Source organism: Acidobacteriota bacterium, assembly GCA_039028635.1.
In the GTDB taxonomy this organism is placed as follows: Bacteria; Acidobacteriota; Thermoanaerobaculia; order Multivoradales; family JBCCEF01; genus JBCCEF01.
Map to the genome: position 1 here is coordinate 56,951 of JBCCHV010000001.1, position 57,208 is coordinate 114,158.

The 57,208-nt window shown below is 67.3% G+C and carries 48 protein-coding genes (2 of these 48 cut by a window edge); 19 read left to right on the top strand and 29 right to left on the bottom strand.

Annotated features, from left to right (window positions below; all coding sequences use genetic code 11):
* On the top strand, nt 1-1,394 hold the 3' portion of the coding sequence (gene metG, locus AAF604_00240) for a methionine--tRNA ligase (GenBank protein MEM7048051.1). 556 nt of this gene lie to the left of the window's left edge; only the last 1,394 of its 1,950 coding nucleotides appear in the window; its start codon lies beyond the left edge, outside the window; it ends in the stop codon at nt 1,392-1,394.
* Nucleotides 1,391-2,173, top strand: coding sequence for a TatD family hydrolase (locus tag AAF604_00245; protein ID MEM7048052.1), 783 nt, complete (start codon nt 1,391-1,393; stop codon nt 2,171-2,173). Before metG ends, AAF604_00245 begins: the two co-directional genes overlap by 4 nt.
* Nucleotides 2,174-2,221: 48 nt before the next feature.
* Here the strand turns inward: AAF604_00245 and AAF604_00250 are convergent, their stop codons facing one another.
* The 9 genes from AAF604_00250 to rimP all read right to left on the bottom strand — a co-directional run bounded on the left by AAF604_00250 (nt 2,222) and on the right by rimP (nt 12,904).
* Nucleotides 2,222-2,986 carry a Nif3-like dinuclear metal center hexameric protein gene (locus AAF604_00250; protein MEM7048053.1) on the bottom strand — a complete coding sequence of 255 codons (765 nt, stop codon included), beginning with the start codon at nt 2,984-2,986 and terminating at the stop codon, nt 2,222-2,224.
* A 182-nt stretch (nt 2,987-3,168) separates the two neighbouring features.
* Nucleotides 3,169-5,475 carry a polyribonucleotide nucleotidyltransferase gene (gene pnp, locus AAF604_00255; GenBank protein MEM7048054.1) on the bottom strand — a complete coding sequence of 769 codons (2,307 nt, stop codon included), beginning with the start codon at nt 5,473-5,475 and terminating at the stop codon, nt 3,169-3,171.
* A 146-nt stretch (nt 5,476-5,621) separates the two neighbouring features.
* Nucleotides 5,622-5,891: a 30S ribosomal protein S15 gene (gene rpsO / locus AAF604_00260; protein MEM7048055.1), complete on the bottom strand. Its 270-nt coding sequence runs from the start codon at nt 5,889-5,891 to the stop codon at nt 5,622-5,624.
* A gap of 166 nt (nt 5,892-6,057) precedes the next feature.
* On the bottom strand, nt 6,058-6,975 hold the full coding sequence (gene truB / locus AAF604_00265) for a tRNA pseudouridine(55) synthase TruB (GenBank protein MEM7048056.1): 918 nt from the start codon (nt 6,973-6,975) through the stop codon (nt 6,058-6,060).
* A 7-nt stretch (nt 6,976-6,982) separates the two neighbouring features.
* Nucleotides 6,983-7,960 (bottom strand): bifunctional oligoribonuclease/PAP phosphatase NrnA, encoded by a 978-nt coding sequence (locus AAF604_00270; GenBank protein MEM7048057.1) that lies wholly within the window; start codon nt 7,958-7,960, stop codon nt 6,983-6,985.
* Complete coding sequence (locus AAF604_00275; protein MEM7048058.1) at nt 7,950-8,342, bottom strand: DUF503 domain-containing protein; 393 nt, start codon at nt 8,340-8,342, stop codon at nt 7,950-7,952. Before AAF604_00275 ends, AAF604_00270 begins: the two co-directional genes overlap by 11 nt.
* A gap of 62 nt (nt 8,343-8,404) precedes the next feature.
* Entirely contained in the window at nt 8,405-10,822 is a 2,418-nt protein-coding gene (infB, locus tag AAF604_00280) for a translation initiation factor IF-2 (protein MEM7048059.1), read from the bottom strand.
* Nucleotides 10,823-10,894: 72 nt separating this feature from the next.
* A complete protein-coding gene (gene nusA, locus AAF604_00285) occupies nt 10,895-12,421 on the bottom strand; it encodes a transcription termination factor NusA (GenBank protein ID MEM7048060.1) in 1,527 nt (508 codons plus the stop codon).
* 12 nt (nt 12,422-12,433) lie between these two features.
* Complete coding sequence (gene rimP / locus AAF604_00290; GenBank protein ID MEM7048061.1) at nt 12,434-12,904, bottom strand: ribosome maturation factor RimP; 471 nt, start codon at nt 12,902-12,904, stop codon at nt 12,434-12,436.
* Nucleotides 12,905-13,228: 324 nt separating this feature from the next.
* Between rimP and AAF604_00295 the strand changes: the two genes are divergently transcribed.
* Together AAF604_00295 and AAF604_00300 are read left to right on the top strand one after the other, a co-directional pair.
* Nucleotides 13,229-14,722: a Do family serine endopeptidase gene (locus tag AAF604_00295; protein MEM7048062.1), complete on the top strand. Its 1,494-nt coding sequence runs from the start codon at nt 13,229-13,231 to the stop codon at nt 14,720-14,722.
* Between the two features lie 151 nt (nt 14,723-14,873).
* Nucleotides 14,874-16,250, top strand: coding sequence for a sigma-54 dependent transcriptional regulator (locus tag AAF604_00300; GenBank protein MEM7048063.1), 1,377 nt, complete (start codon nt 14,874-14,876; stop codon nt 16,248-16,250).
* On the opposite strand, the gene AAF604_00305 is transcribed toward AAF604_00300, so the two are convergent.
* Nucleotides 16,220-18,403 carry an MMPL family transporter gene (locus AAF604_00305; protein MEM7048064.1) on the bottom strand — a complete coding sequence of 728 codons (2,184 nt, stop codon included), beginning with the start codon at nt 18,401-18,403 and terminating at the stop codon, nt 16,220-16,222. The two genes, AAF604_00300 and AAF604_00305, sit on opposite strands and share 31 nt — an antisense overlap.
* A gap of 6 nt (nt 18,404-18,409) precedes the next feature.
* Nucleotides 18,410-18,859 carry a hypothetical protein gene (locus AAF604_00310; GenBank protein MEM7048065.1) on the bottom strand — a complete coding sequence of 150 codons (450 nt, stop codon included), beginning with the start codon at nt 18,857-18,859 and terminating at the stop codon, nt 18,410-18,412.
* A gap of 170 nt (nt 18,860-19,029) precedes the next feature.
* Between AAF604_00310 and AAF604_00315 the strand changes: the two genes are divergently transcribed.
* Entirely contained in the window at nt 19,030-21,405 is a 2,376-nt protein-coding gene (locus AAF604_00315) for an ABC transporter permease (GenBank protein MEM7048066.1), read from the top strand.
* A gap of 52 nt (nt 21,406-21,457) precedes the next feature.
* Here AAF604_00315 and AAF604_00320 read toward each other — a convergent pair whose 3' ends face one another.
* On the bottom strand, nt 21,458-22,066 hold the full coding sequence (locus AAF604_00320) for a hypothetical protein (protein ID MEM7048067.1): 609 nt from the start codon (nt 22,064-22,066) through the stop codon (nt 21,458-21,460).
* A 375-nt stretch (nt 22,067-22,441) separates the two neighbouring features.
* On the opposite strand from AAF604_00320, the gene AAF604_00325 reads away from it, so the two are divergent.
* The 4 genes from AAF604_00325 (at nt 22,442) to AAF604_00340 (ending at nt 28,212) form a co-directional block, all read left to right on the top strand.
* Complete coding sequence (locus tag AAF604_00325) at nt 22,442-23,587, top strand: acyl-CoA dehydrogenase (GenBank protein ID MEM7048068.1); 1,146 nt, start codon at nt 22,442-22,444, stop codon at nt 23,585-23,587.
* Nucleotides 23,584-24,750, top strand: coding sequence for an acyl-CoA dehydrogenase family protein (locus tag AAF604_00330; GenBank protein MEM7048069.1), 1,167 nt, complete (start codon nt 23,584-23,586; stop codon nt 24,748-24,750). The genes AAF604_00325 and AAF604_00330 overlap by 4 nt, the downstream gene beginning before the upstream one ends.
* A 168-nt stretch (nt 24,751-24,918) precedes the next feature.
* A complete protein-coding gene (locus AAF604_00335) occupies nt 24,919-26,571 on the top strand; it encodes a Zn-dependent hydrolase (GenBank protein MEM7048070.1) in 1,653 nt (550 codons plus the stop codon).
* Nucleotides 26,572-26,634: 63 nt separating this feature from the next.
* Entirely contained in the window at nt 26,635-28,212 is a 1,578-nt protein-coding gene (locus tag AAF604_00340) for a sigma-54 dependent transcriptional regulator (protein ID MEM7048071.1), read from the top strand.
* On the opposite strand, the gene AAF604_00345 is transcribed toward AAF604_00340, so the two are convergent.
* On the bottom strand, nt 28,205-28,798 hold the full coding sequence (locus AAF604_00345; protein ID MEM7048072.1) for a nitroreductase family protein: 594 nt from the start codon (nt 28,796-28,798) through the stop codon (nt 28,205-28,207). The two genes, AAF604_00340 and AAF604_00345, sit on opposite strands and share 8 nt — an antisense overlap.
* Nucleotides 28,799-28,899: 101 nt before the next feature.
* On the opposite strand from AAF604_00345, the gene AAF604_00350 reads away from it, so the two are divergent.
* The 4 genes from AAF604_00350 to AAF604_00365 all read left to right on the top strand — a co-directional run bounded on the left by AAF604_00350 (nt 28,900) and on the right by AAF604_00365 (nt 34,843).
* The gene (locus AAF604_00350; protein ID MEM7048073.1) at nt 28,900-29,289 is read left to right on the top strand and encodes a hotdog domain-containing protein; all 390 of its coding nucleotides are present in this window, start codon (nt 28,900-28,902) and stop codon (nt 29,287-29,289) included.
* A gap of 203 nt (nt 29,290-29,492) precedes the next feature.
* On the top strand, nt 29,493-31,235 hold the full coding sequence (locus AAF604_00355; protein ID MEM7048074.1) for a thiamine pyrophosphate-binding protein: 1,743 nt from the start codon (nt 29,493-29,495) through the stop codon (nt 31,233-31,235).
* Nucleotides 31,236-31,405: 170 nt separating this feature from the next.
* Nucleotides 31,406-33,481, top strand: a complete 2,076-nt coding sequence (locus AAF604_00360) for a S9 family peptidase (GenBank protein MEM7048075.1) — start codon at nt 31,406-31,408, stop codon at nt 33,479-33,481.
* A gap of 162 nt (nt 33,482-33,643) precedes the next feature.
* Nucleotides 33,644-34,843, top strand: a complete 1,200-nt coding sequence (locus AAF604_00365; GenBank protein ID MEM7048076.1) for a hypothetical protein — start codon at nt 33,644-33,646, stop codon at nt 34,841-34,843.
* 7 nt (nt 34,844-34,850) lie between these two features.
* Here the strand turns inward: AAF604_00365 and AAF604_00370 are convergent, their stop codons facing one another.
* Nucleotides 34,851-35,708 (bottom strand): SDR family oxidoreductase, encoded by an 858-nt coding sequence (locus AAF604_00370; protein ID MEM7048077.1) that lies wholly within the window; start codon nt 35,706-35,708, stop codon nt 34,851-34,853.
* A gap of 39 nt (nt 35,709-35,747) precedes the next feature.
* Entirely contained in the window at nt 35,748-37,658 is a 1,911-nt protein-coding gene (locus tag AAF604_00375; GenBank protein ID MEM7048078.1) for a S9 family peptidase, read from the bottom strand.
* Between the two features lie 114 nt (nt 37,659-37,772).
* On the opposite strand from AAF604_00375, the gene AAF604_00380 reads away from it, so the two are divergent.
* From AAF604_00380 to AAF604_00390, 3 genes are read left to right on the top strand one after another with little or no spacing between them, the layout of a single operon-like run.
* Nucleotides 37,773-39,038, top strand: a complete 1,266-nt coding sequence (locus tag AAF604_00380) for a hypothetical protein (protein ID MEM7048079.1) — start codon at nt 37,773-37,775, stop codon at nt 39,036-39,038.
* Nucleotides 38,999-39,646 carry a hypothetical protein gene (locus tag AAF604_00385; protein MEM7048080.1) on the top strand — a complete coding sequence of 216 codons (648 nt, stop codon included), beginning with the start codon at nt 38,999-39,001 and terminating at the stop codon, nt 39,644-39,646. Before AAF604_00380 ends, AAF604_00385 begins: the two co-directional genes overlap by 40 nt.
* The gene (locus tag AAF604_00390; protein ID MEM7048081.1) at nt 39,643-40,254 is read left to right on the top strand and encodes an RsmD family RNA methyltransferase; all 612 of its coding nucleotides are present in this window, start codon (nt 39,643-39,645) and stop codon (nt 40,252-40,254) included. Before AAF604_00385 ends, AAF604_00390 begins: the two co-directional genes overlap by 4 nt.
* Here AAF604_00390 and AAF604_00395 read toward each other — a convergent pair.
* A complete protein-coding gene (locus AAF604_00395; protein MEM7048082.1) occupies nt 40,251-42,716 on the bottom strand; it encodes an ABC transporter permease in 2,466 nt (821 codons plus the stop codon). The two genes, AAF604_00390 and AAF604_00395, sit on opposite strands and share 4 nt — an antisense overlap.
* 196 nt (nt 42,717-42,912) lie before the next feature.
* On the opposite strand from AAF604_00395, the gene AAF604_00400 reads away from it, so the two are divergent.
* Together AAF604_00400 and AAF604_00405 are read left to right on the top strand one after the other, a co-directional pair.
* Nucleotides 42,913-44,295, top strand: a complete 1,383-nt coding sequence (locus tag AAF604_00400) for a nicotinate phosphoribosyltransferase (GenBank protein MEM7048083.1) — start codon at nt 42,913-42,915, stop codon at nt 44,293-44,295.
* Entirely contained in the window at nt 44,292-45,971 is a 1,680-nt protein-coding gene (locus tag AAF604_00405) for a hypothetical protein (protein MEM7048084.1), read from the top strand. The genes AAF604_00400 and AAF604_00405 overlap by 4 nt, the downstream gene beginning before the upstream one ends.
* On the opposite strand, the gene AAF604_00410 is transcribed toward AAF604_00405, so the two are convergent.
* The 13 genes from AAF604_00410 to AAF604_00470 form a co-directional block, all read right to left on the bottom strand.
* The gene (locus AAF604_00410) at nt 45,856-46,491 is read right to left on the bottom strand and encodes a redox-sensing transcriptional repressor Rex (protein ID MEM7048085.1); all 636 of its coding nucleotides are present in this window, start codon (nt 46,489-46,491) and stop codon (nt 45,856-45,858) included. The genes AAF604_00405 and AAF604_00410 overlap by 116 nt on opposite strands.
* Complete coding sequence (locus AAF604_00415; GenBank protein MEM7048086.1) at nt 46,488-47,822, bottom strand: hypothetical protein; 1,335 nt, start codon at nt 47,820-47,822, stop codon at nt 46,488-46,490. The genes AAF604_00410 and AAF604_00415 overlap by 4 nt, the downstream gene beginning before the upstream one ends.
* Nucleotides 47,819-48,091 carry a hypothetical protein gene (locus tag AAF604_00420; protein MEM7048087.1) on the bottom strand — a complete coding sequence of 91 codons (273 nt, stop codon included), beginning with the start codon at nt 48,089-48,091 and terminating at the stop codon, nt 47,819-47,821. Before AAF604_00420 ends, AAF604_00415 begins: the two co-directional genes overlap by 4 nt.
* On the bottom strand, nt 48,088-48,537 hold the full coding sequence (locus tag AAF604_00425) for a hypothetical protein (protein MEM7048088.1): 450 nt from the start codon (nt 48,535-48,537) through the stop codon (nt 48,088-48,090). Before AAF604_00425 ends, AAF604_00420 begins: the two co-directional genes overlap by 4 nt.
* Before the next feature lie 296 nt (nt 48,538-48,833).
* Complete coding sequence (locus AAF604_00430) at nt 48,834-49,397, bottom strand: ECF-type sigma factor (protein ID MEM7048089.1); 564 nt, start codon at nt 49,395-49,397, stop codon at nt 48,834-48,836.
* 52 nt (nt 49,398-49,449) lie between these two features.
* Nucleotides 49,450-50,535 carry a molybdenum ABC transporter ATP-binding protein gene (gene modC / locus AAF604_00435; protein MEM7048090.1) on the bottom strand — a complete coding sequence of 362 codons (1,086 nt, stop codon included), beginning with the start codon at nt 50,533-50,535 and terminating at the stop codon, nt 49,450-49,452.
* Entirely contained in the window at nt 50,532-51,203 is a 672-nt protein-coding gene (modB, locus tag AAF604_00440; GenBank protein MEM7048091.1) for a molybdate ABC transporter permease subunit, read from the bottom strand. The genes modC and modB overlap by 4 nt, the downstream gene beginning before the upstream one ends.
* Nucleotides 51,196-51,981, bottom strand: a complete 786-nt coding sequence (modA, locus tag AAF604_00445) for a molybdate ABC transporter substrate-binding protein (protein ID MEM7048092.1) — start codon at nt 51,979-51,981, stop codon at nt 51,196-51,198. Before modA ends, modB begins: the two co-directional genes overlap by 8 nt.
* Nucleotides 51,978-52,748, bottom strand: coding sequence for an ABC transporter permease (locus AAF604_00450; protein ID MEM7048093.1), 771 nt, complete (start codon nt 52,746-52,748; stop codon nt 51,978-51,980). Before AAF604_00450 ends, modA begins: the two co-directional genes overlap by 4 nt.
* Nucleotides 52,745-53,695, bottom strand: coding sequence for an ABC transporter ATP-binding protein (locus tag AAF604_00455; GenBank protein ID MEM7048094.1), 951 nt, complete (start codon nt 53,693-53,695; stop codon nt 52,745-52,747). The genes AAF604_00450 and AAF604_00455 overlap by 4 nt, the downstream gene beginning before the upstream one ends.
* A 49-nt stretch (nt 53,696-53,744) precedes the next feature.
* Nucleotides 53,745-54,572 (bottom strand): uridylate kinase, encoded by an 828-nt coding sequence (locus AAF604_00460; protein MEM7048095.1) that lies wholly within the window; start codon nt 54,570-54,572, stop codon nt 53,745-53,747.
* A gap of 16 nt (nt 54,573-54,588) precedes the next feature.
* Nucleotides 54,589-55,407 carry a uridine kinase gene (locus tag AAF604_00465; GenBank protein ID MEM7048096.1) on the bottom strand — a complete coding sequence of 273 codons (819 nt, stop codon included), beginning with the start codon at nt 55,405-55,407 and terminating at the stop codon, nt 54,589-54,591.
* A 25-nt stretch (nt 55,408-55,432) separates the two neighbouring features.
* Nucleotides 55,433-56,209, bottom strand: coding sequence for a class I SAM-dependent methyltransferase (locus AAF604_00470; protein MEM7048097.1), 777 nt, complete (start codon nt 56,207-56,209; stop codon nt 55,433-55,435).
* A gap of 708 nt (nt 56,210-56,917) precedes the next feature.
* Between AAF604_00470 and AAF604_00475 the strand changes: the two genes are divergently transcribed.
* On the top strand, nt 56,918-57,208 hold the 5' portion of the coding sequence (locus tag AAF604_00475; protein ID MEM7048098.1) for a sigma-70 family RNA polymerase sigma factor. The gene runs 297 nt beyond the window's last position; only the first 291 of its 588 coding nucleotides appear in the window; it begins with the start codon at nt 56,918-56,920; its stop codon lies off the right edge, out of view.

Below are 57,208 nucleotides of genomic sequence, written 5' to 3' on the forward strand. Positions count from 1 at the left end.
GCCTCAACGAGGTGCGCTCCTTTGTCGACTCGGGCCTGAGGGACCTTTCCGTCAGCCGCGCCAATCTCGACTGGGGAATCCCCTTCCCGGGCCATGAAGGACAGACGGTCTATGTTTGGCTCGACGCCTTGACCAACTACATCAGCGCCCTCGGCTATGGCCGGCAGGGCGACGAACGGCAGCGCTATGGCCATTTCTGGGAGGGCGGCGACGAGCGCCTGCATCTGGTCGGCAAGGACATTCTGCGTTTCCATGCGATCTACTGGCCGGCCTTCCTGATGAGCGCCGGATTGCCCCTCCCGACCACCGTTTGGGCTCATGGTTGGTGGCTGTTGGACAAGAAGAAGGTCTCGAAATCGGTCGGCAACGTGGTCCGCCCGGACGAGCTGATGGAGCGCTTCGGTACCGACAGCCTGCGCTACTTCCTGCTGCGGGAGATGATCTTCGGCCAGGATGCGCAGTTCTCCGACGAGGCCTTTGTCGATCGCTACAACGGCGACCTGGCCAACGATCTCGGCAACACCGTGAGCCGCGTCGTGACGCTGGCGCGACGCGCCTTCGACGGCAAGACGCCGCCCCTCTCGTGCGACGACAATCCCCTCGTCGGGGCGTCCGCCGAGGCGGTGGCGGGTTATCACCAGGCGATGGGCGATCTGGCCTTCAGTCGCGCTCTGGAAAGCTTGTGGAAGCTGCTCTCCCAGGCCAACCAGTACCTGGTCGAGCGCGAGCCCTGGAAGCTGCTCAAGGATCCCGCAGCGCGCGACCGGGTGAGCCGGATTCTGTGGAACGGCCTGGAGGCGACGCGCATCGTCGCCACCGGTCTGCTGCCCTTCATGCCGAAGGTCGCGCCGCAGGTCTTGTCCGCCCTTGGCTGCGACCCCCAGGGCGGCTCTCTCGAGTGGGGCGGGGCGCCGACCTCGGCCGATTTGCCGAAGCCGGACCCGCTCTTCCCCCGCATCGACAAGAAGGCCTACCTCGCCGAAGCTACCGCCGAGGCGGATGGGCCGGAAAAGAAGCCGGAGAAGAAGCCCGAAAAGAAGCCCGCGAAGGGCACCGCCGATGAGGTCGCCGAGATCGACATCCAGCAGTTTTTCGACACCGAGCTCAAGGTCGGCACGGTGCGCCTGGCGGAGCCGGTGCCGAAGTCGAACAAGCTGCTGCGGTTGGAGGTCGACCTGGGGGAGGAGGCGCTGCGACAGGTGGTCGCCGGCATCGCCAAGCACTATGCGCCGGAGGACCTCGTCGGCACCCAGGTGGTGGTGGTGGCGAACCTCGCCAGCGCCAAGCTGATGGGAGTCGAATCGCGCGGCATGGTGCTGGCCGCCTCCGTCGATGGCGTACCGGTGGTGGTGCGGCCGGAGAAGCCGGTCGAAAACGGGACTCGCGTGCGGTGACCCGCGGCCTGATCGATTCCCACTGCCACCTTCAGTCGCTGTCGCCGGAGGAGCGGGAGCGCGCCCTCGACGAAGCGCGCGAGCGCGGCGTGGAGGGCTTCCTGGTGCCGGCCATTCGCCTCGACGAGGCCGAGGTCCTGCTCGATCTCTGTCGCCGTCATCAAGACGTTTGGTGCGCTCTCGGCACCCACCCCCACGAGGCCAGCTCGTGGCAAACCGGGGATTCGGCGCGTCTACGGTCCCTGCTCGCGGAACCGGGCGTGGTGGCGGTCGGGGAGTGCGGCCTCGACTTCTTCTACGACAACTCGCCGCGGGAGCAGCAGGAGCAGGCGATGCGGGAGCAGTGGGAGCTCGCCATCGACGTCGGCCTGCCGGTGATCGTTCACAACCGCGATTCCAACCAACGCATGCTCGAGATCGTGCGCGAGCCGGCCTTCGACCGCCTGCAGGCCGATTTTCACTCCTTCGCCGGTGGCCTGGAGATGGCTCGCGAGCTGATCGCGCGGGACTTCTACCTCGGCCTCTCGGGAATGATCACTTTTCGCCGCGCCGACAATGTGCGCGAGGTGATCCCAGAGCTGCCGAAAGACCGCGAGCTGGTGGAAACCGATTCACCCTACCTGGCACCGGTGCCCCATCGCGGGCAGCGCAACCAGCCGGCTTACGTGGTCGAGATCGCCCAACGTCTGGCGGACGAGCGCGGTGAGACCATGGCGACGATTTGTGAGCGCACCGGAAGGAACTTCTTCTCCCTCTTCTCTCGCGCGGCCGGTACCTGAGTCCCGAGTCCCCTACCAAAGCTGGCTCGGCCCGAGCGGGCTCGCCGGTCAGACCGGGTTCGGCACGTCGATGTACTCGACCTCGATCCCGAAGCGCTCGGCGACCCACTCCCCGAGGGCCTTGATCCCGAGCACTTCGCTCGCATGGTGGCCGACGGAAAGGTAGTGGATGCCGGCTTCGCGGGCCAGGTTCATCACCCACTCGCTGATCTCGCCGGTGATGAAGACATCGAGGCCGGCAGCGATCGCCTGGTAGATATCCTTCTGAGCACCGCCGCTGACGATGCCGACGGTCGAGATCTGTTCGGGACCGGATCCTTGGGCCAAGGGCTGCTGGCCGAAGAGCTGGGCGCAGCGCGCCAAAAGCTCGGAGAAGGGGAGGGGGGCCGTGAAGCGCCCCCGGTAGCCGATCGGAAAACCGAGGTTGACGGCGAAGGGCTCGAGCTCGGCGAGGCCGAGGGCCTGAGCCGCCAGCACGTTGTTGCCGACCTCGCCATGGCGGTCGAGCGGCAGATGATAGGCGATGAGGTTGAGGTCGGCACGCATCAGCGCGGCGACGCGCCCATGCATGACGCCGGTGAGCTGGGACGGCATGCCGTCCCAGAACAGGCCGTGGTGGACCAGGACTGCCTGCGCCCCGGCGTCGGCGGCGCGCTCGAACAGCTCGCGGCTCGCGGAGACGCCGGTCACCACCTTGCGGATCTCGCGAGCGCCTTGCACCTGGAGGCCGTTGGGGCCGTAGTCGCGGCCTTGATCGGCCTCCAAGTACTGGTGGAGCTCAGCGACCAGCCGGTCTCGGTCGACGGCAGTCATCGGCCAACCCGCCTTTCTCTCCGGATTTCTCGGCGAGAGAGCGAAGGTTTCTGCAGAGGCCAGGCCTCCGGTCGCGGCGCGACCCCGCGCAGCTCGACGTCCTGCGAGCAGCCGGGGTTCGAATTACGCCGCAAAATCAGAAACATACGCCCTCGTCGCTGAAAGTTGGTGAGCCGGTCGGGCTAGCTGCGTCCGCGACCGCCTCCGCGACCACCGCGGCCGCCACGTCCACCAGCACCGCCGCGGCCACCACGACCGCCGCCGCCACCGCGACCGCCGCCGCCACCGCGACCACCGCGGCCGCCACGTCCACCGTCGCGGCTGCCACCGCGTCCTCCGCCGTCACGGCCACCGCCACCACCGCTGGCCTCCTGCAGGTGGGCGTACTCGGCGGGATCGTAGTCCGGCGCTTCCATGATCACGGCTTTGCGCGACAAACGCACCTTGCCGGTGTCGTCGATGTTGATCACCTTGACGGTGAGCTCATCGCCTTCGGAGACGACGTCCCCGATCTCGCGCACGTGGTAGGGCGCCATCTCGCTGATGTGCACCAGGCCATCGGTGCCGGGCATGATCTCGACGAAGGCACCGTAGGGCTCGACGCGGCGCACCTGGCCGGTGTACTGCTTGCCGACCTCGGGCATCTCCGTCAGGCGCTCGATGAGCTCCATGGCGTGCTTGGCGGCCGGCTCGTCCGGCGACGCGATGACCACCTTGCCGTCGTCCTGGATGTCGATCTCGCAACCGGTCTCCTCGACGATCGAACGGATGGTCTTGCCGCCCGGGCCGATGATGTCGCGGATCTTCTCGCGCGGAACCTCGACGGTGTAGAGGCGCGGCGCGTAGCGCGACAGCTCTTCCCGCGGCGCCGGCAGCGCCGACTCCATCTTGTCGAGGAGGAACATGCGGCCGGCGTGCGCCTGCTCGAGGGCGCGGGCCATGATCTGCCGGCTGACGCCGGTGATCTTGATGTCCATCTGCAGCGCCGTGATGCCCTCACGGGTGCCGGCGACCTTGAAGTCCATGTCGCCGAAGTGGTCTTCCTGGCCGGCGATGTCGGAGAGCACGGCGAAACGGTCGTCGCGCTTGATCAGGCCCATCGCGACTCCCGCCACCGGCGCCTCGATGGGAACGCCGGCGTCGTACATCGCCAGCGAGCCGCCGCACACCGTCGCCATCGACGAGGAGCCATTGGACTCCAGGATGTCGGAGACGACACGCACCGTGTAGGCGAAGTCCTCATCGTCCGGCAGGACCGCCGTGAGGGCGCGGCGCGCCAGCACGCCGTGGCCGATCTCACGCCGACCGGGACCGCGCAGGAAGCGCACCTCGCCGACGGAGAAGGGCGGGAAGTTGTAGTGCAGGAGGAACTTCTGCCGGCTCTCGCCCTCGTACTCCTCGACGATCTGAGCGTCACGGCTGGTTCCGAGGGTGGCGGTGACCATCGCCTGGGTCTCGCCCCGGGTGAAGAGTGCCGAGCCGTGGGTGCGAGGCAGCACGCCGGTATCGATGGAGATGGTCCGGATCTCGTCGAGGTCGCGGCCGTCGAGACGCTTGTTCTCGTTCAGCACGACATCGGCGAGGATCTCTTCTTCGAGGGTCTTGAGGACCGGACCGAACATCGCCCGGGTCTCTTCGTCGTCCTCCGGAATGCGCTCCAGGTACTGGCCGGTGACCTCGTTGATGCGGTCCTTCTGCTCGAACTTCCCGACCGTCTTCATCGCGTCCTTGAGGGGCCCGTAGAGCTCCGCCTTGACCTGGTCGAAGAACTCCTGGGTGTACTTTTCGGGAGCCTCCCAAGAGGGCTTGGTGAGGCCGGCCTCGCGGAACATCTGATGTTGCGCCCGAATCACCTTCTGGAGCTCGTCGTGGCCCTTGAAGATGCAGTCCAGGAGAACCTGCTCGGAAACCTGATTGGCCGCCGCTTCGACCATCACCACGGCTTCTTCGGTGCCGACGACGATCAGATCGAGGTCGGCGACGTCGCGTTGGGAACTGGTGGGATTGAACACCACGTCGTCGTCGATGATGCCGACGCGCACCGCTCCCACCGGGTGGTAGAAGGGGATCTCGGACAGCACCAGGGCGGTGGAGGCGCCGTTGATGGCCAGGATGTCGGGATCGTTTTCACCGTCCGCCGACATCACGAAGGAGATGATCTGCGTCTCGTGGGTGTAGCCCTCCGGGAACAGCGGGCGCAGCGGCCGATCGGTGAGGCGGCAGGTGATGATCTCCTTCTCCGAGGGCCGCCCCTCGCGCTTGAAGAAGCCCCCCGGGATGCGTCCCGCCGCTGCCGTGTTCTCGCGATATTCGACGGTCAAAGGCAGGAAATCCCGCGGCCGATCGTTGCGCTTGTCCATGCAGGCGGTGGTCAGGACGACGGTGTCCCCGCAGCGCACGGTGACGGAGCCGTCGGCTTGACGAGCGATACGACCGGTCTCGATGGTGATGGGTTGGGGGCCTAGATCGATTTCTTTACTGATGATCATCTTTTCTCTTTTCTCTTTTGCTTACCTTGACGGGGCGGAGAGGTCCGCTCCCGGGCGCGCACCAGCGCGCAGGGCTGCGCGGGAAGGCCGCGCCCAGCGGGCGCGGCTCGCGAAGCCGATGATTTCCCTGGAAACAGGGAGGGGGACTATTTGCGCAGTCCGAGTCGCTGAATGATGGTGCGGTAGCGCTCGACGTCCTTACCCTTCATGTAGTCGAGCAGCCGCCGCCGCCGGCCGACGAGCTTGAGCAGCCCGCGCCGACTGTGGTGGTCCAGCTTGTGGGATTTGAAGTGCTCCGTGAGCTCCACGATGCGCTGGGTGAGCAGCGCGACCTGTACCTCTGGAGATCCGGTGTCGTGGTCGTGGAGCTTGTACTCCGCGATGATTTCGGCTTTCTTTTCTGCTGTTTGAGCCACCTTTGACTCCTCCTTCTTTCACTCTCTTTCAATCAACCGCGCGACCTTACCATAAGCCCTAAGCCCGCGTACGGAGCCGCCGTTTGGCTCTGCCGTCGTGCGTCGAGGCGGTCTCGCCGTTGGGTTTCGTCCTGAGCTTTGGATTTGTCCGCTGGTCGCGGAATCTCTATCCTTTGAAAACGATTTTGGGCTGGATAATGGCGACGCCGCGCTCGCCGATGCGTTCGGCGACGGTCCCGACGGCAAGAAATTCTTGGCGCGCGTTCATCAGCTTGATCCAGTCACCTTCGGCCTCACCGCGGTTGCGCAGCAAGACCGTCTGGCCGTGCAGGATGCGCCGCTCCTGCTGAACGTCGAGGGCGACCTCTTCGAAGGGCAGGCGGATCTGGTCGAAGGGTATCCAGGCGGCGCCGAAGTCGGTGCCCGCATCGCAGCGCTCGGCGAGCTCACCGAGGGTGAGGCCGTCGGCGAGGGCGAAGGGGCCGACCTGTAGCCGGCGCAGCCGCGCCAGGTGGGCGCCGCAGCCCACCGCCTGACCGGTGTCGTGGGCCAGGGTGCGGGCGTAGGTGCCGGAGGAGCAGCGCAGCACGAACTCGAGGCGATCGTCGAGGATCTCGCCCTGCGGCGACCACTCGTAGACCGTCACCCGCTTGGGCTCCTGCGGCACTTCCTGTCCTTCCCGGGCGAGCTCGTAGTACTTCTTCCCCTTGTGCTTCTTGGCCGAGTAGGGAGGGGGAAGATGATCGAGCTCACCCTCGAGGGCGGCCATCGCTTCGTGCACCGCCGCCAGCGTCAAGTCGGCCGTCGAGTGCTCGGCGACCACCTGTCCGGCGGCATCGTAGGTGTCCGTGACCTGACCGAAATGAAGCGTTCCCTCGTAGACCTTCGGGGCCCGGATCAGAAAGCGCGTCAGGCGGGTGGCAGCGCCGACCGTCAGCACCAGCAGGCCGGTGGCCTCTGGATCGAGGGTGCCGCAGTGCCCGATCTTGCGGGTGCCGAGGATGCGACGCGCCTTCTGCACCACGTCGTGGGAAGTGCCGCCGGCTTCTTTGTCGACCAGCAGGAGTCCTTGCTTCTGGTTCATGGCCGCTTCAGAGGGCCGCTTCGAGGGCGGCGATGAGTTGATGGCGAACGCTGTCGGCGGTGCCGGTGAGCACCAGGCCGGCGGCGTTGCGGTGGCCACCGCCGCCGTGGGCGCTGGCGATCTTCTCGACATCGGTGTCGCCGCGGCTGCGCAGGGAGACCTTGAAGTCGCCCTCCGGGCGCTGGCGAATCAGCGCGACGGCGTCGACGCCGGCGATCGAGCGCGGAAAGTCGATCAGGCCTTCGCTGTCACCGGCGACGGCACCGGCGCGCTCGAACATGTCGAGGTCGAGATGGACCGTGGCGATGCGTCCGCCGGCGTGCAGCTCGAGGGTGGCCAGCATCTCGCCGAGCAATCGCATCATGCCTTCCGGCTGGCTCTCGTAGACCCACTGCGAGACCTGCTCCGGGCGCGCCCCTTCGCGCACCAGCGCGGCGGCTGCTTCGAATGCCGCGGGAGTGGCGTTGGCGAAGCGAAAGCCGCCGGTGTCGGTGACCAGGGTGAGGTAGAGGGCAGTCGCCGTGGTGGCGTCCACCGGCAGCTTCATGGTGCAGGCCAAACGATAGATCATCTCACCGACGGACGGAGCCGAGGCGTCGACCCAGTTGACCCGGCCGTAGACCTGATTGCCGAGATGGTGGTCGACATTGATGGTGGTGATGTCCGCGAGATGGTCCTCGAGGCCGGATCGGTCCGGACTCGGGCACTCGAGCATGATCATGGCATCGAAGCCATCCGGAAAGGCCGCTGGAGGAGTCTCCCCGAGGTGGATCCCGTCGATTCCCGGCAAAGCCAGATAGATGCTGGGAGCGGGGTCGCGGTACCAAAGGGTCACCGCCTTGCCGAGGCCGCGCAGGAGGCGCGCCAGAGCCAGCCCCGAGGCGATGGCGTCGCCATCGGGGTTGATGTGACTGGTGATCACGAAGCGGCGCCCTTGGCGCAGGCTCGCGACGAGATCGTCCGGGGCATTGGCCTTAGTCGTCATCTGGTTCTCCTGCGCCGCTCGTGCTCCAGTCGCCTGCGCCGTCGCCGTCCCAAGGGTTGTCCGACCAGCCTGCGGCCTCGGACTCGGCATGTCCATCGATCCAGCGCGGCTCCCAGCGCAGCAGAAGGGCTTCCGCCGAGTCTTCGGCGAGGCGCCGCACGTCGTCGAGCTTGCGCTCCAGGTCGAGGGCGTCGCTGGTGACGGCGGCGACCGAGATCTCGCTTCGCTGATGCAGCTCCTGGAAGCCGGTTTCGGCCACCGAGACGCGGCAGCGGGCGTGGATTCGATCGACCAGCGAGCGCACCGTGCGGCGCTTTTCCTTCAGGCTCCGGGCTCCGGGCAGGTGCAGCTCGAAGCTCACAACGGCAATATGGACCGACATCGACGAGACCTCGACGGGAGTGGGGCGGGGGCGCCCCGGGGTGCTGACCAGAAGGGCCGCCGCTACAGGGTGGCGGCGACCTCTTCCTTGACGAAGGCCTCGATGACGTCGCCGGGCTTGACGTCCTGGAACCGTTCCAGGCCGATACCGCAGTCGAAGCCCGACCGCACTTCGGCGACGTCGTCCTTGAAGCGCCGGAGGGAGCTGATCTTGCCCTCGTAGACCACCACGTTGTCACGCAGCAGGCGAACCGCGGCGTTGCGCGGAATGTTGCCGTCGATGACGTGGCAGCCGGCGACGGTGCCGATCTTCGGCACCTTGAAGGTCTCGCGAACCTCGGCTTGGCCAGTGCTGACCTCGCGGAAGGTCGGGTCGAGGAGTCCGGCCATCGCCTTGCGCAGCTCTTCGGTGAGCTCGTAGATCACCGTGTGCGAGCGAATCTCGACCTCTTCCTTCTCGGCGAGCTCCATGGCCTTGCGCTCGGGGCGGACGTTGAATCCGATGATCAGAGCGTTCGAGGCCGATGCCAGAAGCACATCGTTGACCGACACGGCGCCGACGCCGGAGCTCAGGACCTGCACCTTGACCTTGTCCGTGCCGACCTTGGCGAGCGTGTCCTTGAGCACCTCGATGGAGCCCTGGACGTCACCCTTGAGGACCACCGGAAGCTCCTTGACCTCGCCTTCCTGGATGCGGTCGAAGAGCTGTTCGAGGGACAGCTTCGAGGTCCCGATGGAGCCGAGATCCTTGCGTCGCTGCTCCTGCTGGCGGTGCTCGGCGATGCTGCGCGCCTTGACCTCGTCCTCGACCACCTGCAGCACGTCACCGGCGTCCGGAACATCGGTCAGGCCGGTGATCTCGACGGGGGTCGCCGGGCCGGCCTCGGTGATGCGCTCGGCAAGATCGTTGGTCATCGCCCGCACCCGGCCGACGGTGGCGCCGGCGACGAAGGAATCTCCCACCGAGAGGGTGCCGTTCTGAACCAGCACGGTGGCCACGATGCCGCGGCCGACCTCTTTGCGCGCCTCGAGCACGACCCCCTGGGCGGCGATCTCCGGGCTGGCCTTGAGCTCGAGCAGGTCGGCGGTCAGCAGGATCATCTCGAGCAGGTCTGGAATGCGCTCCCGCTTGAGGGCGGAAATCTCCACCGACACCGTGTCACCGCCCCAGTCCTCTACCAGCAGCTCGCGCTCGGCGAGCTCTTTCTTGACGCGATCGGGGTTGGCGTTCTCTTTGTCGATCTTGTTGATGGCGACGATGATCGGCACCTTGGCGGCGCGGGCGTGGTCGATGGCCTCGATAGTCTGAGGCATGACGCCGTCGTCCGCCGCCACCACCAAGACCACGATGTCGGTGACCCCGGCGCCGCGGGCGCGCATCATGGTGAAGGCCTCGTGGCCGGGGGTGTCGACGAAGACGATCTTCTTGTCCTTGGCCTCGCCGGCGCGCACCTCGTAGGCACCGATGTGCTGAGTGATGCCACCGTGCTCGCCTTCGGCGACGCGCGACTCCCGGATGGCGTCGAGGAGCGACGTCTTGCCGTGGTCGACGTGTCCCATGATGGTCACCACCGGGGCACGCGGGTCGGATCCGGCCGGGGTCTCGCCGCGGGCGCTCTCGAGGTTGAGCTGGACTTCTTCCTCGAAGGACACGATCATCGCCTCGATACCGAACTCCATGGCGATCTCCTCCGCTAGGTCGGTCTCGAGAACGTGGTTGATGTTGGCCATCAGACCGCGCTGGAAAAGCGTCTTGATCAACTCCTTGGACTTGATGCCGAGCTTGTCCGCGAACTCGCGCACGGTCATGCCCTCGCTGATCATCACCGGGCCCTCCGGGCGGCCCTTGGCGAAGGACACCTCGCTGGTGGAGGTCGACTTCTGCTCGGCCTTGCGCTGGGCGCGGCGCTTGCGGCGACTGGTCTTCGGAACCACCGGCGCCTTGGGGGCCTCCGGCTCCTTGTCGAGTTCCTCGACGGCACCGCGGAAGCTCTCCAGCTCCGCCTGCTCGTCGGGGACGTCCGGACGGCGCCCCTTCTTGTCCTTCTTGGGACGCTCCTTGCGCGGTGCCTCGGGCGGCGCTGCCGGAGCCGGGGCGGGCGCTGCCGCCGCCACCGCTTCCGTTGCGGCGGGCTTTTCCGGCTCGGCCTTGGCCTTGCGCGAGACCGGCAGGTTTTGAATCTTCGGCTCGACCTTCTGAATCAAGGTGCGCGGACGAGACGGGCGCAGCGGATTGGTTGGTGCACGACGCGGCATCCGCCGCCGCAGGTTGGCGGCTTCGTTGGTCTGCGGCGCATCGCGCAGAATGACCTCGCGGGGGTGGGGGAGCTTCTTCCCCTGGAGGATCGCCTGGATGATGTCGGTGTCGATATGGGCGTCGTCGCCCTCGACCCGCACTCCGATCGATTTCAGCTTGAAGACAAGGTCCTGGTTGGGGATCCCCATCTTCTTCGCCAAGTCTTGAACCCGAATCTTTCCCATCTTCTCTCCAAACCTCTGTGAGCTACCGAGGAGTCCCCGCGAAACGGCCACCCCTGATGCGCTGGTGGTCGCTTACTCCGATTCCTCGCCTTCGGGTTCCACTTCTGCCTGCTCGCCTTCCTCGTCGGCGGTCCGCTGAGCCAGCGTATCGCGCAGCTGCTCGCTCTCGTGGAAGGCCTGGTTGAGGGCCGCCATGAAGTCCTGGTCGCCCATCGTCGAAGAGCTGCTCTCCGGCTCTTGCAAGCTCAGGCCCTCGCCGAGGGCCTCCTGATCGAGACGGGTCTTCTCCGCGAGCGCCCACTCCAGCAGGCCCTCGGCGGTCTTCTCTCCGACGCCCTCGACGGCCGACAGGCTGGCGACGTCGGTGGCGAGCAGATTTCCGAGCACTCCGAAGCCGGCCTCGGCGAGCTTCTCGGCGGTCTTGGCGCCGATCCCGGGAGCCTTGGTGAGGTCGATCTCGACCGCCTCCGCCACCTGATCTTCGGACTCCGCCTCGCTCATCGCGTTCTGCAGCATGCGCGCCAGGGCATCGGCGACCTCGTCCTTGACGTCGGTCTCGCTCTTGATGTCGATCTTGGCACCGATCAGCTCGGCGGCGAGGCGAACGTTCTGGCCGCGCTTGCCGATGGCGAGGGAGAGCTGCTCGTCCTCGACGATGACATCGAGGTGCGGATACTCGCCCGGGTGGGTGACCGACACGCGGGTGATCTTGGCCGGCGCCAGAGCGCTCTGGGCGAAGGTCACCAGGTCGTCGCTGTACTCGATGATGTCGATCTTCTCGCCGCGCAGCTCGCGGATGATGGACTGGACCCGGGAGCCCTTCATGCCGACGCAGGCGCCGACCGGATCGACGTCGCGCTCGCGGCTGTAGACGGCGACCTTGGCGCGCTCGCCGGGAGCCCGCACGGCATTCTTGATCACCACCGTGCCGTCGTAGATCTCCGGCACCTCCATCTCGAAGAGCTTGACCAGCAGGCGCGGATCGGTGCGCGAGATCACAACCTGCGGGCCCTTCGGCTGGGTGTGGACGTCGACGATCACGGCGCGAATCCGCTCGCCCTGGCTGTAGCGCTCGTGGCGCGACTGCTCGCTGCGCGGCACGACCGCCTCGGTGCGGCCGAGGTCGATGATGATGTCGCCGCGCTCGAAGCGCTTGACGGTGCCGTTGATGACCTCGCCGACGCGGTCGATGAACTCGTCGTGGATGTTCTCGCGCTCGGCCTCCCGCACCCGCTGGTAGAGCACCTGCTTGGCGGACTGGGCGGCGATGCGGCCGAGGCCTTCGGTCGAGATCGGCAGCAATACCTCGCCTCCGACCTCGACATCGGCTTGGTGCTCACGGGCCTCTTCCAGAGTCCACTCGGCGAGGGGATCCTCGACCTCTTCGACCACCTGCTTGACGATGTGGGCGGTGAACTGACCGGTTTCCCGATCGAGGTGAGCCCGCACCGGCTCTTTGATCCGGTGCTGCTTCTTGGCCGCCGAGGCCATCGCGTCTTCGAGGGCGCTGATCCAGCGATCGAGCTCGATATCCTTCTCGCGCGCGACCTGCTGGAGGATCTCGTTGAGGTTGACTTCCGAAGCTTGTGCCTGCGGCATCCTGGGACCTTCCTATAGTTCAATCTCGAGGCGCGCCTTGACGACTCCGTCGAGGGCGAGCTCGATGCGTTCGCCATCGTCGAGCTCGAGGACGGCCGTGTCGCCGTCGGCGAGCCCTTCGAGGCGCCCGACATGGGTTTCCTTCCGCCCGTCCGAATAGTGGGTCACCCGCACCCGGTGACCGGCGAAGCGCTCGTAGTCGGACGCCTTGTAGAGCGGCCGGTCGAGGCCTGGCGAGCTGACCTCCAGCAGATAGCGCTGTTGGCCGAAGTCGACGACGTCGAGCAGCGCAGAGATCTGTTTCGAAATCGTTTCGCAGTCGCCGTGGGTGATACCGCCCTCGCGATCGATCACCAGCCTGAGAGTTCCCCCGGCGAGCTCGCTGTTGAGAAGCTCGCAGCCGGCCCAGCGGGCGATGGCGTGGAACTCCTCTTCGAGGTCTGGGCTGATCGTCTTCGGGCCTCGGCTTTGCGCCTTGTTCATACTCGTCATTCCGTGCTCTCGACAACAAAAAAAGTGGGCGTGTGGCCCACTTCCTCTCATTGCCAAGGCAAGCTGGCGGGTGAAGTCTAGAACATCGTGCTCGCCAGTTCAAGATATCGGCCAGGGCCTTGCGGCAGGCTCCCGGTCCCGAAAAGGTGCCAATCTGACACCCTGTTGAAGGACCTGGACCCGGCGGCCGTGGAATCTCGGGCGGACGGTCTTGGCAAGACATTTGCTTTTCTCCTTGGTCCAAGTCCGCCGAGGGCCAGCGCGGATGAACAAAGCAGACGCAAGCACCCAGACTGGTAGCGAGAGGAATCACCCATGAGCGCAAGCCGGAGTCGTCATTTCTTTACTTTCATGCTCGTCGTCGGGGCCGTGGTTTTCGGCATGGTTCTGGCGGGGGGCCTTCAGATTACGCCGGTCGGCAATGCTGCCGTCACCGGTGCTGGCAACGCGATCACCGTGAGCGCTCCGGGCGGTACCCTGGGCTTTGCGGATCTCGCCGAAGCCGTCGAGCCGGCGGTGGTGTCGATCGCTGCCGCCACCTTCGAGGAGCAACAGCGGCGCCAGAATCCGCTCGAGTTCTTTCTCCGGCCGCCGGGCCAGCGCGAGCGCCAGCGGCAGCCGGACGAGCCCCAGCGCTTCCGTTCGGACTCCGGCGGCAGCGGCTTCGTGATCAGCTCCGACGGCCTGATCGTCACCAATCATCACGTGGTGCGCGGCGCCGACAAGCTCACCGTCACCCTCGGTGACCGGCCCTACGAGGCGGAGGTCAAGGGCACCGATCCCGCCACCGATCTGGCCCTGCTCAAGATCGAGGCCGGGAGTAGCTTGCCCTACCTGCAGCTCGGCGACAGCGACTCGCTGCGCGTCGGCGACTGGGTGATGGCCATCGGCAGCCCGCTGAGCCTCGATCACACCGTCACCGTCGGGGTGGTCAGCGCCAAGGATCGCGCCCTCGGCATTTCGGACATCTCCTTCGAGAACTTCATTCAGACCGATGCGGCGATCAACTTCGGCAACTCCGGCGGCCCGCTGGTGAATCTCCGCGGCCAGGTCATCGGCATCGCGACGGCGATCAACTACGGCGCCGAGAACATCGGCTTCGCGGTGCCGGTCAAGACGCTGCAGGACATCCTGCCTCAGCTGCGCGAGGACGGCCGGGTGAGCCGTGGCTACCTCGGCATCGAGATCACCAACCTCGACTTCAAGGACGCCGAGGCCTTCCAGCTCGACTCGCCGGACGGTGCGCTGGTGCAGGCGGTGGTGGCGGGACAGCCGGCGGAGAACGCCGGCTTGCGCCACGGCGACATCATCGTCCAGGTCGACGACCGGCCGGTGCGCGATACCCGCGACTTGATCAACTACGTGGCCTCGAAGCCGCCGGGAACCCGGGTCACCGTCGAGGTGATTCGCGGCGACGATCGGCGTTCGCTGCAGATCGAGCTCGGCGAGCGTCCTGGATTGGGTGAGCCGGTGGCCGCGATCGAGGACGATTCCGAGGGCGGCATCGACTGGCTCGGTATCGAGTTCCAGGGGCTGACCTCCGGCCTGCGGTCGAACCATGGCATCGCCGACAACGTCAGCGGCATCTGGGTGACCTCGATCGAGCCGGACAGCGCCCTCTACGAAGAGGGGGTGCGAGTGGGAGACGTCATCGCCGAGGTCAACGGTCGCGACATCGAGACCGTGAACGACTTCGAGGCTGCCGTCGGGGAGACCTCTTCGGGCTCCTACGTGCGCTTCTATGTGCAGCGCATGGACCCCAACTCGAGCCGGGTGATCTCCTTCTTCGCGCCGGTCCGCAAACCCTGATTCGGGGCTCTTCCCGCAATCCCTCGCCGGCCCCGCTTCGGGGCCGGTTTTTTATTGCCTGAGCCTCGCCGGCTTCCGGTCGGCGCCGCTTCTTTCATTGCCTGAGAAAGGGCGTCGCTGCGCTTGCCGCCGACTGCTAGACTCGCCGCCCATGGCCAAAAACAGCGATTCCTTCGGTGCCTCCGTTCTGATCGTCGACGACGAGTCGTCGATCCGCGAAAGCCTGCGCATGATCCTCGAGTATGAGGGTTATCGGGTGGAGGAGGCGAGTGGTGGCCCTCAGGCCCTGGCGCGGGTCGGGGATCGCCTCCCGGACGCCGTCGTCCTCGACATCAAGATGCCCGAGATGGATGGCCTGGAGGTGTTGGCGGCCTTTCGCGAACGGGGCTACGACATGCCCGTGCTGGTGATCAGCGGCCATGCCGACGTCGAGACGGCGGTCGAGGCGACGCGTCGCGGAGCCTTCGACTTCTTCGAGAAGCCGCTGAGCCGCGAGCGCGTGCTGCTCTCCCTGCGCAACGCTGTCGAGAGCTCTCGCCTGCAGCGCGAGAACCGCAGCCTGCGGCCGACCGAGGACGAGATGATCGGCACCTCGCCGGCGATGCGTCAGCTACGCGACACGATCGCCAAGGCCGCACCGACCAGCGCCACGGTGCTGGTGACCGGAGAGAGCGGCACCGGCAAGGAGCTGGTCGCCCGTGCTCTCCATCGCGCCAGCCCGCGGCAGGATCAGACCATGGTGCAGGTCAACTGTGCCGCCATCCCGGAGGAGCTCATCGAGTCCGAGCTCTTCGGCCACGAGAAGGGCAGCTTCACCGGCGCCGTTCGCAAGCAGGCGGGCAAGTTCGTCACCGCCCATGGCGGCACCATCTTCCTCGACGAGATCGGGGACATGTCGGCCCGCACCCAGGCCAAAGTGCTGCGGGTGCTGCAGAACGGCGAAGTCGAGCCGGTGGGTGCCGAGAAGACGGTCACCGTCGACGTGCGGGTGGTGGCGGCGACCCATCGCGACCTCGAAGCCGAGATCGCCGAGGGCAACTTCCGGGAAGACCTCTTTTACCGCCTCAATGTGGTGCCGCTGCGCACGCCGCCGCTGCGCGAACGGCTGGAGGACATTCCCCTGCTGGTCGAGTACTTCGTGCGCCGCTATGCCGACCAGGGCAATTACCGGGTGCGCCAGTTCGGCGAAGCCGCCATCGCCCACCTGCAGGCCTTGCCCTGGCGCGGCAATGTGCGCGAGCTCAAGAACCTGGTGGAGCGCTTGCTGATCCTGGCGCCGGAAGGGGAGATTGGCAAAGAGGACGTCATCTCCACCACCGGCGGAGCGCGCCCCGAGCTCTCGGAGGCGATGCTGGCGGTCAAGACCCTGCGCGAGTTCCGCGAGCGTTCGGAACGCCTGTTCATCGTCAAGAAGCTCGACGAAAACGACTGGAACGTCACCCAGACGGCGCAGTCCATCGAGACCCCGCGCAGCAATCTCTACAAGAAGATGGAGAACTACGAGATTCGGCGCGAGGACAAGGGCTGAGGCCCTGCCCGGCCGAGCACCAGGAAGGCGGCGAGGCCGGAGCTGACCATTGAGAGCACGATCAGGGCGCCGAGCTTGGCGACGGTCGGGTTGGCGGACAGGGTGAGGACCGCCATCGCGGCGCCGACGATCGCCACGTTGACGGCCACTCGCAGCGAGATGATGGCGCGGTCGCCGCGACCGAAAGCGAGATGGATGACGTAGTCGAGGCCGACCCCCAGGCCGAGGGCGAGGAAGCAGGAGGAGGCCACGCCGAGGGCGAGGCCCGCCCAGCCGGCGACCCCCAGGACCAGCGCCAGGGACCAGGTGACGATGGCGAGGCACTTCGCCGAGCGGCGCCATTGGCGGGACGAGAAACCGAGCACCAGAAAGGCGATCGCCGCCGAGGCCAACACCGAGGCTCCCTGCGTGCGGACGACACTGGCGATCAGCACGCGGCCGCGCTCGGCGCTGCCGCCGATGCCCACCGTGACGGTTTCGCCGAAGTCCTCTCGCAGCAGGCGGGCGACCCCGTGCGCCGCCTGACGGGCGGTGCCGTAGCGGTCGTCTCGTACCGACAGCATCAGCCGGGTGGTGGTGCCCGGAGCATCGAGAAACGCTCGTAGCAAGGCCTCTTCGTTGAACAGGCGATAGGTCAGCAGGAGAAAGTCGATGCGAGCCCGGTCCTCGGGCGTGGCTGGCCGCGGTCGATTCGGATTCAGCTCCCAGGCGCGATCCCGCACCAGGTCGGCGAGGCTGAAGGCGGTACCGATCTCGGCGAGGGCTTCGGCACGGCTGCCGAGCTCGGCGAGGCGGGCGAGCGGCTCGGGCTCGCTCCAGGGACGGCCGTCGCGCCGCTCTAGGAGAACATCGAGGCGGTAGAGACCGGTCGATTCCCCCTGATACCAGGCGACGTCCTGCACGATCGGGTGATCGGGAGAGAAGTTGCGCGTCCAGCCGTCGTCGATGCGGAGGCGGAGGATGCCGGGCAGCAGGATGATCGATAGGAGGACGATGGCGCCGCTGCCGAAGGCCGGCAGCGGCGGCGGCCGGAGGAGCCAACGCGGTCCGGAAAAGGGCGGGAGGCGACCGAGGACGAAGGGCACGACGCCGAGGGTGAAGAACCAGGAGAAGAAGATTCCCAGGCTCGCCAACAGACCGAAGATTTCGAGGGCGGGAACGTCGGTGAAGAGAAAAGACGAGAAGCCGATGATGGTGGTGAGGGAGGTGGCCGTGACCGGAAAGAAAACCCGCCCCGCGGCGCGCCAGGCGAGGCGTCGGCGGTCGGTCTCCGGGCTGGCCGTGCGCAGCAGCAGGAACTCGCCGAACAGGTGAATCTCGTCGGCGATGCCGAGGGCGGTGATCAGGACCGGCACCAGGGCGGTCATCAGCGACAGGTCTTGTCCCAGGAGGCGCAGCATGGCGAGCGTGCAGGCGATCGCCAGGCCGACCTCCAGCAGGCCGAGGAGGGCGACGGGGAAGGAGCGGAAGACCAGCCAAAGGGAGGCCAAGACGACCAGCAGGGACCAGGGCAGAATCCGCTCGAGGTCGGCAAGGATGGCGTCGCCGAGGGCGTTGAGGACGATCTGGCGTCCGAGGAGGCGGACGCGGTATTCACCCGGGCGCCGCTCCTCGAGGGCCGCGGTGGCGGGATCGATGTGCTTGCCGAGGGTGCGCACGCCGCCGCCGGAGAGGGCGGTGACCTCGACGAAGGCGCTGCGTCCGCTGTTGCCGCTGGCGAGGCGCCGGATCTGCTGCGAATGGCGGCGCGCCGCCGCCACCCAGGCACCGTTCGGTGGTTCGAGGGGAAGAAGGTCGCCGGTTGCCAGTGCGCTGCCATGGGGACGGGACCGATAGAGCCGGTCCATCAGCAGCATGGCGAGGTTGTGATTCGACGACAGATCCTCGACAAAGCGCAGATAGTCGTCCCGAAAGCGCTCCGTCTCGACGCCCGAGCGGTCGCTCTCGAGAGCGACGATGAAGCGCTCGTAGGTGCCGAAGCGTTGGCGAATCTCGGCGTCGGCGGCGAGCACCGGGCTGGTGCGCGGTAGGAACTCGCGGTCGTCGACCTGGATGCGCAGCTCCGGCAGCTGGCGGGCGAGGCTCCACAAGACAACTCCGCAACCCAGACCGACCAGCAGTAACGGCAGGTGACGTCGCAGGCGCTGCCTCATGGCCGCTCAGGCGCTTCCGGCGCCGGCGCAGAAGACTTCGACCGGGAAGCCTGCCGGCTGGCGAAGCAGCTCGCCGGAGTCGAGGGGATCGCCATCGCCATCGTCGTCGTCGAAGAAGTCCGAGACGGCCATCGAGTAGCGGCGCGACACGGCGTCGTCGGGAATCACGGGTGGCGATACCGGGCGGCGCGCCCAGTGGTGGAGGGAAACTCGGAAGTAAGCAACACAGCGGGAGGAGTCATCGGCCGCGGACCAGCTCACGGCCCGGCGCTCGAGATCGATCTCGGCTCCGCCACCGGCAAGCCTGGGATTCTCCTGCCGCCACACCGGCACGGCGAGCGGCAGCACTTGCTCGCCAAGCTCCCAGGTGCGGATGAAGGGAACCGGATCGAGGGGGCGATAGCGGGCCGTTCGCCAGCCGAGAAGGACGACGGCGACGGCGAAGAGCAAGGCCATTCGCCGGTGTATCGATCGAACCTCCACGTGGCCGATTCTCCTTCTTCGAATTTGTTTTATTATATGAATCTAATCATGAGTCCGTCAAAGTGGTTCTGGCCTTCGAGGTCCCTCACCGGAGGGCTGAACCGACCGGCGTGCCGACAGGAGGTCGTGGAGGGACTTTCACCATGCTTGCCGAGCTGAACCGCGTCTGGCGTTCGTGCCGCCGCTCGCCGCTGGTCTCCGCAGCGATCGTCCTCTCCCTCGGCCTGGGGCTCGGGGTTTGCGGCGTGGTCTTCGGCTTCTACGACCGCTTGCTGCGCGCCACTCCGCCGGTGGCTGGACTCGACGAGCTGGTCTCGGTGGCGGCGATCGATCGCCAGAGCCCCGAGCAGCTCCGGCCCGTCTCCTTTCCCAACTACCTCGATCTCGCGGCCCAGAGCGGCGCTCTGCAGGGGCTCGCCGCCTACTCCTGGGTGCGCGTCGGACTGGCCGACGAGGGCGTTCCAGAGGAGATTCTCGGCCAGTTCGTGAGTCCCGATTTCTTCACGGTCCTCGGGGTCCGGCCGCAGCCGGGGCGCGCCTTTGGGGTGGAGTCCGGCAGTGAAGTGGTCTTGAGCCATCGTCTCTGGCAGCGCCGCTACGCCGGCGCCAGCGAAACCGTCGGGCGACAGGTTCGCCTCAATGGCCATCCCTTCACGGTCGTCGGAGTGGCGCCCGAAGGGTTCTCGGGACCGGACCTGACGACCGCCTACGATCTCTGGGTCGCGACCTCCGCCTCGACCCCCATCCTCGGCAGTGAGGCCTTTGTCGAGAACCGCCACTGGAGCATCTATCAGCTGATCGGCCGCCTCGCTCCGGGCCAGGAGATTGGCGAGGCCGCCGCCGAGCTCGACCTGCTGGCCGCCGGCCTGGAGCGCGAGTATCCGGATGACAATCGCCGCTTCGGCCTGGTTCTCGAACCCCTCGCCCGCACCGCTCTGCCGGCGGCCCAGCGCTCCACCCTCGAGGCGACCGGCCGCTGGATGCTCGCCATCGGTGCTCTGGTGCTGCTCGCCACCGGCGCCAACCTGCTCGGTCTGTTGGTCGGACGCTGGCGTGATCGGCGAAGGGATCGCGAGATCCGCCAGGCCCTCGGGGCGACCCGAGGCCGCCTGATCCGCGGCCACCTGGCGGAGAGCCTGCTGCTCGGAGGCCTGGCAGCGGTGGCTGGCCTGGTGGTCGCGGTGCTGGCGGCCCGGGCTCTGTGGCGCTGGCGGCCGATGGCCCTCGAGGGCTCTGCCGTCGGCCTCGGCCTCGATCCCGGGTTGGTGATCTTCGCGCTGCTCTTGGCGACCGTGGTGATCGTCGTCAGCGCCGCGCTGCCGGTCCTGTTCGGCACTCTCTTCGCACGTCGCGACCGAGGCCTGCTGGCGGTGGCCCTGGTCCTTCAGCTGGCGGTGAGCGCCACAGCGATGGTCTATGCCACCTTCGCCGCCAGAAATCTGTCAGCGATGGAGCGGGTGCCCTTGGGCTTCGATCCCGCCGGTCTGGCCCTCCTTTCCCTCGATGCCAGCGCCGTCGGCCTGCAGCGCCCAGACGGCGAGGTCCTCTTTCGTCGAGTGCTCGAGACGGTGCGTGAGGGAGGGGGAGTGCAATCGGCGGCGCTGGCCCAGAGCCGGCCCTTGACCGCGCCGATCGTCTATCGCCAGATTCTGCCCGCCGAGGAACCGGACGAGTCGCCTCGCGCCCTCACCGTGATGAGCAATACGGTCAGCGAAGGCTACTTCGCCACTCTCGGAGTTCCGATCGTCGCCGGACGCCCCTTTGAAGCGCGCGACGATGCGGATGCTGGGCGCGTTGCGGTGGTCAATCGTCGCCTGGCGCAGCAGCTCTGGCCCGATGTCGCGCCGGCGACGGTGGTCGATCGCAGCCTGCGGTTCCTCGGAAGGCCCGAGACCCTGGTGGTGGTCGGGGTGTCGGAAGATTTGCGGGTGACGACGGTCGACGAGGAGCCGCCTCCCTACCTCTACTTCCCGCTCGCTCAGGATTACTATCCCGGCCTCACTCTCCACGTGCGCGGGGAAGCGCCACCGGCGCGGCTGGCGGAGATGGTCCAGGAGCTACGGCCGGACTTGCCCTTGACGGCGGTGCGGAGCGCCGATGATCAGGTGGCGGACGCCCTGCGAACGGTCCGCTTGGCGGCCCTGGTGTTGAAACTGTTGGCGGCGGTGGTGCTGATCCTGGCGATGGTCGGAATCTATGCCGTCGCCAATGAGGCCGTGCGCCGGCGCGGCTTCGAGATCGCGATGCGAAAAGCCCTGGGAGCGGGCCCGGTACGTCTCGTACTGCAAATCCTGGGGCGCAGCTTCGGAATCGTTCTGCTGGGAGGACTGGTCGGCGGTCTGTTAGCAGCCCTGGTGGCGCCGTGGGCGGCGGAGAACCTGCCGCGAGCCGACTTCGGCGATGCGGCGCCCTACTGGTTGGCGCTGGCTCTCCTGGTGACTGCCTCGCTGGTGGCGATGTCGGTGCCGATCGTCCGGGCCCTGAGGCTGGACCCGATGACCTTGCTACGGGCCGAATAGCCCGAGGGGAGTGCGAAGCGGATGCCCGGCGCGCATCCGCTTCGCTCGAGCGTCAGTCGGCTCCGGCGACCTTGACCGAGACGTCGGTGATGCGAACCGCGAGGACGCCAGGATTCTCGACATCCTCGAACACCACCTCGGTGACCGGCTCATAGCGGGTGCCCTTCGGCGGCGGGAAGGAGTCCACCGCCTCGGAGCGCAGGATGACCGGCTCGAGGGTGCGGAACATCCGGCCCGGGAGACCTTCCGTGATCATCATGAAGTGCATGTGCATTTCCTGGACCGCGGGGAAGCCGGTGCCGGGGGTGATCTCGCGCAGGAAGCTACCGGTCACGGGGCGCGACTTGTCGAGCCAGACCGTGGTTTCGCCGAGGCCATCGACATAGCCGCGCTCGTTGTAGCCCTTGACGTTCAAAGGCAGGTTGCGAGTACCGTCGGTCGCCACGTTGACGTTGAAGGAGCCGACCGAGATCGAGCCGCGAAGCTGGGCATCGAAGGTCCCCAATCCGGGCACATCGATGGTGGCTGCCTTGGTGCAGATGCAGGTTTCGATCGTGTCTTCCGGAAGCTGAGGAATCTGTCCTTTGCCAGCAAAGGCCGGAGCGGTGAGCGCCAGGGCGACGGCGATGGCTGCGACGAGCAGCAGGTTACGGGTGTTCATGCATTCCTCCTGTCAAATTCTTTGGGTTGAATGGTTCTGCCAGTTGGTTAGGAGGTGCTGCTTTCGGGAATGCCGACTCGACGGTCCTGCGGTGACCGGGGTCACCTTGCCGGAGGACCTGGAAGCGTCGGCGACGAGTTTCCCGGCCGCGGCGGAACCGTCCGCTGCCACCGGGGGAAGGATGTATGCCCTCATGGAAACCTCTATGTTTGGGCTTTCTTATTTTTGTAAGACCGAATAATTCTATATTCGAAAGTGTATGTTGTCAAGGCGAGCTTTCGGTTGACCCCCCAAGGAGCCATTGCTACGATCGATCAGGCCTGGACTGCAGGTTCTCTGTACGACTCCCAGCACTTTTGGAAGGAGCTCCGCTCGATGGAGATTCAGCTCAGCGAGGAGCAACAGCTTCTCAAGGAATCGGTTCGGCGCTTCGCCGAAGAGGTGGTCAAGCCCCTGGCCAAGGAGATCGACCACAGTGGCGAGTTTCCGCGCGCCAACTTCGACCAAGCGGGCGAGCTCGGCTTGGCCGGTGTCTGCGTGCCGGAAGAGTTCGGCGGTGCCGGGATGGACACGGTCTCCTACTGCCTGGCGATCGAGGAGATCAGCCGGGTCTGCGCCTCGACTGGCGTCATCCTGTCGGTCAACAACTCCCTGGTCTGCGATCCGATCGAGAAGTTCGGCAGCGAGGAGCAAAAGAAGGAGATTCTGACCCCGCTGGCGAGTGGTGCTCAGCTCGGCTGCTTCGCCCTCACCGAGCCCGGGGCCGGCAGCGATGCGGCGGCCTTGCGCACCACCGCCGAGCGCGATGGCGACGACTACGTGCTCAACGGCGAGAAGGTGTTCATCACCAACGGCACCCACGCCGATCTGGCGCTGGTTTTCGCCAGTGTCGATCTGACGGCGGGGCATCGCGGAATCACCGCCTTCATGGTGCCGATGGATCTGCCGGGCCTGACCCGCGGCGGTCACGAGGTCAAGCTCGGGGTCAATGCTTCCGGCACCACCTGGCTGGCTTTCAAGGACATGCGGGTGCCCGCTTCCCATCGTCTCGGCGAGGAAGGCGAGGGCTTCAAGGTCGCCATGTCGACCCTCGACGGTGGCCGCATCGGGATCGCGGCGCAGGCCGTCGGCATCGCCCAGGGAGCCTTCGAAGAGGCCTGCTCCTATGCCCAGGAGCGGGAGCAGTTCGGCCGCGAGCTGGCGCAGTTCCAGGCCATCCAGTTCTACCTCGCGGACATGGCCACGGAGCTCGATGCCGCCCGCTTGCTGACCTGGAAGGCGGCGTGGGCCAAATCCAACCGCAAGCGCTACAGCCTGGAGGCGGCGCAGGCCAAGCTGTTCGCCTCGGAGATGGCGCAGCGGGTGACCAACAAGGCGCTGCAGATCCACGGCGGCTACGGCTATACCCGCGAGTACAACGTCGAGCGCTTCTTCCGCGACGCCCGCATCACCGAGATCTACGAAGGCACCAGCGAGATCCACAAGCTGGTGATCGCCGACTGGGTAATCGACAAGGCATGATCACGTCGTCGCAAGGGCCCACCTTCGGTCTCGCCGAAGAAACCGAGCTGATGCGCTCCGAGGTCCGGCGATTCTGCGAAGAGCGCATTCGCCCGGGCCTCGAAGAGCGCGAGCGGGAGCATCGCTTGCCGAGCGAGATCCTGCGCGAGATGGGCGATCTCGGCCTGCTCGGCATGATGGTCGATGAGGAGTGGGGCGGTGCCGGCCTCGACGTCCTGACCTACTGTGTCGCCGTCGAAGAGGTGGCACGAGTCTGTCCGGCCACCGCCGTCACCATGAGCGTCACCAACTCCGTGTGCTGTTGGCCGCTGGCCAAGTTCGGCAGCGATCATCTGCGCTCGACGGTTCTGCCCGAGCTCGCCAGCGGCGAATGCATCGGTGGCTTCGGCCTCACCGAGCCGGGCGCCGGCAGCGATGCCGGAGCCTTGCGCACCACCGCCCGGCGGGACGGCGACGCTTGGGTCCTGAACGGCGAGAAGGCGTGGATCACCAATGCCGGCCATGGGCGCTACTTCGTGGTCGTGGCGCGAACCGACGGTGGCGCCGGCAAGCGTGGCTTGAGCGCCTTCCTGGTGCCGGCCGATGCCGACGGCTTCGGCGTCGGCGAGGCCGAGGAGAAGCTCGGCCTGCGGACCTCGAAAACGGCGCCCCTGTTCTTCAACGATTGCCGGATTCCGGCCGCCAACCTGCTGGGGGAAGAGGGCGACGGTCTGCGTATCGCCTTGGCCACCCTCGATCACTCTCGCCTCGGCATCGCCGCGCAGGCGGTGGGGATTCACCAGCGCGCCCTCGAGCTGGCGATCGACTATGCCCAGGACCGGCAGCAGTTCGGCGTGCCGATCGCCAAGCACCAGGCGATTCGTTTCAAGATCGCCCAGATGGCCACCGAGCTGGCGGCGGCGCGGGAGCTCACCTGGGGGGCGGCGAGCATCGCCGAAAGCGACCCCAAGCGCGCCGGCCGGATGGCCTCCCAGGCCAAGCTCTATGCCTCCGAGGCGGCCAATCGGGCCTGCGCCGAGGCCTTGCAGATTCACGGCGGCAATGGCTTTCACGAGGACTACGAGATCTCGCGCCTCTATCGCGATGTGCGGGTCACGACCATCTACGAAGGCACCAGCGAGATGCAGCGGCTGGTCATCGCCCGCCACGTTCTGCGCGGCTGATCGCTCGGCGTCCGGACCATTCGGCCCCTCGGGCGGCGGTTGCGGTTCCCGCGCTCGGCGTTGCCGGGCTTCGGCCTCGCCGCGGCCTGGTCGCCGTCCTTGGAGCCGCGCGCAGCCCTCCGATAAGCTGGCCGCAACCCCCTATAGACCGAGTGAGGACGACCCGAGATGAAGACATTCCTGATCCCTCTGTGCCTGATTCTGCTGCTGGTGTCCGGCTGTGCCGGACCGGCCACCGAGGTTGCCGAGGAAGAGCCGGCCATGAGCGATATCGACCAACGCCTCGCGAAGTACACCACCGTTCGCCTGTCGGCGGACTTGAGCTCCCTGACGGATCGGGAACGGCAGATGCTGCCGCTCTTGATCGATGCCGCCGACGTCATGAACGAAGCCTTCTGGCAGCAAGCCTACGGCGATCGGGTGGCCCTGCTGCAGTCCCTCACGGACGAGCGGCAGAAGCGCTTCGCCGAGATCAACTTCGGTCCCTGGGATCGGCTGGCGGGCAATGAGCCGTTCCTCCCGGACGTCGGCGAGAAGCCGGCGGGTGCCAACTTCTACCCCCACGACATGAGCAAGGACGAGCTGCGCCGGGCGGCGGTCGACAATCCCGCCCTCGAAGACCTCTACACCCTGGTGCGGCGGGACGACAACGGTGCTCTCGAGGCGGTGCCCTACAGCCAGGCCTTCGCGGCCTTCTATGGCCGTGCGGCGGACAAGCTGCGGCAGGCTGCCGAGCTCGCCGAGGACGAGGGCCTGCGGAACTATCTGGCAGCGCGCGCCGATGCCCTGATGTCCGACCAGTACCGCGCCAGCGATCTGGCCTGGATGGACATGAAGGACAACACCCTCGACGTCGTGATCGGGCCGATCGAAACCTATGAAGACGGCCTGTTCGGGCAGAAGGCGGCGAGCGAAGGCTACGTCCTGATCAAGGACAAGGCCTGGAGCGAGCGCCTGTCGCGCTACGCCGCGATGCTGCCGGACCTGCAGGACGGCCTGCCGGTGCCCGAGGCCTACAAGCAGGAGGAGCCGGGGACCGACTCGGACCTCAACGCCTATGACGTCGTCTACTACGCCGGCGATTGCAACGCCGGCTCGAAGACCATCGCGATCAACTTGCCCAACGACGAGCAGGTACAGCTCGAGAAGGGAACCCGCCGGCTGCAGCTCAAGAACGCCATGCGGGCCAAGTTCGACGAGATCCTGCTGCCCATCGCCGATCATCTGATCGCGCCGGAGCAGGTTTCCCACATCACCTTCGACGCCTTCTTCTCGAACACCATGTTCCACGAGGTCGCCCACGGTCTCGGCATCAAGAACACCCTCGATGGCGCCGGTACGGTGCGGGAGGCCCTGCAGGAGCACGCTTCGGCGATCGAAGAAGGCAAGGCCGATGTGCTGGGTCTCTACATGGTCAGCCGCCTGCACGCCGACGGCGAGCTCGGCGAAGCCGACCTGATGGACAACTACGCGACCTTCGTGGCGAGCATCTTCCGCTCCATTCGATTCGGCTCGGCGAGCGCCCACGGAGTCGCCAACCTGATTCGGTTCAATTACTTCACCGAGCAAGGGGCGATCGTCCGCGACGCCGAGACCGGGCGCTACCGGGTGGTGCCGGAGTCGATGGCCGCGGCCATCGACGCGCTTTCCGAGCGGATCCTCACTCTGCAGGGCGATGGCGACTATGCCGGCGTCCAGGAGTTCCTCGCCACCTATGGTCAGGCCGGCAGCGTCCTCGAGGCGGACCTGGCGAGCCTCTCCGAGGCGGGCATTCCGGTGGACGTGGTCTTCGAGCAGGGGAAAGAAGTCTTGGGTCTTTAGCGGCCGGGGGAGGGGCGATATCGAGTTGGGCTATAATTGAGGTAAGATAGCCAAACTTGAGATATGAGCCTGGAGCATAGCGAAGACACGGCCACCATCGAGCTCGAGCTGGCGTTTCCTCCCGGTGAGGGACTGCCGGAGTCGACCGACGGGCTGGCGGTGACCATCCTCTACCACGTCGATCCGGCGCGGGTCGGAGAGTACGCTGCCTTTCGGCAGGGCTCTCTGAAGCTGTCGCGGGTCGAGCCGGGCTTCCAGGCGCCGACCGCGTCGGATCTCTTCGTGCGGCCTCTCGGCGATTCGTACCTCAGCAGGCGGCCGCTGCTCTTCGGGCCCGGCGAGGCGTCCGGGTCCGTCTGGGTGCGGCGCGAGGGCAGCTCGATTCCCCTGACCATCGATGGGGAGGTTCTGCTCGAGGGCCAGGAGCTGCCGGCCCATGCCCTCGAGCGGGGTGTGGTTCTCAATCTCGCCGATCGCGTCGTGCTGCTGCTGCATCGGCAGCCGAAGTCACCGCAGACCCACGGCCAGACCTTCGGGATGGTGGGGGAAAGCACCGCGATGGTGCGGCTGCGCAGCGAGATTTTGCGCAGCGCCGACCTCGATGTGCCGGTCTTTCTGCAGGGCGAGACGGGAACCGGCAAGGAGCTGGCGGCGCGCGCCATCCACCAGGCGAGCTCGCGCCGCGATGGCAGCTTTCTGGCGGTCAACCTCGGCGCCATCCCGCCGGCGTTGGCGGCGAGCGAGCTGTTCGGCTCGGTGAAGGGTGCTTTCACCGGCTCGGTGAAGAGCCAGCCCGGTTTCTTCCGCCGGGCCGAAGGCGGGACCCTCTTCCTCGACGAGGTCGGAGAGGCGCCGCCGGATCTCCAGGTGATGCTGCTTCGAGTCCTGGAGACCGGCGAGATTCAGCCGGTGGGCTCGCACCAGACCGTGCAGACGGACGTGCGCCTGATCACGGCCACCGATGCCGACCTCGATGCGGCGGTTCGCGCCGGGAGCTTTCGGGCTCCGCTGCTCTACCGCCTGACCTCCGGATACGAGATCCGAGTGCCGCCCTTGCGCGAGCGCCGGGACGACATCGGACGGCTGCTGATGGAGTTTCTCGCCGAAGAGCTCCAAGCCCTCGGCGAGGAGCCCCGGCGGGTTTTCGGTGACGGCTTCGAGGAGCCTTGGTTGCCGGCTTCCGTGGTGGCCCGCTTGGCGAGCTATCGCTGGCCCGGCAACGTCCGCGAGCTACGCAACGTCGCCCGCCAGTTGGTGATCCACAGCCGCGATGCCGGTCGTGCTCGGCTGGGACCACAGGTCGAGCGCTTGCTGCGGGCCGGAGAACGCGACGCCGAAGCTTCGGCGGAGGGGCCGCCGGCGCGTCCACCACGGGCGATTCCGCGCCCTGAGCTCAAAGAGGTGCTGGCACGCCACGGCTGGCAGCCGAGTGCAGCGGCCGCCGAGCTCGGGATCTCGCGCTCCTCTCTCTATGAGCTGGTGCAGCGCTACCCGGAGATACGCCAGGCGAAGGATCTCGATCGTGAGGAGATCGCAGCGGTCCTCGCCGAGCTGCAGGGAGACGTGACCGCCGCCGCCGAGCGGCTGGAAGTCTCGGCTCCGGCCCTCTCCCGGCGAATGCTCCAGCTTGGCCTCAAGTAGATCCGCTGGCGTCGGCCGGATAGGGGCCTTCGAAGGCGAGCTCGGAGATTTTCCGACGGCCCGACGGAACCTCGCGCTCGCGCAGCGCCTCCGGTAGTCGCTCGCGATCGCCGGGCCAGCCGATGGCGACCATCGCATCGATCGCATAGACCTCCGGTATGGTCAGGGCGGTGCGGGCGCGCGCCGCGTCGAAGCCGGCCATGGCGTGGGCCGCCAGGCCTGAGGCGGTGGCCTGGAGGGCCAAGCTCATCCAAGCGGCGCCGGCATCGAAGGAGTGGGTCGGGGCGGGCCGATCCTTGTGCTCCGAACGCTGTCGAGAGAGCACCACCAGCAGGGCGCCGGCATGTTGCGCCCAGGTCTGATTGGCCGGTACCAGGAGATCGAGGAACACTTCCCATTGAGGACGTTCGCGGAGCGCCCAGAGAAAGCGCCACGGCTGACCGTTGAAGGCGGAGGGCGCCCAGCGGGCGGCCTCGAGGAGCGGCGCCAGGTCTTTCTCCGCGAGGGCTTGGGGGCGGAATGCGCGCGGCGACCAGCGGTCGACGAACAGAGGAAGCACGTCGTGCTGAGGCTGGCGTTGGCTCATCTCGGGTTCTCCTGGGGATCGGTTGATGGTCCTCGCCGGGAAGCTCCGAACGGCGACCGGAGGTCCCCTATAATGCTCTCCTCGAAGGGAGCTCCGATCGCATGATACCCGCCACCCATCTCGCCATCGACGCCACCCTCTGCGGTCGCCCGCGGCGGCTCAGCGAAGGGCGGGCCGAGGTGGTCCTCGACACCCTGCCGTCGATGGTGGCCGACGATGCTGGCCTGGTGCACGGAGGATTCGTCTTCGGTTGTGTCGATTACGCGGCCATGCTGGCAGTCAACCATCCAAACGTCGTCCTGGGGGCTGCGGATTGCCGCTTCCTGGCGCCGGTTCGCCTCGCGGATCGCTTGGTCGCCGAGGCGCAGGTCGAGGAGGCCGCAGGCCGCAAGCGCCGCGTGCGGGTGACGGCGCGGGTGGGCGAGCGCGAAGTGTTGACCGGAGTCCTGACCTGTTTCGTCTTGCAAGATCATGTGCTGGCAGGTTGCTGAAAAACTCATCGGCAACCTGCTAGCGGGCCCGAGAGGGCCCGGCGAAGGGGTGAGACGGGGTGAGCCCGAAAAATCGCATTTTTTCGGGCGAGGGGGCGCTTAGCCCCCTCGCCGGGCGCCCCTGAAACAAATAGCTAGCAGCGCTGGAAAAGTCGCGAAGCGGACTTTTTCAGCAGCCTGCTGGCGAGCTCGGAGGAGCGATCGTGAACGGAGGCGACCTGGTCGCGAAGGCCCTGCAGGCCCATGGGGTCGAACATGTCTACACCCTCTGCGGAGGGCATATTTCACCGATTCTGGTGGGCTGCAAGCAGCTCGGCATCGAGATCGTGGACGTGCGCCACGAGGTCGACGCGGTGTTCGCCGCCGACGCCGAAGCGCGAATCACCGGTCGCCCGGGCGTGGCGGCGGTGACCGCCGGACCCGGTGCCACCAACACCATCACCGCGATCAAGAACGCCCAGCTGGCGCAATCGCCGGTGGTCTTGATCGGCGGCGCGGCGGCCACCATCCTGCGCGGTCGGGGATCGCTCCAGGACATCGATCAACTGGCCCTCTTCGAGCCCCACGTCAAGTGGGCGGCGTCGGCGGAGAAGGTGCGCGAGCTGCCGGGCATGGTGGAAACGGCGATGCGCGTCGCGGCGGCGGGGGTGCCCGGACCGGTGTTCATCGAGTGCCCGGTGGACCTCCTTTATGGCGAAGAGATCGTGCGCAAGTGGTACGGCGAGAGTGGGGGCGGCGGGCTCAAGGGCTGGGTGGTCGGACGCTATCTCGGGCGTCACGTCGACCGCCTGTTCAAGGGCGCCCAGGAGGCGGTGATCAATCCTTCGCCGCAGTTGCCCGAGGTCGAAGCGGGCGACGCCCGAAAGGTGCGCAAGGCGGCATCTCGGCTGGCCTCCGCCAAACGCCCTCTGCTGGTGGTCGGCAGCCAGGCCCTGATCCGCGGCGGCCTCGACGGTGGGGCGGCGGCGGATCGCTTGGCGACGGCGATTCGACAGCTCGCCGTTCCGGTTTACTTGGCGGGATCCGCCCGCGGACTGCTCGGGCGCGATGATCCGCTGCAGCTCAGACATCGTCGGCGCAAGGCGATCAAACAGGCCGATGTGGTGATCCTGGCCGGCTTCCCGGCGGACTTTCGTCTCGACTATGGTCGCCAGATCCGCCGCGGTGCGACCCTCGTCGGCGCCAACCTCGATGGCGAGGAGCTCAATCTCAATCGCCGGCCGGATATCGCCGTCGAGGGCGATCCAGCGAGCTTTCTGCTCGCCCTCGCCGGGCGCCGTAGGCACAAGGCGGAGCGCTGGCAGGGCTGGCTCGAAGAGCTGAAGGCCAGCGATCGCGAGCGCGAGGACGAGATCGCCGCCATGGCGCGGCAGGAGACCTCCGGCGTCAATCCGGTCGACCTGTGCCGCCAGATCGAGGCGGTGGCGGCCGACGATTCGGTGCTGGTGGTGGATGGCGGTGACTTCGTTGCCACGGCGGCCTACACGGTGCGCCCCCGGGGACCCCTGCGGTGGCTCGATCCGGGAGCCTTCGGCACCCTCGGGGTCGGCGGGGGATTCGCCCTCGGGGCGCGCATGTGCCGGCCCGGTGCCGAGATCTGGCTGATCTATGGCGATGGCTCGGCGGCCTACAGCCTGGCCGAGATCGATACCTTCGTCCGCCACGGCGTCTCGGTGATCGCGGTGATCGGCAACGATGCCGGCTGGACTCAGATCGCCCGCGAGCAGGTGCCGATCCTGGGCGATGACGTCGCCACCGTGCTGGCCAAGACCGACTACCACCGAGTCGCCGAGGGCTATGGCGGCCGCGGCCTGCTGCTCGACCGGCCGGAAGCGATTCCGGAGGTCTTGCGCCAGGCCCAGGAGATCGCCGCCGGTGGTGAGCCGGTGGTGATCAATGCCCACATCGGGCCGACGGACTTCCGCAAGGGCTCGATTTCCATTTAGCCCGAGCTTGTCACCAGCTTGCTGCTACGAGGCCGCATGTCCCCGAACCCGCATCTTCAACAACCGAAACCCTCTCGCCGAGAAGTCCGGTGAGAAGGGCGGTCTAGCGCCTCGGCACGCCGGGTCGCGGTACGCCCTTTCCCTTCCGATATCGAACCGGAGATTCCACCATGAGGTCGATGACCACGTTCCTTCTCTTTCTCGCCCTGCTGGCGGCTGCTGGCACCGTGCTGGCGCAAGCGGACGACCGACGCGGCATGACCGTTCACGACCTGGTGGCGATGGAGCGTCTCTCGGACCCGCAACCGTCGCCCGACGGCAAGACTGTCGTTTTCGTCCGTCGCACCACGGACCTCGAGGCGAATCGTGGTCGCACCGATCTCTGGCGGATCTCCGTCGATGGCGGCGAGCCGGTGCAGTTGACCTCCCATCAGGCCTCCGACAGCAGTCCCCGATGGCTGCCGTCCGGCGATGAAATCCTCTTCCTGTCGTCGCGCTCCGGTTCGTCGCAGGTTTGGCGCCTCGCCCTGTCCGGTGGCGAAGCCCGCCCGGTCACCGACCTGCCGTTGCCGGTCGCCAACCTGGTGGTGTCGCCCCGCGGGGACCGCATCCTCTTCTCGGCAGAGGTCTTTCCGGATTGCGACGGCCTCCAGTGCACCGCCGACCGCCTCGCCGAGGAGGCCGAGGACAAGGTCAGCGGGAGACTCTACGAGCGCCTCTTCGTGCGCCATTGGGATACTTGGAAGGACGGCCGCCGGTCTCATCTCTTCTCGCTCTCCCTGAGCGACGACGGAGCCAAGCCCGTCGACCTCAGCGGCAGCCTCGATGCGGACGTGCCCTCGAAACCCTTCGGCGGAGCGGAGGAGATGACCTTCTCGCCCGATGGCGCCGAGGTGGTCTTCACCGCTCGGGTGGCCGGTGCGGAGGAGCCCTGGTCGACCAACTTCGACCTCTACCGGGTGCCCGCCGATGGCTCGGGGGAGCCGGTCAACCTCACCACCGCCAACCTCGCCTGGGATACCCATCCGGTGTTTTCTCCAGACGGTCGCCAGCTCGCCTATACGGCGATGGAGCGGCCGGGATTCGAAGCCGACCGGCTGCGCCTGGTGCTGCAGCCGTGGCCGACCGGCGAAGCCCGCGTCCTGACCCAGGAGTGGGACCGCTCGGTGCGCGATTTCCTGTTCTCGGCCGATGGCAAGACGCTTTTCGTCACCGCCCAGGACGTCGGTCAGGTCTCCCTGTTCGCGATCGACGTGGCGAGAGGAGCCGTCACTCGGCTGCTCAACGACGGTACCGTGCGCTCGCCCTCCCTCGCCGGCGATCGGCTGGTCTTCGGCCGCGACACGCTGACCTCGCCGGTGCAGCTCTACAGCATGCTCCCGGGGGAATCACCGGTGGCCCTCACCACGATCAACGGCGAGCGCCTGGCGGAGCTCGATCTGGGAGCCGCCGAGCAGTTCTCCTTCGCCGGCTGGAATGATGCGAAGGTCCATGCCTACGTCGTCAAACCGGCCGGCTTCGATGCCGAGAAGAAGTACCCCATCGCCTTCCTCGTCCACGGCGGGCCCCAGGGATCCTTCGGCAACAGCTTTCACTACCGCTGGAACCCGCAGACCTACACCGGTGCCGGCTATGCGGCGGTGATGGTCGACTTCCACGGCTCGACCGGCTACGGCCAGGCCTTCACCGACTCGATCACCGACGATTGGGGCGATAAGCCGTTGGTCGATCTTCAAAAGGGGCTGGCGGCGGCTCTGCAGCGCTACCCCTGGCTCGATGGCGATCGCACCTGCGCTCTGGGAGCTTCCTACGGCGGCTTCATGATGAATTGGATCGCCGGCAACTGGCCCGATCGCTTCCGCTGCCTGGTCAACCACGACGGCCTGTTCGACCATCGCATGATGTACTACACCACGGAAGAGCTCTGGTTCCCGGAGTGGGAGCATCGCGGTCCCTACTACGCGGCGGCGGAGCGCCACGAAGCGCACAATCCGGTGGATCATGTCGAGAAGTGGAAGACCCCGATGTTGGTGATCCACGGTGCCCTCGACTACCGGGTTCCGGAGACCCAGGGATTGGCAACCTTCACCGCTTTGCAGCGACGAGGCGTGCCGAGTCAGTTGTTGTTCTTTCCGGATGAAAATCACTGGGTCCTTCAGCCCGGCAACAGCATTCTTTGGCACGACACGGTGCTCGATTGGCTCGAGCGGTGGATCGACGCCCCTTGGGAGGGCGGCGCCGAGTGACGGCAATGTGACGAAATCTCCCGTCTCATGTCACCTTTTCAGCCGCTAAAGCAACAACACCTGTAGGAGTTTCGCCGCTCGGGGCGGCGCTCCCCTTCGTGTCACTGCCGTGGAGGAGCCAAGGTGGTCCCTAATGTTTTGATGATTCCTGGAGGTTTGCGGTTGAGAACCCTCGAGCCTTTTCTCGATCGTAGCGGCGCCTGTCCCTTGCTTTTGGACGTCGAGCGGTCGTGCCTGGTCGAGGTTCCGGACGAGTATCGGTTTCACATCGCTTCGGCCCTCGAGACCGGGGATCTCGACGAGGACCTGGTGGGCTGGTTGGCCGGCGAAGACCTGCTCACCCACGAGCTGATCAGCGCTCCCAAGGGACGGGCCCTTCCCGCCGGCCGACAGCTGGTTGGCGATGGCTTCGTGCGGGTTCAGCTATACCCCCATCGCATCGAGTGTTTCGTGTCCCGCCTGCCGCTGGCGGAGCCCGCCAATCTCGAGGCGCTGTTCGCCAATCCCGAGAACCCCACCGAGCGAGTCTTCTTCATTGGCTGCGGCCAGCCGGTGGAGGACTTCTTCGCCCTCGAATCCCTCATCACCGCCGTCCGCCAGCGAGCCCATGGCACGGTGAGCTTCCGGGTGACCACCACTGCCGAAGCGGTGACTCCGCCGGTGGCCGCTCAGCTGGCCCGCCTCGGGGTGCGCCTGACCCTGCGCTGCGACGCTTCCGAGGGAATTCCGTCGCCGACGGTGCAGCGCTCGATCGATCTGCTGCGCTCTCGCCTCGACCACGATCCGGTGGTCGAGGTGTCGTTGCGCCCGGGGCAGCGGCTGCGTGACCTCTGGCTTTGGCTGCGCCAGGCGGGCACGCGGCGAATCGGTGCCAACTGGCTCGACGACCGTCAGTTCGTCACTCCCTGGGTGCACGCCGAGGAGCTTCGGCTCTACGAGCAGGATGTATTCGAGATCTGCGATGACATTCAGCGCGCCCTCGAGGAAGGCGAGGATCCTGTGCTCTACGAGCCGGTGGCGCGCTTGATCGAGCGCCTGATCTCGGCGGGTCCTATCGGCTGCTGGGAGGGATCCGTGGCCTGGCTTCATGACGGCAAAGTCTTGCCGGTTCAAGACAGCCTACCGTCTCGCGAGCCCCTCTTCGCCGAGGCCATCGAGCCCTGGAGCGATCTGGAGGCGAGGCGCGATGAGGCTGGCGAAGACTTCCGCCAAGTCGACTTGTCGGCGGCGGTCCTGTTGTTCCACCAGCTCCGCAAGGCCGACCCGCGAACCTTCCTGGACTTTCCCCTGTCCGAGCCGCGGCCGGCCGACAATCGCCGCGAGACGGACGATCCGCACCACTCGGGGGCGGCCTTCCTCTAGAGGCGTCTCACGACGACGGTAGGAGCGCGCGGTAGCCCTCGCGGAAGGTCGGGTAGAGGAGCTCGAAACCGCTTTGGCGAAGGCGCCGGTTGCGGCAGCGCTTGTTGCCGCGCTGCCGACTTTCGAGGCTTCGTCCCTGGCGTGGAGCCGGCGCCGCCAGCCGCCGGGCGAGCCACCGGTAGACCTCGGTGAGGGGTACCGGAGCGTCGTCGACGCCGAGGTAGACCTCAGCCGCAGATTCGAGCGCGAGCAGATGCTCGAGGGCAGCGGCGGCATCGTCCCGGTGGATTCGGTTGGAGAAGATCGGCCGGTCGGGGTCGTAGGTGGCCTCTCCACGACGGACGCGGTCGAGCAGGCGGGTCCGGCCAGGACCATAGATTCCCCCGAGGCGTAGCACCGTGGTGCGGTGGGGAGAGGTCAGGAAGATCCGCTCCCCTTCGAGGACCCGCTCTCCGGCGAAGCTCGTCGGCCGCGTTGGCGAGGATTCGTCGACCCACTCGCCGCCACTCTGACCATAGACCGCGGTGCTCGAGGTGAACAGCAGGCGCCTGAGGCGCTGCCCCTGGTGCTCGAGAACGGCGAGCAGCGTCCGCGGTCCGGCGACATAGGCGGCGCGGTAGCGTGAGTCGTCGAAGGCGCCGGCCGCGGCGGTGTAGACCACGGCGTCGAGAGTTGTTGGCAGGACCGCGGCGAGGGCCTCTCGTCGGGTCAGGTCGGCGGCCAAGGGGCGAATCCCGTCCGGCAAGTTTGCAGCCCGCCGCCGCAGGCCCCAGACCCTGGCGCCTCGCTGCAGCAGGCGCAGGCCGAGGGCACTGCCGAGATCACCACAGCCGGCGATGAGAACCCGCTGGCCGGCCAGCTCCATGGCATTCAGCTCTCGCCCCCGGCTGCCGTCGGGAAGGGCTCAGACGGACGCAGGAGACTTCCCTCGCAGGTGTTGGTCGAGGAAGTCGAGGATGGCGCGGTAACCTTCCAGCCGATTCTCCTTCTTGAGAAAGCCGTGGCCCTCGTCCTCGAAGACCAGGTACTCGACCGGCACGCCGTTGGCGCGCACCGCCGCCACCATCTCGTCCGACTCGATCTTCAGCACCCGAGGATCGTTGGCCCCCTGCAGGACCAGCAGGGGCTTGCGGATGCGGTCGGCGTGGAAGAGGGGGGAGATGCGCTCGAGGCGCTCGCGGTCGGTCTCGGGATTGCCCATCTCCTCATAGAGGGCTTGACGGAAAGATTCCCACCAGGGGGGAATGCTCTCGATGGTGCGCAGCCAGTTGGCGACGCCGAATAGGTCGACGCCGGCAGCGAACTCCTCGGGCTCGAAGGCGAGGGCGGCGAGCACCATATAGCCGCCGTAGCTGCCGCCGAGGATGCCGATGCGATCGCCATCGACCCAGCCGGTGGCGGCGAGCATTTGCTTGCTGGCGACGCAGTCTCCGAGATCGGCCTCACCGTGGCGCAGGTTGTCGAGGCGATGGAAGGTCTTGCCGTAGCCGCTGCTGCCGCGGTTGTTGATCGCATAGATGCCGTAGCCATGGTTGACCAGGTACTGCAGCAGGGCGTCATAACCGACCCGGGATTGGCCGCCCGGTCCACCGTGGACCCAGACCAGCGTGGGGGCGGGATTTTCGGCGCTCGCTCCCTGGGGACGATAGAGAAGGCCTGGGATCTCCAATCCGTCGTAGGAAGCGAAACGCACCACTTCGGCGTCGACCAGGTGGTCCGGTGAGATCGCCGGGTTGAGATTCTGGGTCAGCTGGCGAGGCGAGTCCGCGTCGAGCTCGAGGGCAAAAAGATTGCGCGGGTAGCGCGACGAGCTGGCGTAGAAGGAAAGGGCGCGGTCGTCCGGTGAGAAGGCGATGGAAGTGATGTCCGCATTCGGAAGCTGGGGTAGCTCGACCTCCTCGAAGGTGGCGGCGTCGAACATGCGGACCACGGTGCGCGCGTCCTCGTTCAATCCGACCACCAGGTAGCGATCGGTCTGGGAGAAATAGGCGTACCAGAGGTCCCAATCGGCCTTCAGAACCTCCTCGCGCTCGCCGCTGGCGAGGTCGTAGCGTTCGAGAAACAGGAACTCGTGCTCACGATCGGTGATCAGGTAGAGGCTGCGACCGTCGGGCGAGAAGGTGGCGGGACGATGTACTTCCTTGCCTTGGTGGGCGGTCAGGTTGCGCAGCTCGCCGCTCTCCCGATCGTAGAGATAGACATCGCTGTTCTGATCACCCTCGTTCTTGCTGAAGGCGAGAAGAGTCTTGTCCGGCGAGATGGCGCCGAGCTGGAGGCCGGTCTCGTCTTGATAGACGAGGCTCTGCTCGAGCGAGTCGACGTCGACCTCGAAAATGTCGAAGAAGCGATTGTCGCGCCGGTTGCTCTGCAGGAAGAAGGAGCGATCGTCGTCGGCCCAGCCGAAGAACCCGGCCTTCAAGTCTTCTCCCGGCGTCAGGTCGACCACCGAGCCGTCGAGCTGGCGCAGGTAGACGTGGTTGAGCTCGTTGCCCCCGGAGTCGCTGGTGTAGAGAAAGCGCTCGTCGGCTGGAAAGTAGCTGAGGGCACGAATCGCGTCGCCGGTGGAGAAGGTGAGCTGCTCGGCCTCGCCGCCGGCGGTGGGAATCGCGTAAGCGTTGTAGACCCCGTCGGCATCGCTGCTCACCAGGATCTTGTCGCCGGCAGACGAGAAGGACGCCCCGAACATGGCGGTGGTGTCGAGGAATTGCTCGATGCCGTAGGTCGGGGGGGCGACGGTCGCCGGCGGCGGCGGCGCCGCGCACGAGGCCAGCAGCAGGGCGGGGATCAGACAGGAGTTCTGAATTCGATGCATCATGGTCGCCTCCTCGACGAGATTTCAACTTCCACGCCGGCTCGATACGCAGAGCGGAGGTGGGGGTTTCGATGCCTACCGGCGTCGAATCGCCAGAGAGCCATAGGATAGGCCATCGTGAAGCGAATTCCGCGCCACGGCGAGGCCGTCGAGCTGCAGTTGGGCAGCGACCTGAGAGGGATTGTCGCCCAGGTGGTCGCCCTGCCGGGACCGCCTCGATACCTGGTGGGCGGACCGGTGCGAGACCTGCTCCTCGGTCGGTCGGTGGAAGATCTGGACTTCGCCGTCGCCGGAGATGTCGAGGGCTTCGGCCGAGCGCTGGCGGGGCGGTTGGAAGGAGTCCTGCAGACCTTTGCACGCTTCGGGACGGCCAAGGTCATGTGCCTTGACGGTCGGGAAGTCGACCTCGCGGCGCTGCGTCGTGAGACCTATCGATCACCCGGCGCTCTGCCGCGGGTCGAGCCGGCCTCCCTGGAGGAAGACCTGCGGCGCCGGGACTTCAGCATCAACGCCATGGCCCTGGAGCTCCAGCCGTCCGGTGGCGCCATCCTGCATGATCCCTGGGGTGGTGCCGAAGATCTGGCCGCCAGGCGGCTACGGGTGTTGAGCCGAGACTCCTTTCGCGATGATCCGACGCGTCTTTGGAGAGGCGTTCGTTTCGCCTGTCGCCTCGGTTTGCGCTGGGCCGGGGAGACCCTGGCCCGAGGCCAGGAGGCGCTGGCCGAGGGCGTCATGGACCGACTCTCGGGGCGGCGACAGAAGGTCGAGCTGAGGAAGCTCTTGGAGGATCCGGCGGATCCCCAGGACTGCCTCGCGGAGGCGGCGCGATGGGGCTTGCTGGCGACCGTCCAGGAGCGCCTTCCGGAAGCTCTCGACCGGACCGCCGGAGGCGCTGCCCTGCAGCGCTGGCAGGCGTTGACCGGTGAGGTGAGGTGCTGGCGGGTTTCCCTCGGTGTGCCCATGGCGGCGCTCTCCGAAGACCAACGCCGGGCGGTTGCGGAACGGCTGGCTCTCAGTCGGCAGGAGAGGCGTTGTTTCGGGCCGGCCCCAACGGCCGAAGACTGGGCCCGGATGAGGCCTTCCCAAGCTCATCGCCTGCTGGCACCGTTGCCGGAGGAGCGCCGAGCCGTGCTGTGGGGACTCGCCGGGGCTGCCGGCCGTCACCATATCGACGACTTGCCGCGGCTCGAGAAGCTGGCGTCCGAGAGACTCACCGGTGCCCGACTGCTGGCCGCCGGCTGTCCCCAGGGGCCCCACCTCGGAGCTCTCCTGGCGCGCACCCACGGCGCCCTTCTCGACGGTGAAGTCTCGCCCCGGGGGCAGCTGAAGTATGCTCTCGATCTATGGCGAGACACCCCCTCCTCATCGCCCTCCTGTGGTTGATCCTGGCGCCGGATCTGAGTGCTGACGAGGCTTCGCGAAGGGCCACCGAGTGGGCACGCTGGAGCTGTGAGAGCAGCGACCACCGGCGCGATCTGACCCTCTTCGCCAACGGCACCGTGCGCCTCAAGGCGGGCCCCCCGGGGGAAGAGCGGATGGGCCTCGGAGAGCTGGATCCGGAGGATCTCGAAGACTATCGCCGCAAGTTGTCGGCGATCGACTTAACCGCCACGGACGTCGGTGGCAAAGGCCCGGAAGGGGATCAGGTCGAGCTCTGTCGAGTGGCCTTGGGGTTGCCCGAGGAGCCGCCCTTCGTTGCCACCTACCGCCGCTTCGATTCTCCCTCCCTGGCCCTGCAGCGGGTGGTGACGATTCTCGAGACGCTGCTCGACCGCGTCGGCCCTCCACGCGGTGAGGACCGCCTCCCGGCGGGCTACGAGCCGCGTATCGGAGACGTTCTGCGGCGCGTCGACGGGGCCCGTTTCGAAGTGGTTTCCTTCACTGCCGACGGCCGTGGCGTCGAGCTTCGGGGGCGCGATTTGCCCCTGATCATCTATGTCGAGCCGGCCGAGATGGCGCGCCTCTTCGAGCATCTGGAGGAGCGCCGATGAGTCCTCAGCGAAGGCGCTCCGCGGACGGACGAGGTGCATCGGATCATCGGCGATCACCGGCGAGGGGTGGAGGCCGCCTGCGCCTGTCCTCCGGCGAGTTTCGCGGTCGTCTACTGCGGGTCGGCAAAGGACTGCGCCCGACCGAGGGACGGGTTCGGGAGGCGCTGTTCTCGATCTGGCGGCCGGCCCTCGAGGGTTGTCGCTTTCTCGACCTCTTCGCCGGTAGCGGCGCCCTGGCTCTCGAGGCGGAAGGGCTCGGTGCCCTCGAGGTTCTCGCCGTCGATCATCGGACGGAGGATCTGATCCACAACCTCGACCGGGTCGGTTCGCGCGCCGTGAAGGCGTTGCAGGGCAGCTTGCCGGAGATCCTCGCGCAGGCTCCCGCAGAGCGCTTCGATCGCGTCTTCGCCGACCCTCCTTACGAGTTTTCGGACTATCCCGGCTTGATCGCGGCGGTCGAGCCCTGGTTGGCGAAGGACGGCGAGGCGGCCTTCGAGCACAGCCGTCGTCGCGATCTCCCGGCGGCGGTCGCCGGCCTGCTGCGCGTCGACCGCCGTCACTACGGAGAGACCAGCCTCAGCTTCTACCGCCACGGGCCGGCCACCTAGTCAGTGCGCATGACCACCAGGGGGTCGACGGTGGTGGCGCGCCTCGCCGGCACCAGGATGGCGATCAGGGCAACCGCCGCCAGGGCGATCAGGGCGCCGCTGAAGGCCGGCACGTCGAAGGCCTGAACCCCCGGTAGCTGACCCGCCAGGGGGCGGGTGACGACGGCCGCGGCGAGCAGCCCCAAGGCCAGGCCGAGGGTGACCACCTTCATGCCCTGGAGCAGCACCATCCGCAGAACCGCCGGCCGTTCGGCTCCCAAGGCCATCCGCAGGCCGAGCTCGCGGTTGCGGCGGCTGATCGAGTAGGACATCACGCCGTAGATGCCAACCGCCGCCAGCACCAGGGCCAGAAAACCGAAGACGCCGAGCAGCAGGGTCGCCAGACGCGGTCCCCAGAGGGAGCGACCGAGAACCTCGCCGAGGGTCTCCACCTCGGTGAGGGGCAGGGTGGGATCGAGCTGCTGAATCTGCTGGCGCAGCCGTGCCAGAACGACGGCCGGGTCGCCATCGGTGCGCACGAACAGGCGCATGGCGTCGGTGTAGTTCTGCTCCAAGGGCAAGTGGAGATAAGGGATCGGCGTCTCGCCGAGGGTGCCGTGCTTGCGGTTGCGGGCGACCCCCACGACCTCGCGCAGCTCCGTTTCCCCGATCAGCGCGATGCGCTTGCCGAGGGCGTCATCGTTGGGCCAGAGGCTGGTCGCCAGGGCCTCGTTGACAATCACCACCGGGCGGCTGTCCTGGCGATCCGAGGGCTGGAACGGGCGACCCTCGGCGAGGGGGATGCCGAGGGTGTCGAAATAGGACTCGTCGACCGTGTCGACCAGCACCAGGCTGCCCTGGGTGGGGTCCGTGAGGTCTCGGCCTTCGGGGATCACGGTGCGTCGAACGCCGGGAAAGACGCCGAGCGGGAGGTTCGCGGCGAGGGCCACCGAGTCGACCGCCGGATCCGCCGACGCGACTTCCCGCACCCGACGGTAGAAGCCCATCGCCCGCGCCGGCTCATAGCCCTGAGTACCGAGGTTGAAGCCCGCCGTCGCCAGCCGCTGGGCGTCGAACCCGGGATCGATGGACTCGAGCTGGCGCAGGCTGGTCAAGAACAGCCCCGAGGCCACCAGGCCGAGCAGGGAGAGCGCCACCTGGGACGCGACCAACAGGTTGCGGCCGGTGAGCAAGCGCTGCGAGCCCGGCGTCTCGCTGCGGTCGCGCAGGGCCGAGATCAGGTCCGGCCGACTGGCGCGCAGGGCCGGCACCAGGCCGAAGAGAATCCCGGTGCCGAGGGAGAGCAGCACGGTGAAGAGCAGCACGGTGCCATCGAAGCCGATCTCGCTGGGGGTCTGCGAGAGCAGGGGAGGACGCAGGCTCCAGAGGAGATCGCGGCCCCACCAGGCGAGCAGCAACCCCGCCGCGCCGCCGGCGAGGGAGAGCACCAGACCCTCCGACAGGAGCTGCCGAACGAGGCGCCGGCGGGGGGCTCCGAGGGCCAGCCGAACGCTGATCTCGGTGCGCCGGGCGCGGGCCCGCACCAGCAGCAGATTGGCGACGTTGACGCAGGCGATCAGCAGCACCAGGCCGACGGCGGCCATCATCACCGTTCCGGCGAGCAGGAACACGCCCCGCAGGCTGGGAGGGATGTTGGCCTGGGTGAGGGGCAGGACGCTGAGCGACATGTCGCGGTTGTCGTTGGGGTATTCCTCGGCCAAGCGCTCGGCGATGGTGCGGGTGGAGGCCTCCACCTGGGCGACGTCGACGTCATCGTGCAGGCGGCCGATGACGTCGAGAATTTTGCCGCGCCGGAGATCGAAGAAGGCGCGGAACGGGCCCGACAGCACCTGCTGACGCATGGTCATCGGGATCCAGATACCCGGGGTCAACAGAGTCGAGGTGCCTGAAAATCCGGCGGGAGCCACGCCGACGATGGAGAAGCTGGCGCCATTGAGCTTGACCTCGCGGCCGAGCACGTCGGGGTCCGCGGCGTACTGGCGTTTCCAGAGCCCGTGACTGATCACCGCCACCGGCGAAGATCCGACGGTGTCGTTCTCCTCCGGCAAGAAGAATCGACCGTGGGCCGGTTCCACTCCCAGCATCGAGAAATAGCCTTGGCTGACCAACTGGGTGAAGATCCGTTCCGGGTCCTTGCCGATGATGGTCGCCGTCGGCACCGTGAGGAATGCCACCAGGGTCGAGAACTGGTCGCTCTGCCGATGGTAGTCCTCGAAGTTCGGCCACGACATGGGAAGCTGGCTGCCGGCACCGCCGTCGCGCTGGTCGACGGCCATGATTGAGACGATGCGATCTGGGCGCTCCACCGGCACCGGGTTGAGGAGGATGGCATTGACCAGGGTGAAGATCGTGGTGTTGGCGCCGATCCCGAGGGCGAGGGAGAGGATCGCTGCGACGGTGACCACCGGAGTCTTGCGCAGAGTTCGGAGGGAGTGTCGAAAGTCCTTCCAGAGGGCATCCATGGGTCACCTCGATAGTTTTTGAAAACAGTTCAATATTGGAATCAAAAAGATTGTCGAACTAACGATATCTCATTGGCTACGGTGCAGCCTCGTGATCAGATTCGCGGGCCCCGGCCGCGGTGAGCCGGGCCAGCTCGCCAGCGCAACCGGGCCCGGTGTCGGGTCTGCGGCGACTTCGGGCTAGAATTCGCCCGCCATGAGCGCACCTCTGCCGTTGCTCCTCGATTCCGCCGACCTCTGCCTGGCAACGGACCTGTATCAACTGACCATGGCGGCCGCCTACGAGCGCCGCCGTCAGGCTGGCGAAGAAGAGCCGCGAGCGACCTTCGAGCTTTGGGTCCGGAGGTTCCCGAACCAGCGCAACTTCCTGGTCTTCGCCGGCCTCGATCAGGCCCTGGCGGCCCTGCAGCGCCTGCGCTTCGGTGCCGAGCAACTCGACTATCTGCGCTCTTTGCCAGCCTTTGCGGACGTCGAGCGGTCGTTCTTCGACACCCTGGCGGAGTTTCGTTTCCAGGGCGATGTCCGGGCGTTGCCGGAGGGTACGATCTTCTTTCCGGGAGCGCCGGTGATGAGCGTTCACGGCAGCTTCCTGGAAGCACAGATCGTCGAGACCCTGTTGCTGTCGATCGTCAACTTTCAGTCCTCGATCGCCAGCAAGGCGGCCCGGCTGCGCTTGGCGGCAGGATCGCGGGCGCGCCTGGCGGAGTTCGGTGGGCGACGAGCCCACGGTCCCCAGGCGGCGACCTGGGCGGCCCGCGCCGCCTTCGTCGGTGGGTTCGATGCCACCTCGAACCTGCTCGCCGGCCAGCGCGAGGGAATTCCGGTGGTCGGCACCATGGCCCACAGCTTCGTGATGTCCTTCCAGTCGGAGGTCGAGGCCTTCCGCCACTACCACGAGGTCTTCCCCCAGCAATCGATCCTGCTGGTCGACACCTACGACAGCTTGACCGGCGTTCGTCGCGCCCTGTCCACCGGCCTGCCCTTCCGGGGTATCCGCCTCGACAGCGGCGATCTCGGCGAGCTCGCCCGGGAGGCGCGTCAGCTGCTCGACGGCGCCGGGCGCTCCGATGCCGAGATCTTCGTCTCCGGCGATCTCGACGAACGTCGCATCGCCGAGCTGCGCGCCGCCGGAGCACCGATCGACGCCTTCGGTGTCGGTACCGAGCTCTCGACCTCCGCCGACGCGCCGGCCTTGAGTGGGGTCTACAAGCTGGTCGAGTCTTTCCGCGGCGGCCGGCGTTTGTTGCACTACAAGGGCAGCCGGGGAAAGGTCAGCTATCCCGGTCTCAAACAGGTGGTCCGGACCTATGTGCAAGGCGTCATGGAGCACGACCGGGTGGTTCCTGCCGGCGAGCGCGAGCCGACCGCCGGAGCCGGCCGCCGGCTGCTGCGCGCGGTGATGCGCCAGGGTGAGGTTATCGAGCGTAGCTCCGCCGCCGAGGGACGACGACGCTGCCTCGAGGAGCTCGAGACCCTGCCTCTTCGGCTGCGCTCCCTCGAACCTTGCCGCAATGCCCCTTACCGGGTCGAGGTCGATCAGCGCCTGGTCGAGGCTCTCGAGTGCCTGGAGACCCATTGAGGCCGCGTTCCCTGGCCCTCCTCTGGGGGGGTGTGGCTCTGCTGTGCCGGCTACCGTTCGCGGCCCGGCGGTTGTGGGATCACGACTCGATCCAGTTCGCCCTCGGCGCCGAGGCCTTCGACCTCGCCGCCCATCACCCCCATCCGCCCGGTTATCCCCTCTATATCGGGGCGCTGAAAGCCCTCGCTGCCCTCGGTCTGTCGCCGTTGGCGGGAATGGTGCTGCTCTCGGCCCTGGGAGCCGCCTTGGGAGCCGCCTGCTGTTTCCTGCTGGTTCACCGTTGGTCCGAGGAGGCCTCGACCGCCAGCCTCGCGGCAGCCCTCTACGTGTCGAATCCACTGCTCTGGTTTTACGGTGAGCTGCCTCTGATATACGCCCTCGAGGGTGGAGTCACGGTGGCTCTGGCGTACCTTGCCGTGGCGATGGCGGATAGCCAGCGCTCCTTCCTGCTCGCCTGCGTCGCCTTCGCCCTCGCCGGCGGCCTGCGGCCTTCGACCCTGGTGCTGCTCTTTCCGCTCTTTCTCTTCGGCCTGTTCCAGGGACTGAAGGAGGGGCGCCTGGGCTGGCGACAGGTACCCTGGGGAGCCTTCGCCGGCCTGGTGGCGGTCGCCGCCTGGCTGGTTCCTCTGCTGGCGGCGGCCGGTGGTCATGCCGCCTACCGCGAGCTCAGCGGCGGTCACTTCGAAACCCTCCTGCCCCAGACATCGGTGCTCTATGGAGCCGGCCTCGGTGCCCTGGCCCACAACCTGGAGGTGCTCATCAAGTGGGCCCTGCAAGGTCTGGTTCCGGCGTTCATCGTGTTGTTGGTGGCGTTCGTCCTGCAGCCGCGGGGCTGGATCAGGGGGCTGCGCGAGCTGTGGCGGAGGACGCCGTGGTTGCTGGCCTGGGGGCTCCCTCCGGTCCTGTTCTTCGCTCTCTTCCACGTCACCAAGGCGGGATACACGCTGATCCACCTGCCGGCTCTGCTGGTCGCCAGCGGCCTCCTCCTGGGGGCCTGGCTGCGAGCCGGCCGCCGCGACGTCGGGATCCGGCTGGCGATCACCCTGGCTTTGGTGAGTGGTGCCGGGCTGTTCTTCTTCGGGGCCGATCGGCGGCCCGATCAGGCCCGCGCCTGGGCGGTGCTGCGGCACGAGCACAACCTGACCGCTCTGCGCGCTTACGAGCGCGAGCTCGACGAAATGGTGACGCGGGTGCAGGCCTTCGATCCCGCGACGACGGCCCTCGCCGGAGTCGAGCTGGCGGGGACCGGGGCCGCCGGCGCCGATGGCTTCCTCTACTCCTGGCATCGTCACCTGCAGTGGTTCCTACCGCGCTACGAGGCCTTTTTCCTGGCGCCCCAGGCCGGCCTCGTCGAGCACACCACGGGGGGGCACCGACGGTTTCGCCGCACCGGCACGGTGGCTCAGCTCCCGGACGGGGTCAGCACGCTACTCCTGGTGTTGGCGGGTCTACCGCAGGAGCGCCTTGGGCTGCCGGCGGCGGAGGTCCTGTGGCGCGGCGACCAGTTCGTGCTGCTCCGACTGGTGGCTCGCCGCCCGTTGCAGCTCGGCGGGCTCGAGATCAGGCCGGCGCCGAGCTCTGCAGGAGAAACGCCAGCTCTTCGAGATGAACCCGAAGGTCGACGTTCTTCAACGGCGTCCCCGGGCGCGGGCGAACTCTCTGGCGGGCGAAATTGAGCACGGCGGCGATGCCCGCCTCGACCAGCGCGTCGTAGCCCGCCTGCGCCTCCTCCGGTGGTACCGCCAGCACGCCGATGCGGGCGCCGGACTCCCGAACCACCCGCTCGAGGTCGTCGAAGGCGGCCACCTCGACGGAGCCGAGGTCGAGCCCGATCTTCTGCGGATCCCGGTCGACCGCCGCCACCACTCGAAAAGCGCCCTGATTGAAGCCGATGTGATGGACCAAGGCGCTGCCGAGGTTGCCCATGCCGACGATGATCAGAGGATGGCCTTGGTCGAGGCCGAGCAGTCGACTCAGGCTATCGGCCAGCTCCTGGACGCGGTAGCCGACGCCGCGGACGCCGAAATCACCGAACTGAGCCAGGTCCTTGCGGATCTGAGCCGCCGACAGGTCGAACTCGTGGGCGAGCTGGCGGGAGGAGATCCGGTCGATGCCCTTGGCCTGGAGCTGGCGCAGACAGCGCAAGTAGATCGAGAGCCGGTTGAGGCTGCGGGGGGAGACGTCGGGAGTGCTCATAGGGTTCTCAGGAGTTCGCCGATCAGACCGAGACCGCGGTGGAGCCAAGAGGCTGGCACGGTGCCGAGGAGAATCAGCAGGGCGGCGGCTGCCAGCGAGGTCGCGGCCGGTCGCGAGGTTTGCGCTCGCCAGGCTGTCGGAAGCCAGCGCAGGACGAAGAGCAGCGAAAGAAACACCACCAACAGCAAGAGAGTTCCCAGCCAGGAACCGAAGTGGTGTCCGAGGAGAGCCGGGCGAAGGCGGTATCCGAAGACCGGTGGCAGACCTGCGAGGCCGACGAGAGCGACCAGCAGAGTCAGGCGATGGCCGAGACCGGCGAGGGAAGAGACCGCGGGGTCGCGACCCGACGACCCTGCCGCAGGGGGTCGGATGAGATTGGCGTTGCCTGCGAGCTGGCTTCCGGAGTCTGCCGTCGAGGCGACGGCGGAGAGTAGCAGAGCCGCCATGCCTAGGGTGAGCTCGAAGGGCGACCCGAGCTGCGCCAGGAGGAGCAGGAGGCCCGCCGAGGCGACGACGGCGCGGTCGACGGCGCGTCGCCAGTGCCGGGCGAAGAGAGCACTGCCGTAGCCCCACAGGCCGACGACGACCGCGATCGCCGGTGCCAGCCACTGCAACGTCGTGGACGCTGGGCCGAGGGTCTGGAGAAGTCGGAAGGCAATCCAGAGACCGGCGGCGATCGGCGCGAGTCTCGCGACGAGGGGAGTCGCCGTGGCGGTCACCAGACCGAGGGGAAGGGCGAGGCCGAGGAGTAGGCAGAGGGCCCCGGCTTCGGCGAGGGCGGGATTTCCGGTGAGCCCGATCTGCCAGGCATCGACGATCGAGGTCAGTTGGCCGCTGCCGGTTTCGCCGACGATCAGCGTCGCGCCGACGGCGAGCAGAGCCAACGCGAGGGATTCCCAGCGCAGGCTTCGGACAGGCGCCGGATCGGCCTCCATGAGCAGACGATGGCAAAGCCACCAGATCGCCAGGGCGAGTACGACGGCGAAGAGATCGGCGGCGCGCATCGACCAGGCCAGGGAGGCCGCGGCGGCCAGGTGCAGGGCGATTCGCCGCGGCGATTCCTCAGCCGCGACGGTGACGGCGACAGCGGCGATCATCAGGCCGAGAAAAAGGGCCAGGCCGGGCTGCGGCGCGAGGGCTCCCCGGAGACCGACGGGTGAGCTGTGCCAGAGGGCGAAGCCGGAAACCGCCAGCAGGCCGACCGCGGCCCGCGGCACGATGCCCGGGAAGGCGGCGACCTTCGCTCCCGCGAGGAGGCTTCCCAGGGCCAGCAAGAGAGCCCCGGAAAGCAGCAGGAGCTCACCCGGAAAGGATTGGAGCAGGGCAGTCATGGCTGCGAACGGGTGGTAGAGGTTGGCCGGCGACGGACCGCCCGCGAGAGGCGAATCGCCAGCACCCCTTGGACCAAGGCGATGGCCACCAAGACCAGCGACAGGAACGGCCGGCGGGAGGGAACCAGCAGCTCGAGGTAGGTGAGCAGCAGGAGGTGGCCGCCGAGCAAGAGCACCTGGCCCGAGAGAGGATCGCGCCGGCGCAGCAGGACGGCGGCACCGCCGGCACCGAGGAGCAGGAAGGCGGTGGCGAAGAAGGTGGCGCTCACGGCGAATCCCGGCCGTCGTCGTGGTCACCACCGATGGTCGGCGAGTCCCAAGGCCGCAGCAGGCCTGCGGTAGTGATCAACAGGAAGAGGGTGGCGAGGAGCAAGACCTCGAAGGGCTGCAGCGGCTGCGAGGGCGGCGGCGCGGCGGGCGGGGCCGGCACCGCCGACTGCCAGGCGATCATCGCCAGGACAAGACAGCCTGCGAACCAGCCGATCGCGGCCAGGATCGAGGCCAGAGACGGCCTTGCCGGCAGTTGCGAGGGTGGCGGCCAGCGCAGCACGAGGAGGGCAAGCGCACCATGGACGATGGCGAGCATCGGATAACCCCAGGCCGCTTCCAAACCCGCCGTGGCCAGCCAGAGAGCGGCGAGGGCGACCGTCGCCCAGCGTCCTCGGCCGAAGGCGGCGCAGAGACCGCAGGCGAGCAGCAAGAGGGGCAAAATCACGACGGGCTCGATCACATCCGAGGCCCATGGCGATGGGACCAGACATTCCTACCGGCCCCTGATCGGGCTATCCCGAGCTTTTCACCAGATCTTCCCGGCACAGATGTAGGTTCCAAAATCTCCTGCGTTGTCCGCCGGCTGCACGATTCGCAGCACGTCGAGTCAAGGTGCTTCTCTGCGCCGACGGATGCCGTGAACCTTCAGCAGCCTAAGGCCTTTCCCAGCGGATCTGGTGAGTAGATCGGGCGAGGAAAGCGACTGAGTCTACCGACCTTGTGAATGGTTTCACAAGCGGTTCAGGCCTTCATCTCTTCCTTGAGCCAGATCCTGGCGCGCATCCAGTCCCGCTGCACGGTGCGGGTCGAAACCTCCAGGGCTTCCGCCGTTTCGTCCTCCGTCAAGCCGGCGAAAAAGCGACACTCGACGATCCGAACCAGGCGCTCATCGCGGCTCGCCAGGCGGTTCAGCGCCTCGTGCAGGGACATCACCCAGCCGGCGTCCATCTCGATCGCCGCCTGGGCCTCGTCGAGGCTGGTGTGGTGCTGGCCTCCACCCCGTTTGGCGGCGAGCCGGTTGCGGGCGTAGTCGACCAGAATCTGGCGCATGGCGCGCGCCGAAATGGCGAAAAAGTGGCCGCGATCCTTGAAGCCAGCGCGGGTCTGGTCGACCATCTTGAGGTAGGCCTCGTGCACCAGACCGGTGGTGTCGAGAGTGCGTCCCGGGGAGCGCTGACGAATCTGGCGCCGGGCGATGCGCCGCAGGTCTTCGTAGACCAGCGGCATCAGGCGACCAAAGGCCTCCTTGTCGCCACGACCGTGGTCGAGCAGGATCTGAGTGATGTCGGCGCTCGGCTCGTCCATCCCGCGGGCCTCCGTAATCTGCCGGCTTGCGATCGGCGAATTCTACCACCGCTCAGGGCGGCCGACTCTCGTAGAGCTGGCAGCCGGCGGCCTTGAGGACGACGAAGACCTCGCCGTCCGGAGCGAGCTCGAGGTCATGACAGGCACGCGCCGTGACCTCGGCTCGCAGGCGGGGTGCTCCCGGCTCTCGGCCGAGGCTCAGAACGGCCAGTCGCACCGCATCGCCGGCACTCACGGAGACCACCCGGGCGGGCAGGATGTTCTGCGCCGAGAGTCCCGTCGGCCGCGGCCGGGCGAGCAGGATCTCGCGCGCTGGGATGCCCACCAGGAGCTCTTGGCCGACGGCCGCCCGCGAGCGCGGCACCACCAGCTCCGGGCCCACCGCGAGGGCGACCCGGCTGGTGCCTTCGGCATGTTCGAGGAGGCGCGCCGGGATGATGTTCTCGAAGCCATCGGGGCCGACCAGGCCGGGATCCGCCAGGACCGCCGCGGGATCGCCGGCAGTGCGCAACCGCCCGGCCTCGAGGAGGAGCACGTGATCGCACAGCGCCTGCACCTCCCGTGGATCGTGGGAGACCAGCAGCATCGGAACGGCGAGCTCCTGCCGCAGGCGGCGCAGGAACGGCAGCAGGCGGCGGCGCAGGGGCAGGTCGAGGGAGGACAGCGGTTCGTCGAGCAGCAGGAGGTGGGGATCGGCGCACAGGGCGCGGCCCAGGGCGACCCGCTGCCGTTCGCCGCCGGAGAGCAGCGCCGGCCGGCGTTCGAGCAGATGACCGATCTCGAGCAGCTCGACGATGCCGCGGAAGGCGGAGCCGTCGCCGGCGACGGCGCGGGCGCCGGCGAGCAGATTGCGTCGCACCGAGAGGTGGGGAAAGAGCAGGCCTTCCTGGGGCACATAGCCGAGGCGTCGGTGTTCCGTCCGGCGGTGGATGCGGCGCTCGCTGTCGAGCCACACCTGATCATCGAGGACGATGCGTCCGCGGGCGCCGCGGCGCAGGCCGGCGATCGCCTCGATCAGGCTGGTCTTGCCCGACCCGGAGGGGCCGAAGATGCCGGTGACCCGGTGTCGGGTGGTGAAGCTCACCTCGAGGGAAAATCCCTCGAGCGGTAGGAACAGGTCGACGGCCAAGGACCTCATGAGCGCCTCGTCGGTTTGCCGGCGAGAGCTTCCGAGGCCAGGATGGCGACCAGACCGGCGGCCAAGGCGACGGCCAGAAGGACGTAGGCTTCGGATTCATTGCCGGCTTGCTGGGCCGAGAAGATGGCCTCCGCCAAGGTCTGGGTTTTGCCGGGAATGTTGCCGGCCAGGGTGACGGTGGCGCCGAATTCTCCGAGGGCGCGGGTGAATCCCAGGATGGCGGCGGCGAGGAGGCCGCGACCGGCCAGCGGCAAGGTGGTGCGGAAGAAGGTCTTGCGCCGGCCGTGGCCGAGGGTTCGGGTCATCATCTCGAGGCGGGGATCGATGCCCTCGAAGGTCACCCGGGCGGTACGCACCACCAGCGGCAGAGCCATCACGGCGGCGGCCAAGACGGCGCCCTTCCAGGTCAACAGCAGGCCGAGGTCGATGCCGAGCATGCGCCGGCCGAGGGGACCGTCGTCGGCGAGCAACTGGAGGAGGAGAAAGCCGACCGCCGTCGGCGGCAAGACCAGCGGGAGCAGAAACAGGGTCGAGAGCAGGCGCTTGCCGGGAAACTCGAAGCGTGCCAGGCAGTAGGCCACCAGGGTCCCCGGGATCAACACCAACAGGGTGGCCACGGAGGCCACCTGAAGGGAGAGGCGAAGGGCGATCCAGAGGCCGTCAGACACCGGACTCGGGGAGCGTCAGGAAGCCGTGGGCGCGGAACGCGGCCTGCGCCGCCGGCTCGGCGAGAAAGGCGAGAAAGCGCTGCGCCGCGGCGCCGTTGGGGGCGGCGGCGAGGACCGCCGCTGGATAGTGGATCCGCGGTCCCGGCGGCGTCGGAAACTCGAACAGGATGCGGTTGCCGCGGGCGGAGATGGCATCGGTGCGATAGACGATGCCGAGAACGTCTCGACTCGATTCCACCAGGTGAAGGGCGGCGCGTACGTCCGCCATCGGCGCGACCCGGCCCTCGAGAGCGGTCCACAGGCTGCCCTCGCCGTGGGGCAGGGCCTGCAGGCGAAGGCGAGCGTAGATCCCCGCCGGCACGGCGGCTGGATCTCCCAGGGCGAGATGTCGCATCGGCAGGGAAGGCAAGTCCTGCGGTGAGGTCATCGCGAAGGTGGTCTCGCGATGGGCGATCACCACCAGGCGGTTGGCGAGGAGATCGCGGCGGCTGCCGGCCTTTAGGAGGCCGCGCTTCTCGAGATGGTCCATCCACTGCTGATTGGCCGAGAGGAAGACGTCGGCACGCGGCGCGGCCTCGATCTGGCGCGCCAGGACATTCGAGCCGGCGAAGTTGAACACCGTTGCGATCTCGCTCCGATCGGTGAAGTCCCGACCCACCTCGGTGAGGACATCGCGCAGGCTGGCGGCAGCGAAAACGACCACTTCGGATTCGGCCGCCGGCCCCTGGCAGCTCACCAGCAGGGCGCAGATGACGAGGACTGCCAAGGCTCGCCTCATGGCCGCGGATCTCCCCGGCGGGCGAGGCGGCGGAGGGCGGTGAGGGCGGCGACGAAGAGGAACGCCGCCAGCAACGCCAAAACGAGCAGGCCACCGCCGGCCGGAGGCAGCCCCTCGAGCAGCGCCCGTCGGAGGCCGTCGACCGCCAGGGTCAACGGATTCCAGGGGGCGACGGAGGCCAGCCAATCGGGCATCTGGCGGCGCGGCACGAGGGCCGTGCTGGTGAACAGGAGGGGCATGTTCACCAGGTGGACGAAGGTCGCCATGGTCTCCTGATTGCGAGCCGTCAGGGCGATGGTGGTCGAAATCAGCGACAGGGCGGCGGCGAACAGCAGCAGGCCGAGGACGGCCGCTAGCAAGGAGGCGAGGCGGTACTGAAAAGGTCCGGCACCGACCGCGGCGCCGAGGGCGAAGACGGCGAGCGCCTGGAGCAGGAAGCGGCTGCCGTCGGCGGCGAGCTTGCCGGCCAGCAGAGCCTCCGGCCGCGCCGGGGTCGCCAGTTGGCGGGCCAGAAAGCCGCTGTGATCGTCTCGAATCCAGCCGATTCCCGACTGTGAGGCGGCGAACAGAGCGGTCATCGCACAGAGGCCCGGGACCAGGAAGGTGGGATAGGACACGCCCGCCGCCGGAAGACTGGTGAAGCGCTCGAACAGGAAGCCGAAGAACAGCATCCACATCATCGGCTGGAGCAGCGAGAAGGTGAGGTGGACGGGGCGTCGGAGCACCTTGCGCCAGGTGCGCAGGAAGGCGGCGCGAAAGACCCTCATCGAGTCACCTGGGGGGATTCCGCCCGCTGGCTGAGGTTGAGGACTGCACTGAGCAGATCCGGGGGCCGCCGGACGACTTCGGCGACCTCGAGCCGGTGCTGCTCGAGGCGGGACATGAGCTGGCCTTCGACCGTTCCGACGTCGGCCTCGGCGCGGAGAGCCAGCACCAGTCGCTGGCGCGCCAGATCGGCGAAGGCGACGCCGGGAATCGTCTCGAGCTGGTGGCGAATCTCCGCCGCCGCCGGTATCTCGGCCCGCAGGCGAGCCGCCAGCGTCGGACAGCCGATCCTGCGACCGAGGTCGCGAGGATCTTCGTGGGCCTTCAGCTTGCCCCGGTGCAGCACCATCACCTGGTCGGCGCGGCCCTCGAGGGCTTCGAGATCGTGGCTCGCCACGACCACCGTCGCGCCCTTTTGGGCGCGTTCCGCGAGCAGGTTCCAGAGCTTGCGGTGGCCGTTGCGATCGAGGGCGGCGGTGGGCTCGTCGAAAAGCTGCAGCGGTGCGTCGCGCAGCAGGTCGAGGGCGAGGTGAAGGCGCTGCCTCAGACCTCCCGAGAGCGCCGCCACGGGCCGGCCGAGATGCTCGGCGAGCTCGAGACGGCGCAAGACCCGGGCGCCATCGGCCGGCGAGCTTGCGATCAAGCTCGCCCAGTAACGGACCGTTTGGCGGACCGTCATCTCGGGATCGAGAGCCGGCCGCTGACGGGTGAAGGAGATGCGGTCGCGGGTCGCGGCCCCGGGCGGTTGGCCGAAGGCCCGCAGGGTCCCCGCTTGCACCGTCAGGCGGCCGGCGAGCAACTGCAGGAGCGTCGACTTGCCGGCTCCATTGGCCCCCACGAGACCCACCAGGCAGCCCCGCCCGAAGTCGAAGTCGAGGTCTTCGAGGGCGACCAGATCACCATAGCGGTGGGCCAGACCGCGGGCGGTGACGGCGGCCGCCGGGCTCATCGCCGGAGGTTCCGAGCCTTCCGTCGCCCGGTCTCCACCGCCGCCCGGCTCAGGAGTCCGCTCCGTGGATGATGGTGCCGACATGGCGGCCTTCGAGGGCTTCGCGGATGCGCTCCGGATGACGGCCGTTGACGATCTGAATCGAGCTCACCAGCCGCGCCGTCTCGAGCAGATCGAGAATCACGCGATCGAAGGGCAGAGTGGCGAGTTGTCGCCGGCGCAGCTCCGGGGCGGAGATCTCTGGAATGAACTCGGCCTCCGGGTTGGTCTTGGGATCGGCATCGTAGAGCCCGTCGACGTCCTTCACCAGGGTCACCGAGGCGCAGCCGAAGCACTCGGCGAGGAGGAAGGAGCCGGCGTCGGTCCGGTGAGGGGGAATCCGGCCGACGGTGGGCGGGTGCTCCCACAGGGCATAGGGCGGCACGCCGTTGAAGATCACCCCCGGGGCGGTCTTGAGAAACAGCGGCAGCAGATGGCCGAAGATCTCCGGCGGAATGGCGACCACCCCATGGGGAGCCAGCAAGGTGCCGAGGATGTGGGCGTTGCCGAGGGCATCGGCCTGGGCGAGGGGAGCGAGGGCACCGGTCGGCAAGCCGAGGTCGATGCCGATGGAGAAGACGTGGCGGCTGCGGACTCCACCGCCGGTGCCGAGAATGAGCTTGTGATGGTCGAGGGCTTGGGCCAGAACCTCGACGATCGGAAAGACCGCTTCGCGGCCGGCGTCGAGGATCGAGCGACCGCCGATCTTGACCACGTGGGCCTCCGGCAGCATGCGGAAGACGGGCGTTTCGGTGCGCTCCTGGAGGTCTTTGTCGAGCAGGCTCTCGCGCATCAGGAGGGAGTCGAGGTGGTGTCGGCGATCGGTGGGTTCGGTCATCGTGATCTCCTTTCTCTCAGCCGTCGGCGGTGATCACGGTGCCGACCCGCTCGCCCTCGAGGGCGCGGGTCAAGTTGCCCTTCACCAGGCCGTTGATGACCTGGATCGAGCGCCGGTTCTGGGCGTTCTGCATGAGCTCGAGCACGGCGCGCTCCACCACCACGTCCTGCAGGTCGAGGTCGTTCAGCTCGGAAACGGTGATCTCGGGGATGAAACGAGCGTTCTTGTCCTTCTTGGGATCCGCCGTGTAGAGCCCGTCCTCGTCCTTGATGTAGATCATCGAGCGGGCCCCGAAGACCTCCGAGATCAAGTAGGCGCCGGTGTCCGTGCGGTGCGGTGGGATTCGCCCGACGGCCGGATTGCGATGCCAGAAGGTGTAGGGGGGCATGCCGAAGAAGATCACCGCACCGCGCTCTTCGAGGTAGAGGGGAAGCTGCGGAAACCCTACCGGCTCGATGAACGGGATGCCGTGCTTGGCGAGCAGATAGTGCAGCATGCGAGCGTTCTGCATGCTGACGAAGGTTCCGAGAACGCTGAGCACGCCGGTCGGGAGACCGAGGTCGAGGCCGACGCTGTAGGCGTGGCGGGCGCGGGTGCCGGCGCCGGTGGCCAGGATCATGCGATGGCGGCCGAGGTTCTCGATCACCTCGTCGATCAGGGGAAAGACGGCGTCGCGGCCGCGATCGATGAAACTCTGGCCGCCGACTTTGAGGACGTTGGCCTGGGGGAGGATCTGGACCACCGGCTGTTGACCGGTTTCGGCGAGAACCCGGTCATCGGTGAGGGAACCCTGGACCAAGGTCTTGCCCAGGGCGGTCAGCAATTCGTTCTGCAACGACGATCTCCTCGCGGTTCGTAGCCTAGGGCCATGCGGCCCCTTGGAGAATGTACTCCGTTTGCCATTCCATTTCTGCTTCGAGGGACGGCCATTCGGCGGCCGCCCAGGTCTCTACCTCGGCCAGCACCTGCCGCTGCTGCTCAGGCGTGATGGCGCGGCCGGCGAGGCCGTTCTTGCTACGCCAGGCGGCGAGTGCCTCGGCGGCCGTTCCACGACTCGTCCAGGCAGCAGCAACGCTCGGTTCTATCACTCGCGCTCCGCTGTCGCAACATTGCTTCAAGACCGCTGCGAGATGGGCCTTCGGTGCCCGTGGCTCGAGACCGAGGTGGCGCAGCGAGCCGTGCATCCGGCGGCGCAGGCGGGCGATCGGGCTGCCCTGAGAGCGCACCACCCGACCGACCAGCAGGGCGCAGCCGGGGCGCGGGCCGAGCACTCTCAGGATCTCCGGTACCAGGGCGCGGCGGCGCATCAGGTGAAGGGAGCGCGACGCGAAGACGGTGCCGACGGTGCTGGCGGCGAAAGGCCAGGGCGCCTCACCGTCGGCGAGCACCAGGGGGGCGCGGGAGCGTCGGCGAAAGGACGCCAGCATGGCGAGCGAGAGATCGCAACCGACGTAGGGCGCCAGAGCGCCGACGAGGCGCGAGCCGAGGCTGCCGGTGCCGGCGCCGAGCTCGACCAGGGGAAGCCTGCCGGCAGCTTGCTGGATGGCCTGAGCGATTCGGCGCTGGGAGCCGGCCGGCAGGCCCGCTCGTCGGTCGAAGGCCGCGGCCTGCGCATCGAAAGACGGAGATCGGTTCATCAGTGGGGCGAGCGTCTCGCGCCGCGCCCATCCTGTCAACGTCCTGCGGAGAGGGTCGATTGCTATCTCCGGGAAGACCCGGTGGGTGAGTTTGGAATGGATTTAGGCGGGAAGTTATCTCTCCTCGGCGGGAGTCTTCTCTTTGCGGATTGGATGGATAATTAAAATTAATTTGAGAATTTGAACTTGTAGATGTCTCTCACTATACTGAAAATCTCTAATCTGCGAATGCGTCCTCTCATCGAGGGCGTTTTGGCGAGCCAGCCGGCGCCCCGCCGGCTGAGCATGGGGGCACAGATTTGCTGTATTCGAGCCTGGAACCGGGGTGTTCCGAGGCGGAGGTTCGAAAGCTGCTGATCTGCGCTCGTCGCTTTGGCGAGCGCGGAATCTGTTCCGAAAGGTTTTCCGGTTGGCGGTCGGGAGTCGGTGTGCTCGGCCCTCGGGGACCCTGTTGTCTCGGAATGGTCGGCACGCCATCAGAGCTCTTCCGGCAGAACCTCGGAAGGTCCCGATTCCTGTCAAACAGATCAAGCCGAGAGCGATGTCGACGGTGCGTCGAGGAGGAGGGGGTGCGTGACTCCTGTGGCGCAGGGAGCGGCGAGCTTCGGCCAACGCGACGGAGTCGCCCGGTCTCCTCCTATGGAGTGGGGGCGGGCGGTCGAGGGTGTCGTCGTGGAAACGGCTGGGGGCCAGAGGGGAGCTGATGCGGTGACGGACGACAAGGTCGAGGAGAGGGGATGTCGAGAGGGCGATATTGGACGCACGGTGGAGAAACTGCAGGCGGGGATCGGAGGTCAGGAAGACTGGGAGCACCTGGACCGCTGTTTGCGGTCCCGCATGATGCGCCTGGCGATGGGAACGTGGAAGCTCTCCAAGGAAAATTCCGAGGAACTAATCCAAATCGCCTTCTTGAAGGTCTATACCAATATCGACGCGTTTCGGGGAGAGAGCTCGTTTTCGACCTGGTTATTCAGAATTTTCTCCAATGCGCGTCGGAGC

What these genes read in the sequence shown, in the direction of transcription:
- AAF604_00360 (MEM7048075.1), top strand. Translation starts at nt 31,406, where the DNA reads ATGAGGTCGATGACCACGTTCCTTCTCTTTCTCGCCCTGCTGGCGGCT.
- truB (MEM7048056.1), bottom strand. Translation starts at nt 6,975, where the DNA reads ATGAACCAGAAGCAAGGACTCCTGCTGGTCGACAAAGAAGCCGGCGGC.
- AAF604_00390 (MEM7048081.1), top strand. Translation starts at nt 39,643, where the DNA reads ATGAGTCCTCAGCGAAGGCGCTCCGCGGACGGACGAGGTGCATCGGAT.
- AAF604_00295 (MEM7048062.1), top strand. Translation starts at nt 13,229, where the DNA reads ATGAGCGCAAGCCGGAGTCGTCATTTCTTTACTTTCATGCTCGTCGTC.
- AAF604_00395 (MEM7048082.1), bottom strand. Translation starts at nt 42,716, where the DNA reads ATGGATGCCCTCTGGAAGGACTTTCGACACTCCCTCCGAACTCTGCGC.
- AAF604_00325 (MEM7048068.1), top strand. Translation starts at nt 22,442, where the DNA reads ATGGAGATTCAGCTCAGCGAGGAGCAACAGCTTCTCAAGGAATCGGTT.
- AAF604_00385 (MEM7048080.1), top strand. Translation starts at nt 38,999, where the DNA reads ATGGCGAGACACCCCCTCCTCATCGCCCTCCTGTGGTTGATCCTGGCG.
- infB (MEM7048059.1), bottom strand. Translation starts at nt 10,822, where the DNA reads ATGGGAAAGATTCGGGTTCAAGACTTGGCGAAGAAGATGGGGATCCCC.
- rimP (MEM7048061.1), bottom strand. Translation starts at nt 12,904, where the DNA reads ATGAACAAGGCGCAAAGCCGAGGCCCGAAGACGATCAGCCCAGACCTC.
- AAF604_00250 (MEM7048053.1), bottom strand. Translation starts at nt 2,986, where the DNA reads ATGACTGCCGTCGACCGAGACCGGCTGGTCGCTGAGCTCCACCAGTAC.
- AAF604_00460 (MEM7048095.1), bottom strand. Translation starts at nt 54,572, where the DNA reads ATGACCGAACCCACCGATCGCCGACACCACCTCGACTCCCTCCTGATG.
- pnp (MEM7048054.1), bottom strand. Translation starts at nt 5,475, where the DNA reads ATGATCATCAGTAAAGAAATCGATCTAGGCCCCCAACCCATCACCATC.
- AAF604_00335 (MEM7048070.1), top strand. Translation starts at nt 24,919, where the DNA reads ATGAAGACATTCCTGATCCCTCTGTGCCTGATTCTGCTGCTGGTGTCC.
- modC (MEM7048090.1), bottom strand. Translation starts at nt 50,535, where the DNA reads ATGAGGTCCTTGGCCGTCGACCTGTTCCTACCGCTCGAGGGATTTTCC.
- AAF604_00340 (MEM7048071.1), top strand. Translation starts at nt 26,635, where the DNA reads ATGAGCCTGGAGCATAGCGAAGACACGGCCACCATCGAGCTCGAGCTG.
- AAF604_00350 (MEM7048073.1), top strand. Translation starts at nt 28,900, where the DNA reads ATGATACCCGCCACCCATCTCGCCATCGACGCCACCCTCTGCGGTCGC.
- AAF604_00410 (MEM7048085.1), bottom strand. Translation starts at nt 46,491, where the DNA reads ATGAGCACTCCCGACGTCTCCCCCCGCAGCCTCAACCGGCTCTCGATC.
- modA (MEM7048092.1), bottom strand. Translation starts at nt 51,981, where the DNA reads ATGAGGCGAGCCTTGGCAGTCCTCGTCATCTGCGCCCTGCTGGTGAGC.
- AAF604_00275 (MEM7048058.1), bottom strand. Translation starts at nt 8,342, where the DNA reads ATGTCGGTCCATATTGCCGTTGTGAGCTTCGAGCTGCACCTGCCCGGA.
- AAF604_00345 (MEM7048072.1), bottom strand. Translation starts at nt 28,798, where the DNA reads ATGAGCCAACGCCAGCCTCAGCACGACGTGCTTCCTCTGTTCGTCGAC.
- AAF604_00310 (MEM7048065.1), bottom strand. Translation starts at nt 18,859, where the DNA reads ATGGCCTTGCTCTTCGCCGTCGCCGTCGTCCTTCTCGGCTGGCGAACG.
- AAF604_00315 (MEM7048066.1), top strand. Translation starts at nt 19,030, where the DNA reads ATGCTTGCCGAGCTGAACCGCGTCTGGCGTTCGTGCCGCCGCTCGCCG.
- AAF604_00415 (MEM7048086.1), bottom strand. Translation starts at nt 47,822, where the DNA reads ATGACTGCCCTGCTCCAATCCTTTCCGGGTGAGCTCCTGCTGCTTTCC.
- AAF604_00300 (MEM7048063.1), top strand. Translation starts at nt 14,874, where the DNA reads ATGGCCAAAAACAGCGATTCCTTCGGTGCCTCCGTTCTGATCGTCGAC.
- AAF604_00370 (MEM7048077.1), bottom strand. Translation starts at nt 35,708, where the DNA reads ATGGAGCTGGCCGGCCAGCGGGTTCTCATCGCCGGCTGTGGTGATCTC.
- AAF604_00470 (MEM7048097.1), bottom strand. Translation starts at nt 56,209, where the DNA reads ATGAACCGATCTCCGTCTTTCGATGCGCAGGCCGCGGCCTTCGACCGA.
- AAF604_00330 (MEM7048069.1), top strand. Translation starts at nt 23,584, where the DNA reads ATGATCACGTCGTCGCAAGGGCCCACCTTCGGTCTCGCCGAAGAAACC.
- AAF604_00430 (MEM7048089.1), bottom strand. Translation starts at nt 49,397, where the DNA reads ATGGACGAGCCGAGCGCCGACATCACTCAGATCCTGCTCGACCACGGT.
- AAF604_00375 (MEM7048078.1), bottom strand. Translation starts at nt 37,658, where the DNA reads ATGATGCATCGAATTCAGAACTCCTGTCTGATCCCCGCCCTGCTGCTG.
- AAF604_00400 (MEM7048083.1), top strand. Translation starts at nt 42,913, where the DNA reads ATGAGCGCACCTCTGCCGTTGCTCCTCGATTCCGCCGACCTCTGCCTG.
- AAF604_00450 (MEM7048093.1), bottom strand. Translation starts at nt 52,748, where the DNA reads ATGAGGGTCTTTCGCGCCGCCTTCCTGCGCACCTGGCGCAAGGTGCTC.
- nusA (MEM7048060.1), bottom strand. Translation starts at nt 12,421, where the DNA reads ATGCCGCAGGCACAAGCTTCGGAAGTCAACCTCAACGAGATCCTCCAG.
- AAF604_00455 (MEM7048094.1), bottom strand. Translation starts at nt 53,695, where the DNA reads ATGAGCCCGGCGGCCGCCGTCACCGCCCGCGGTCTGGCCCACCGCTAT.
- AAF604_00270 (MEM7048057.1), bottom strand. Translation starts at nt 7,960, where the DNA reads ATGACGACTAAGGCCAATGCCCCGGACGATCTCGTCGCGAGCCTGCGC.
- AAF604_00305 (MEM7048064.1), bottom strand. Translation starts at nt 18,403, where the DNA reads ATGAGGCAGCGCCTGCGACGTCACCTGCCGTTACTGCTGGTCGGTCTG.
- AAF604_00320 (MEM7048067.1), bottom strand. Translation starts at nt 22,066, where the DNA reads ATGAACACCCGTAACCTGCTGCTCGTCGCAGCCATCGCCGTCGCCCTG.